The following is a 57,671-nucleotide window of genomic DNA, read 5'->3' on the forward strand; positions in this document are numbered from 1 at the left end:
GACCAGCACCAAAAGAAGAAAACGAGCTTATTTGGCAAAGAGTAAAAGATGCTTTGGATATTATTTACGGTAAACGTCGTGAACAATTAGAAGCATCAAAAGCAGAAGCAGAACAAGTATTCGCTTTGAAAACTTCAATTGCAGAGCTTATTCAGCCTTTCGCAAGCTTCAACTCCGCTTCAATTACTGAATGGAACGACCGCACCAAAGCACTTTTAGCTTTACAAGACCAATGGAATAATATCAAAGGTTTTATGCCTAAAGAAAAAGGCAAAGAATTAAGTGATAAATTTTGGTCGGATATTAAAACATTTTTTAGAAACAAAACTGAGTTTTTCCGTTTACTAGAAATCAAAAGAGAAGAAAATCTAAAAGCTAAAAATGCAATTATTGAAGAAGTAGAAGCATTATTAGCCAATGAAGATGAATCTCAAGAAGCTACCAATACTGTAATTCGTTTACAAAAAGAATTCCGTGAGATTGGTCATGTTCCTGAAAAAGAAAAAGATGTCATTTACAGTAAATTCAAAAACGTTTGTGATACTTTCTTCAATTTAAAAAGAGCAAAAAATCAAACGTTAGAAAAAGAGTTTGAAGCTAATTTAGTGAACAAAATTGCACTTTGTGAACAAATCGAAAAAGAAGCTTCTGAAGGTGCTGAAACAGCAAGATTAGCTGAATTTAAAGCACAGTGGTCGGCAATAGGTTTTGTTCCTAAAAAGGAGATGCAGAATATCGGAAAACGTTATATCAATGCCATCAATAAATACGTAAGTGCAATGGCAAAACTTTCTGGTAGAGAACGTGAGCAATTGAGTTTACAGAATGAAGTTGAAATGGTGAGGGCACACGGAGAGTCGCCAAAAGATTTGATTCGTAAAGAAAATGACATTCGTCGTAAAATGCAGACCATTGAAAATGACATTGCAGTTTACAGAAATAACTTAGAATTTTTCGCAAAATCTAAAAATGCGGACAAGCTTCGCCAAGATGTTGAAGCAAAAATTCAAAAAGCGGCAAAAGATTTAGCAGATTTGAAACATCAAATTAAAATAATCAGAGAAGCTGAAAGATGAAAAATCACCAAAACAGGGCTAATTTAATCATTAGCCCTGTTTTTTTTGAAAAAAAATTCACCTCTTAATCTTTTGAAATTCAGAAACTTGCAAAAAAGTTTAAGAAAATGTTAAAAATTTCTTTTCAAAACGTTTGCACAGTAATACAAAACCTACTAATTTTGCATCACGATAAACGAAGAACATCTCTCTAATCGTTGAGAAAAGCCTTCTTAGCTCAGCTGGTAGAGCAACTGACTTGTAATCAGTAGGTCATTGGTTCGATCCCGATAGAAGGCTCAAAAATTATAAAAACCCTTCATACATGGCGTATGAAGGGTTTTTTGCTTTAAAACTGAGGTACTAATTCGGGTACTCGTTTTTTCAGTACCTCAGAACCAAATTAATCAATCACTATAATATTTTTTTATCCTTCAATTTTGGTATGATTTATTTGACTAATACTTTCTTTCAGGTGCTTTTCAGCTTTTTATAAATGTTAATTTCAGAGTGATTTCAGGATTTTCAGAAATATTTCAGAACACTTTCAGGATTTTCAAAATCCATTCAGAACTATTTCAGACAATTTCAGAGAAAATTCAGGTTTATTTCTGGTTTAATTCAGAATACTTTCAGCCTTGTTTCAGGTAGTATTTATCTTTCATATCCTATCATTTGGAGTATTTCAGCTTGTGTTTTAGCTGGAAAAACATCTTCAAGTATTATAATAACCTCAATATCTCTAAATCTTTGCTGTCCACTTTTCAGGTTTATAAGTGCTTTACAGGCATCAGATAAATAAGATTCTAACATTACGGTTCTAATATCCAACATTGTACAAATGTCTGTTTTGTTCCAAAAAATTTTATTCTTCTTCATTTTGCTTTTTCAATTAAAAATTCATTAAAATCTTTATACCCATCATAAATTTTTGACCTGTCAATTATCTGAAAGCTTTCTGATAGCTTTTCAACTGCTTTCGTTCCCTGATTATCTCTATCCAAAAAACAATGTATTTTTTGTGCTTCCTTTAGGCGTTCTTTCGCTTTTTCAATGTTGACTATAGAGTTTAACACGATTATAGTATTAGAGTGCTTAGAAGTGCCAAAATGTGCGAATGCTGAAAGTAAATCGAAAAAACCTTCAAATAGATAAATGTCTTTGCTTTCTGGAACTTCAAAAGTTGTTATTCCTTTTGGTGTGGTGCATCCTTTAAAATGTTGATTTCTCAGTTCAAAACCTCCCTTATCATTAACAAACCCTAATGAGTAATAAGATTTATTGTTATTGGTGTAATGAACCTCTTTAAGGTATTTGTAAGCAATCTGAAAAGGTATCTTTCGACCTTCACAATAACTTATCAATGAATTAGCTTGTAAAGGCTTTACCGTATTGATTGATATAGTGTTTATGGTGCTATCAGGGGATTTTCTGCAAAAAGAAAAGGAATTTTCATTAGGTTGAAAAACAGAACCGTTTACTATAGTTTCCAAGTGCTTACAGGCGGTTGTAAAATCAAAATCATTCAAGTACTGTACTAATCGGATAATGTCCCCGCTCTCATTGCTGGAATAATCAAAAAATACATTCTTGTTTGGATTGACAAAAAATGACGGGCTTTTTTCATTGGTTTTGGACGAATAGTAAACCAATTCTTTACCGCTGGATTTAACAGGCTCTAAACCTAAACTTTGTAAATAATCAATAATTGGGAATTGCTTTAAATCGGATATTTTCATTTTTCTTTTTGCGGAAATACTAAGTTTTGAATGGAGTTTAAGGCGGACGGACAAACGGACGGACAAAAGGGGGGGCATATATGTAAAGTGTCCGTCCGTCCGCTTATTTGTTTCTATGCCTGTTTATCGGAAAATTACAACAACAAAAGGCGGACGGACGGACAACGGACACCTTTATATATATCTGTCCGTCCGTCCATATACAGGCACGGGCGGAAACATAAAAAAAGTACCAAAAAAAATTAAAATTTAAGTTCTGGATTGGGGCTTTCATAGTAATAAATCTTTTTTTCTATTCCGTCTCTCTTTTCATCCTCAATTCTTAGTAGTGTACTTTTGGTTATACCTTCAAAAAGTCTATCATTTCTCTTTCGTATGCCATCTTTTGAAATGCTTGTTTTTGGTTTTGGTGCATGAATAGATATTTGCCTTTTGAGTTCATCACTTTGTAAACCTACACCCTTGATATTTTTATAAACTTCATCGAGTATTTGTACATACTCATACTTTTTGCTTAAATCTTTGTCCTCTGATAACTTTTCAATTTTTTCTATAATTTCAGCACTGCAAGACACTGGTTTACCTTTTTCGTTAAAGTGCCAATAAATGGGGTCTATTCTCTTTGAATTTCTTAGAAACGTTGATGTTATTGAATGTACTTTCTTTTCTTCTTCGTACTTAATAGAAATAGCACCCTGACATTTTCGGGCGGATTCACTTCCTATATGACCTCTCATTTTGCCATTACTCCCCCCTCCGTTTTCATGTATAAGGCAAACAATACAAGTATCATTTTGGGAACTCATTTTCATTAAATATCTTATAATTTCGTTGCTGGCTGTCTCATCGTTGGCACTTGGTAGAAAATCCGTAACGCCGTCAATTATCCATAAATAAGCGTCATTATAGTAGTGGAAAAGAGTTTTTAAGTAGTCCATGTTTTCGGAATGGTTACACTCTCTAAGATTCAATACAATGAGGTTTTCAGGCTCTTGTTTTAGTCCTGATATTTCAAGTATAGAATTAATCATTTTCTTAGTATCTGAGGGGTTTTGTTCTGTATCAAGATAAATTACCTTTCTACCCTTGCAATACTCTGAACGTATCGAAATTGTATCACAGCTTTCAGGAACTTCTTTCATTAAAGCCGTAGCAATCATAAATCTTGTGATTGTTGATTTACCTGCTTTGGGTAAACCAGAAATAAAGGATATATCACCAGTTACGCCAAATGTTGATTCTCCAACTCTTATAACAGGCTTCATGTCTGAATACTGATTAGATTGCCTAACCCTAAGTTTTTCAATATCATTCAAATCATATTTAATCACCTGCAAATCAGTTGATTTACTTATATTCTGCTTGCTTTCTTGGTCTATTTCTGTATCTTTGTGCATGATTTTGGTAGTCGTGTTTACGTATTAAAAGCCACTGTTTTCGGGAAACAGTGGCTTTCTTTTTAGTTAAAATATTGTTTGTGATAACCGCTCTCTAATCTATCGTAATCATCTAAAGTACTTTCTAAAATATCAATGTGTTTTTCTTGGTATTTCAATCTTTCTGTAAGCTCTTTTATTCGCTCTTCGAGCAAAGAAATGTTTCCAAGCATAGTATCAACCAAAATCTCATATACGCCAATTTTCTTGTATAATGTATTCAATATTAGTTCGTTAGTGTTATCGTCAATATTCATCTTCTTAATCGTTTTTGAATTTGTTTTTAAATGAATCTATTATTGGTTTGGCTTCTATTTTGCCGTAATGGTTTAATGTGGTACTTAGCGACGAATGACCTAAAACACGTTGTACTATTGTCGCTTGTATTCCTTCACTCATCAGGAGCGTAGCACAGGTTTTGCGTGCTAAATGAAAGTTTGGCTTTATTGAAAGTTCCGCTATCTCTGCAAGCTCTTTTAATGTCCTGTTTACGGCTTGATTAGTGGGTACAGTAAAAAGCTTTTCTTGATTATCTCCAGTACCGTACTTTTCAATTATTTCAAGCGGTTTACGTAGTAGTGGAATGATGGCTATAACATCCGTTTTAAGACGTGGTATTTCAAGATATTTAAAGCCGTCATCATCTGTTTTTATATGGCTGGATGATACGTTTACCAAATCCATGTAGCTCAAACCAGTATAGCAGGAAAACAAAAAAAAGTCCCTTACTCTATCGTAAAGACTGCCTTTGCTTAACTTCAATTCCTCTAACCTCTTTACTTCTTTTTGAGTTAGGTACATGATTTTGACTTTGTCGTATCTTGGACTAAAACCCATAAAAGGATTCCTAAGAACCCATTCATTAGCAATTGCAAAGTCGTAAACTCGTTTAAGCCATTGTACGTGCATAGTTGCGTAATTGTGCTGTGATTGCCTTTGAGACTTCATATATTTGATAATCTCTAACTCATGAGCTGGTTTTATTTCAGCAAGTGCAATGCCTTCACGCCCAAAAAATGACTTTGCCCATTGCTTTAAATGATTGCCATATCTTTTGTTTTTAGCCTTCGTTATCTTTGAAAAGTCGTTACCCTTATCAAAATAGTAGGCTTGCAAATACCTGTCAATGGCATCAAGTAATTTTGGTGCTTCGGCAACAACCGACGCACCAAACATACAAATCGCAATACGCTGTAAGTCAATACCTTCACCCCTATCTTTAAGCCTTACAAAAGCATTATGCAGGTTGTTTTCATAGGATTTTAGAAGGGAATTGATTTCTGGATTGCCCTTTACTTGACCATTCTTAAATTCACCTCTATTACACTTTATCCCGGTGAATTTATCAAAGGTCTTACCATCATAAGAAAGCCTAGCGTTTATTGATACACTAGAGGCGTTTTCTCTTTCTCTGAACGTTACGGTAAACGTTGAGGTACGTTTCTTTACTTTGTTGCTTGAAACTGCTAACTTTGCTTTGTTCATTTGCTTTACAAGATTAATTGAACCATTACGCCCCGAATCTATTCCTAGTAGATACGGGGCTTTTTTATGGCTCATTGGTTAAAAAATTCATTTGCTGTTACTCCGAAAAACTTTGACAATACAGAAATCTCATTGGATGTTAAGGGTGTTTTTGCATCACCAGAAAGTAACATTCCCAATCTTTTACGGTTAATCCCTAATCTTTCGTAGGTCGTTTTATTAGGCTTAAATGTAAAACCTAATTTTTTCTCATAGCTCTGCACTATTGGCAAAAGCCGTGTTTCTCTAAAACTTTTATTCATAATTATACCTTTTAAGAATTATTATCACAAATATAACTATTGAATAATATTATCCAAACCTATAAAGCATAATTATTTACTTTATAGGAGTACTTTATTCTTACAAAGTATATTTGTAAATTGCATACATGGAAAAGCATTTTTTACTTAACATTAAGAGAATAAGGACAGAGAAAGGTATTAGCCAACAGGAAATGGCTGATAAGCTTGGATTTGCTCAAAACAATTACAGCAAAATAGAAAGGGGTATTGTTGAGTTAACCGTAAATAGATTATATGAAATTGCAGAAATTTTAAATGTATCAATATTTGAAATACTTATAGAAGAAAAAGCATTTAAGGGGCAATCTAATTTGGATACTGAGACACAACAACTTAAAGAAAAATATAATTATTTAGAAAGCAAATTAGAAAATTTTACTCTGATAATGGATGAATTAAAAGAAAGATTAAACACCTTTAAAAAAGTTGATTCTGATAAAAAAGGAACTACCGACTCCCAGATAAACCAATAGGTACACGGCAAAAAGAAAAGATAAAACCGAAGGGTAAAAGCACAAAAAACCCGCTCTACAACCGTGGAGCGGGTTTTTAAATAGTCTTTTTGTTCACAAATATTTCATTTTTGGCTTCTTTATATTCGTCTTGTAACCTCAACAGGTCTATACTCTGGATTTTGGCTAAAGAAAATCATTTTAATACCTATAACTACAACTAAAATAACTACCCATGTTAAGGGCTTAGAAAAATCAATACCTAAAAAAGCGGAGTTAGTTTGTCCGTTAGAGTTGTTACCGTTATTTGAACGATAACCAGTGCCAACGTAAGTTTTATCAAATACTCCCTGTTCGTTGGCTTTTGCAAGTGCTTCTTTATCCAAGTTTTCGTAAGAGATTGGTAATGTTGGATTAATCAAAACCTTTGCTTTTGTTGCCAATTCCACAAACTGAGAACCATACAATAAAACTTGATTCAAGAACCCGCCTACAGCTGTATCCCCGAACTCTTTAGCTTTTGCCTTCGCATTGTTGATATTATTTACAGTTAGCTTGTCTAATGTTTGACTGTAAACAGTAGGTGACAAAAGCCCTGTAAAGTAAGTATCATTTTGAAAACCAGAAGGAACGGTAAAAGTTGAACCTCCTAATGTTTTAGGCAACCAAGTGTTACCCAAACCTTTAACCCAATTGCCCGAATTATCAGGAGGGTTTAAACCAAAATGTATTACATCTGCCATAAAATAAAATATGTTTAAGTTAAAATAAATTGATAGTGTTTAGATAGTTATCAATTCATTTCTAAGCTTAAAATCTTATCACAAATAGAAAACAATCAAAAACAATCAAATTTAATCAAAAACAATCTTTTTAGGAAATTAATATGACTTAACTTACCTCCTGAAAGAAAGATAAATTTCGACTGGCAGTGCCAAAGAAAACTTTGATACTTCAGAACATAAAAAATACTGTCAAATCAAATTATGTATCTAAATCAGGTACAAAAAAAATGAGTACCTGAGAAACTAATAAAATAAGTAAAAATGGGTTATTCAAGATAATTAAGGCACATTTTCAAGATAATTAATGGGCCAGGTATATTTTAAATTATTAGTCTATTTTTGAAATGGATTTTCACTATATCGGGTACTAAATCGGGTACTCATTTGAGGTCAGTTTTTTTAATGGCTTAATTATCAACATGATTAACTAATAAAAAGAGAGTACATTCAACCCCGATAGAAGGCTCTAACATTACAAAAACCCTTCATACATGGCGTATGAAGGGTTTTTTGCTTTTATAATTTAGGTACAAATTAGATTCTCTTAATTTTTGTACCCAAATCTCACCTTCCCTTTTTTCGTTATGGTTCAAAATAATGTATTTTTGTCTGGCAAACTCAACGCTGATGAAATATAATCCTTTTTACTACTTTTTCCTTTTCTTAATTCTCTGTTTTACTTTATCGGGATGTCTTTGGGCGAAGCGTTGTCCTGAGAAAAATTGTAGGGTTTCTGCCGAACACAAACATGAGGGTGGAACTTTTAGACCAAGAGCTGCATTCTCTTGGACAACTACCAAGAAACATTGGCCGTGGAATCCTGTAAAAGGAAATAAGAAATTCAATGGTAAAAAAGATAAAAAATCAGGAAAAACTAAATTCAAATATACACTTCCTGGCGAAAGAGTAAATTTCGATAAAAAGAACTAGCCTTAGCTATTCAAATACAAAAATATGAATCTAATTAAAGTGTCCGCTGGAGTGGTTAACCAAACACCTCTGGCATGGGAAAGTAATAAAAACAATATCATTAGCTGTATTGAGGAAGCAAAAAAGCAAGACATCAGCATTTTGTGTTTACCCGAACTTTGCATTACTGGTTATGGTTGCGAAGATATGTTTTACGCACAAGGTACTTGCGACAGTGCTTTAGATGTTTTAGAGGATATTGTTCTACATACGTCAAGCATTGCGGTTTGTGTAGGTTTGCCCATTCGCATCAATAATCATATTTATAACGCTGCTTGTTTAATTGTTAATAAACAAATCAGAGGCTTCGCTTGCAAGAAAACCTTGGCGAACAATGGTATTCATTATGAAACTCGTTGGTTTCAACATTGGCCAGTGGGGGAAAAAACTGAATTAAGAATCGGTGAATTTACTTATCCTGTTGGAGATTTAATTTTTGAGGTAGGTGGCGTAAAAATTGGTTTTGAAATTTGTGAAGATGCTTGGGTGGCGAATCGTCCCGGAAGAGAACTTTATTTAAAAGGTTGTGATATTATTCTCAATCCGACGGCTTCACATTTTGCTTTCTTTAAAACGCAAACTCGTGAATGCCTCGTTCAAGATGGTTCTCGTGCTTTTGGAGTTGCCTATATTTATGCGAATTTGCTCGGAAATGAAGCTGGAAGAGCCATCTTTGATGGAGATGCCATGATTGCCCAAGCGGGCGAAATGCTCGTTTCAGGTACAAGGTTTTCATACAAAGATTATTACTTGACTTCGGCTGTGATTGATTTAGATAAAATTCGTTTAGAACAAAGTCAAAATCTTTTCCAATTCAAAGCAAGTAATGCCGTTCAAGTACTTTTTGATTATCCAGAGATTACTCCTTTCAAAAATCATTATGCTTTAGAACATTGGGAAGCAAATGGCTTTCAGAAAGAAGAAGAATTTGCAAGAGCTATTGCTTTAGCTCTATTCGATTATTTAAGAAAATCACGTTCAAATGGCTGGGTAATTTCACTTTCTGGTGGTGCTGATTCTTCTGCTATTACTGCTCTTTGTTACTTGGCTATCGAAATGGCTGTTACAGAATTGGGACTGGATGGTTTCAAACAGAAGTTAAAATACATCAAGGCGATTCAAAACTGTAATTCTGTAGCAGAATTATCTGCCGCTTTGATTACTAATATTTATCAAGGAACACAAAATAGTTCATCAGATACTCGTCATTCTGCTACTTCATTGGCAAAAGATTTGAACACTACTTTTTATGATATTGACATCAATGGTTTAGTGGAAACTTACAAAGGGCTAATTCAAGGTGCTATTGGAAGAGATTTATCTTGGCAGACTGACGACCTTGCATTACAAAATATTCAAGCGAGGGTTCGTAGCCCAAGTGCTTGGTTGTTGGCAAATATCAACAATGCTTTACTTTTATCTACTTCAAACCGCTCTGAAGCATCGGTTGGTTATGCTACGATGGATGGCGATACTTCTGGTTCAATTTCGCCGATTGCGGGTATCGACAAGCATTGGTTACGTCATTGGTTGCGTTGGCTGGAAAACACTGGTTTAGGTGGAACACACAAAATAAAAGGCTTGAATGCCATGAATAATTTGCAACCAACTGCCGAATTGCGTCCATTAGAAGCCAAACAGATTGATGAAGAAGATTTAATGCCTTATGATTTATTAAATGCCATTGAAACCTCTGCCATTCGTGATAAAAAATCGCCTACAGATTGTTTAAAAATCATGGAAATGGAATTTGAAGGCGTTTATCCTCGTGAAAAATTAGTTACTTCTATCGAAAGATTTTTTAAACTTTTTGCTAGAAATCAATGGAAACGTGAACGCTATGCACCAAGTTTCCATGTGGACGACCGCAACCTTGATCCAAGGAGTTGGTTAAGATTCCCAATTCTTTCTGGCGGTTTTGAAAAAGAGATTGATGAAATGTTAGAGTATGCCAATAATTCAGGAAAAGGAAAAAGAAGAGGCAAAATTGGCTTTTAATATTATAAACTAGAAAGTATGCTTTTAGCCATAGACATTGGTAATACCGACGTAGTTTTCGGGATTCATAATCAGCAGGAATGGATTCATCAATTCAGAATTCCTTCTGATTCTTCTCGTCGTTCTTCTGATTTTGAAGCAAAACTTCGCTTATTTTTCTTGGAAAACAACCTAAAAATCAGAGAAATCAATCGCTCGATTATTAGTTGCGTTGTGCCAGATTTAAAACATGTTTTGAAAGAAACAGTTCAAGAAATGCTTGGTCTCGACCCAATTATTATTGGTCCAGAAATCTATGAGCAATTAAAAATGGAAATTTTAAGTCCTTATGAAATCGGTACAGATTTGGTTTGCAATGCTACTTATTCATATTATACCTATAAGAAAACGTGTTTAATCGTAGATTTTGGTACAGCTTTAACTTTCACTGTTGTTACTGGCGAAGGTAAAATTTTAGGTGTTTCCATTGCTCCAGGTTTAAAAACGGCTGTAAAATCGCTCTTTTCAAACACTGCACAATTACCAGAAGTACCTTTAGTAATGCCAGAATCTGCCATTGGCAAAAACACAGTTCATGCTATCCAAGCAGGCATTCTTTGGGGTTATGTAGGAATGGTTCGTGAAATGATTATGCAAATCAAGAAAGAAGTTGGGCAAGATTGTCTCGTTTTAGCTACTGGTGGACTATCGTCTATTCTAACGCCACTTCGTGATGAATTTGATGAAGTAGATAAATTACTAACCTTAAATGGACTAAAAATCATTTCTGAAATTGTAAAATAAAGTAAAATTTCATCCTCAATAGGCGGTTTAGTTGATATACTGAACCGCCTATTTTTTTGTCTTAAAATCTTTTTTAGTTTTTTTTAAAATTATCTGCAACCTTTTTCTGCATGGCTGCATCTTAGCTACAAATCATTCCCCTTAACGTTTCAATTTTTCATTGACGGTAAATAACAAACCATTTATCCTTTAGGGAAGCCGATTAAGTAGTTTGCATAACAAGGTAGTTGGCATAATATTAATTTTGAATCAGTAATCATCCAGATGTTTAACCAATAAATCTAAAAACCTAAAATTCACTCATCATGAAAACATTTTTTTACGCAATCCTTACCATATTTAGTTTAGCTAATATTAAGGCACAAGCTCAGGGAAAAATCTCAGGACAAATCACGGACGATAAAAGTAAAATTGTAGAATTTGCTACTATTACTTTATTAAACGCAAAAGACTCATCTTTAGTAAAAGGGGCTTTAGGCGATGTAAATGGCAATTTTGAATTCGAAAAAGTAAATTATGGTACTTATATCGTCAATATTTCGCAATTAGGTTACAAAAAATATTACACGCCAAAGTTTATTATCTCTTCAGAAACGCCTAATATTAAATTGACAAAATTAGTATTAGTAGAGGCTTCAAACGAGCTGGGAGAAGTACAGGTTACCGCCAAAAAACCTTTCATCGAACAGCAAATCGACAAAACTGTTGTGAATGTTGAGAACTCAATTGTTTCAGCAGGAAATACAGCCATTGAAGTTTTAGAGAAATCTCCAGGGGTTACTGTTGACAAAGACGGGAACATTTCATTGAAAGGAAAGCAAAATGTAATGGTAATGTTAGACGGCAAACCAACGTATATGTCTGCTAGTGATTTAGCCAATATGCTCCGCAATATGCAAGCTTCTCAATTGGATAAAATCGAAATCATGACCAATCCGCCTGCAAAATACGATGCTGCTGGAAATGCCGGTGTAATTAATATCCGTTTGAAAAAGAATCAAAATACAGGTTTGAATGGTTCGGCAAATATTGGGCTAGGCTACGGTTTTTATAAATCTTTACCTAAAGAAAGTGCTGGCTTAAACTTAAACTACAGAAATGGCAAAGTAAATGTTTTTGGTAATTTCTCGGCAAACGACCGCAAAAGTTTCCAAATCCAATCAATCAATCGTAAGTTTTTTGAAAATGGCAATGTAATTTCTGGTTTTGATCAAGTAGGTAACAATGACCGTAGAAATAACTCTTTCTCTTACAAAATGGGAGCTGATTATTTCCTTGACAAAAAAAATACAATTGGTTTCTTGTTTAATGGAATGAATGGAAATTGGAACGAAGATTTGAATAACGAAACCTTAATCAAAAATTCGATGGCTCAATTGGATACTACTTCAAGAACGTTAGGAAGTATTAATAACAGTTGGGGAAATTACTCAACCAATTTGAACTTCAAACATGTAATTGATTCAACTGGTAGAGAAATCACAGCAGATTTAGACTACGCTCGTTACAATGCTGATAATTCGATGAAGTATCGTACTTCAAAGTATGATATTCAAAACATTTTACGGGAGAAAAGAAACGAAGATGGTTTAACAGGTTCAAAAATCAATATTTACTCTTTCAAAACGGATTTGGTTTATCCTATCAATAAAACGTCAAAATTTGAGGCTGGCTTAAAAACAAGTTATGTGCATTCTGGCAATGATATGCGTTTTGATTTCTTAGTGGGCGATGCCAATACTCCTATAAATGACCCAACTCGTACTCGAGATTTTGTTTATAAAGAAAACATCAATGCTGGTTATCTAAACTATTCTAAGGAATTCAAAAAGATAAGCATGCAGTTAGGATTGAGAGTTGAAAATACCAACGGACAAGGTACTTTATTAGGAAAAGAATTATTGAAAAGAAATTATACAAACCTTTTCCCAAGTGTATTTTTCCGTCAGAAATTATCAAAAGATCATCAATTGGGTTACTCATTCAGTCGTAGAATCGACCGTCCAAGTTATGAAGATTTGAATCCGTTCTTGTTCTTTCTTGATCCATATACTTTCCAAAGAGGAAATGAATTGTTACAACCACAATATACCAACGCTTTTGAAGTATCGCACACGTTCAAAGATGCCATTACAACAACTGTAAATTTCAGCCGTACCAATGGAATCATGACAGAGATTTTGGAACAAAACAACACTTTGAAAACAACGAACGTAACAAAAATCAACATTGGTTATGTTGAAAACCTTGGAATTTCGTTCTCTGTGCCTGTGCCAATTACCAAATGGTGGTTTAGTAATACTTACTTGAACTTGTACAATAACCATTATGTGGGCGACATTCCAAAAACAGTTATTGCTTCAGATGGTACTTCATCGACTGTCCTTCAACCATTGGATGCTCGTGCAACTACTTATCAAGTAAACATGACACATCAATTTACCTTGCCTAAAAAGTATAGTTTAGAATTGAGTGGTTGGTATATGTCCCCATTTGTTGAAGGACAATTGGCTGGTCGTCCAATGGGAGCCATGTCATTCGGGATTCAAAAGAAATTAATGAAAGATAAAGCTACATTGAAATTAAATGTTAACGATGTATTCTGGAGTAACCAGTTCCGTGGTTCATTCATTTTCAATGATATTGACGTACAAGTAAATAATAAATGGGAAAGTAGAGTAATTCGCTTAAACTTCTCATATCGTTTTGGAAATAGTAAAGTTGCTGCCGCACGCCAACGTAAAACTGGCTTAGAAGATGAAAAAGGTCGTGTTAAAAGTGGCGGTAACTAATTATTGATTTTTCATTACAGTGAGAAATAACTCAAATCTATTTAATCAGAAAATTCAAAGAGGATGTCGTAAAAGGCATTCTCTTTTGTTTTAATAACCATAAAAAAGAGGTTTCCTTTTGTAAGAAAACCTCTAGTTAATCTATAAATTGTAACTAGTGGCAACGTGAATGTTAGATGGCGTTAGGAAATCAAAAAAACGCTCTAACCAACTTTTATTAGCATCATTTGCTTGAGATGCTTTCAAGTTTTCTGTTTTGTGGCTCTTTGATTCTTCCAGAATCATTTCGGCCAATAAAGGATAGTATTTCATAAATTTGTGTTGTTTAATGATACACGGTTAATGATTGTTGATACTCTAAGCTGAGGTTCACATAAAAAAGTGATAATCGTTTAATCCGAGTTAATTACTTGACAGACACAAAGTTACGAATATTAGTTCTTACAATTACAAAAAATATAACTATTCCAATAGAGATTCTTTAAATACTGCAATTAAATTTAATTATTCTTAGAAATCAATCATTTTTTATGCCAATAATGGCTAACATTCTTCCTGTTTTCCCTTTTTCTTTTCTGTGTGAAAAATAACTTTCATTGTCTAAAACAGTAGAGAATGTAGATACTTCAATTTGATTGGCGGGTACTCCTGCTTCTAGCAATTGTGCCTGATTGGCTTGTTTTAAATCGACAAAGTATTTAGCTTTTTCAGCATCAAATCTTCTGAATCTCTCCTCAAAATTTTGGGCTACTTCCTCCCCTACTTCAAAAGAACATTCATCTATACAAGTACCAATGTATGCAAAACAATCTGCTGGATTTGTGCCAAAATCTGTCGCCATTTGCTGAATGGTTTTAGTGACAATTCCTAAAACAGTTCCTCGCCAACCTGCATGAATGGAAGCTACAACTTTTTGTCTATCATCATAAATCAAAATAGGGGTGCAATCTGCCACAGTAACAGCGACAAATATATCAGCTTGATTGGTAATCAAAGCATCATAACCTTCGTAAGCACCTGCTTTTGTTGTACTTAATATTTTATCTTCATGTATTTGATAGGAATACGCTACCTTTTCAGCAGAAAAGCCAAGTGCTTCAAAGAATTTATCTCTATTTTTATACACATTTTCAAGATTATCCCCTGAATGCAATCCTAAATTCAATGAAGTATAAGGTGCTTCGCTGTAGCCATCTTTACGAGTACTTTCTGCGACAACTAGCTTAGGGAATTGTTGAAATATTCGGGGTTTGGTAAACATGTTTTTATGACCTTAAGGATTTTAAGACTTGAAGACTAGAGGATTAATAAACCTGTGAGGTTTTAAAAACCTCACAGGTTTGTAAAAAGCTAATTATGAAATTCAACATCGTTTATATTTTAATTGCTCTTTCTTTAATCAGTTGTCAAGAAAAAGAAGCTCCCCGACCTGCTGGAATCGCCCTTTCTTTTGATGACCGATTTATTAAAGAATGGTTTGAATTAAGACCGCTCTTTAAAAAGTATCATGCAAAAGTAACATTTTACATTACGCAACCTGATAGTTTATCGACTGAAGAAATTGAAATGTTGCATCAATTACAAGCTGATGGACATGAAATCGGCTGTCATGGTGCGATGCACATAGGTTCCATCAACTATGTTTGGGAACATTCTTTAGAAGAATATATGCAAAAAGAAGTATTCCAAGCCCTGAAAACAATGAAGCGACAAGACTTCTCTCCTACTACTTTTGCACATCCCGGTGGCTCACAGATTTGGTATATCGACCGTGAATTGTTAAAACATTTTAGTTTGCTACGTGATGTTTCGATGAAAGAAAGAAACATCTTCGGTTTTACTTATCGACGTGAAGTGGAAAATATGGACGAAATCTATCATCATCACGATGATACTCGAAAAGTAAATGCTTTAATCATTGATGTAAGTGCTAATCTGACGATTGAAGATATTCAAAAAGGTTTAGCAAAAGCACAAAAAGAACAATCTGTTATGATGCTTTTTGGTCATAAGCCTCTGCGTAAAATCACTCATAAACCCGAAGAATATGGCTTTGATATTTTTTTTTTAGAGCAAATCTTGTCAGAAAGTGCTAAATTGAAACTTCAATACTTCACAATGAATTCTTTGTAGTTTATGAGTTTATGAGTTTATGAGTTTATGAGTTTATGAGTTTATGAGTGGGAATCGCTTTTTAAGTTTGTGGGTTCATTAATTCTAATAAGATTTTTAATCTTGTTAATCATATTTTTAAATAAACTCATTGACTCATGAGCTCATAAACTAAAAAGAAATCATCAACCAATAAAAAATGAAAAAACAAACTACCTTCATCACAAGTTTAATTTTATCGTTATCATTATCCTCTTTTGCACAAGATAATGATTCAACCGTGATTCGTAAATTCTTTAACGAATCCCTCTCAAATGGCAAATCTTATGAATGGCTTCGTGATTTAACCAGCAATGTTGGTCCAAGATTAAGTGGTTCGGAAGGTGCTAAAAAAGCAGTGCAATGGGGAAAAACGCTTTTAGAAAGCGGTGGCTACGACCGAGTTTTTTTACAAGATGTCATGGTGCCACATTGGGTGCGTGGAGCTAAAGAAGAAGGCTATATTTTAGATGGCAAACAGAAAATTAAAGTGCCTTTGGTAGCTTTGGGTGGTTCAATTGCTACGCCTAAAAAAGGCATTACAGCAGAAGTAATTGAAGTAAAAACATTTCAAGAACTAAGAGCTTTGGGCAAAGAAAAATGCGAAGGAAAAATCATTTTCTTCAATCGCCCAATGGATCCTACTAAGATTAATACTTTTGAAGCTTATGGACAAGCTGGCGACCAACGTCGTAGTGGTGCCAATGAAGCTTCAAAATTAGGAGCGATTGGCGTTATCATTCGTTCTTTGAGTAGTACTGAAAATGATTTCCCACATACAGGTTCTATGGTGTATGCAACGGGCGTACCATTAATTCCTGCGGCGGCTTTGAGTACCAATGCGGCTACGTTATTGAGCAAAACTTTAAAGGAAAATCCGAATACAAAATTCTATTTCAAACAGTCTTGCGAAACTTTACCAGATGCTCCTTCGCACAATGTGGTGGCGGAAATCAAAGGTTCTGAACATCCAGAAGAGATTATTGTAGTGGGCGGACACTTAGATTCATGGGATTTAGCACAAGGTGCTCATGATGATGGAACAGGTATTGTACAGTCGATGGAAGTGGCTCGTTTATTCAAAAATTTGGGTATCAAACCGAGGCATACTATCAGAATAGTATTGTTTATGAACGAAGAAAACGGAAATCGTGGCGGTGTGAAGTATGCTGAATTAGCGAAGCAAAATAATGAGAAGCATATTTTTGCATTAGAATCTGATAACGGTGGATTTACTCCTCGTGGCTTTGGCATGCAAGGTGCATCGGCTGAATTATTAGCAAAAGTTCAATCATATCGCACACTGTTAGCACCTTATGGTTTACATGAAATTGAGCGTGGTGGTGGTGGCGTTGATATTGGTCCTTTGGCACCACAAGGCACAGTATTGATAGGTTTTAAGCCAGATGCACAACGCTATTTTGAATATCATCATGCTTCAAACGACACTTTTGATACCGTAAACCAACGTGAATTAGAAATGGGTGCGGCATCAATGGCAAGTTTAATTTATTTGTTGGATAATTTGAAATAATTAATCTTCCTAAAGCTTTTGACTCCCAGCTTTGACAAATTTAAAATTTGTCAAAGCTGAAAAGAGGAAATTTGCCTGTGACCTTTAACTACCATTTTCAGGCTAATAAAACACTTTAAGCAAGCTTCATCAGTTTTTCAAAACCTTCAATTCCTCTTTCTCCTTCGCCTCAGCCAATTTCCACCAAGGTAAGTATGGATAAGCGTGATGCTCGTGATGATAGCCAAAGAAGTAACATGAAATAAAAGCCATAAAATGATTGAGTTTCTGACTTCGAGATTTATAAATATCATTCGCTTCATGTTCGCCACGGTGCGGAAGATATGTACCAAAGTAAAAAAGCTGTAGCGTACTTAAAATCGCTGGTACTTCCCAAAAGACAATCAGGTTTTCCATCGGAAATACTAATTTCAATAGATTATAAGTAATTGCCATCAACAAAATCTGCCAGAAAGTAACGTACTCCAACGCAAACTTTAAATACCATCTGAAAAAATTACCATCATAATAATCTGGGTCTTCGTCGCTCACTACGTTTTTATGATGTAAGTGATGTTTCTTCGATAGCTTTTCATAATTATTATAAGCAAAAAGCGTAGCACACAAAAAACCAATGGCATAGTTGAGTTTTTTATTATGTGGAGCAACAACGCCGTGAATAGCATCATGTGCCGTAATAAAAACGCCTGTATAAAGTTGCATTTGCAATAACATAAAAACATATACCAAAGGATTATAAAAATCTATCGGATAATTCAACAAGTAGGCAAGCGAGATGCCCCAAAGTGAAATAATACAGATGGCAAAAAAGAGTCCTTTATATTTCATAAAAACTGTGTGGCTGAACAAGTAATTTGATAATGATACTTTAAAAACTCATTTATCCTTAACTTTGTTACAAAGATAAGATAAAACATTAGCATCCAGTTTTGCATTCAACATGGCAAAAATAGAAAAAGAATTACAGCAGGCAATTGTGGCGATGCCTCAGAAAGAGAAAGATAAACTATTGTTGAGACTCATCGGTAAAGATGATATTCTTATCCAACAATTGACTTTTACTTTGGTGGAAGAAAGCCTAACGATGGAGTCGAGAAGAGATGATATAAAAGTGTTGATTGATAAATTATATGATACCACCAATTACTCTTCGGGTTATTTGATGATGGATATGCGTTTTACTAATGCAGAAATTACTCGTCATGTAAAAGTAACCAAGGACAAATACGGAGAAGTAGAATTGACTTTGAAATTATTAAAAGAGTGTTTTGAAAAACAATTGAAATGGATTGAAAAATACTCTTCAAAATCTGATACTTTAGCACTTTATGTAGTGAAAAGAACAGATTTTTTGTTGAAAAAAGTGGTAAAAATGCACCCAGATATTCAATTTGATTTTCATGCAGATATGAATACTTTATTAGAATATCTGCATAAATATGCTACGGCTTATTATGCCAAAGAATTACAAATTCCGAAAACATTTGACATCGCTGAGTAAATTAAAAATATTATGAATCAAGCCGAACACTTAGCGACTTTTATCAGTACTTTCTCGGAAAGTCTGCACGATAATTCCTTCGTAAAAATCTCTTTAGGCAATTATAAAGGTACAGAGGAGCAACTCAAGAATATTTATATTAAAAGAATTTTAATCAAAAAAGAAGAAAAACTTAGCTTCACTTATCGCTACAAAACTCGTGATATTGTAAAGAATTTTTCGTTGTCGGAAGGTATCAATGCTGTGGAAAATGCTTTGCAAGAAGGTTTTAATATCGCTACGCTTTTTACAAGTAATTTTGATTTGATTATTGAAAAATTAAATCAAAAAACCGTTTTGCGTAAAACGGATTCAAGTAATCCGAAAGCCATTTCTTTGGAACATGACAAAGCGAAAAATCGCTTAATAAAGCCACAAGAAAAACCGTATTTACACGAATTAAAGATTACCGACGAAGCAGGAAATGTTTATAAAAATGCACAAGACAAGTATCGTCAGATAAATCATTATATAGAAATTCTGAGTACTTTAATCAAAGATATTCCTCAACAAAACCATTTGAAAGTAGCCGATATGGGTTCTGGAAAAGGCTATTTAACTTTTGCTTTGTACGATTATTTGACCAATGTCTTGAAACTTGAAGCAGCAGTAACAGGCGTTGAATTTCGACCAGACATGGTGGCACTTTGTAATAAGATTGCCCAAAATACTGGTTTTTCAACACTCAGTTTTGTAGAAGGAACAATAGAAGATTATGATAGTACGGGTACGAATATTTTAATTGCTCTGCACGCTTGTGACACGGCAACAGACGATGCTATTTACAAAGGAATCACTGCTAACGCCGATTTGATTGTGGTTGCACCATGTTGTCATAAACAAATCAGAAGAGAAATCGAAAAACATAAAGCATCCAACGAATTAGATTTCTTAACGAAGTATGGCATCTTTTTAGAGCGACAAGCAGAAATGGTAACGGATGGAATAAGAGCAATGATTTTGGAATACTTCGGGTATAAAACGAAAGTATTTCAATTTATTTCGGATGCTCATACACCTAAAAATGTGTTGGTTGTAGGCATTAAAAATCCGAATGCTTCCTCAAAAAAAGAAGAAATTTTAGCAAAATTAAAAGCAACAAAAGAATACTTTGGCATAGAATATCATCATTTAGAGAAACTTTTATTTAATGCCTAATTAGGGATCACAAAGGATTAAATTAGTATTCAAAATGTTTGTTTGACCATTGGTTTGTTGGCAACCCTGGCGGTTGCCTCGCCTGAAATGGTAACTGCAAGAGTTGTCACTACAAATTACCCTTTAAAAATAGACTTAAGCCTTTTTATTAGTTGTTATTCACTACGCATTTAAGAACTTTATGAAAAAAGACATCAATTTTGAGCAACTTTTAGCAGATGAAAATCAGCATTTAAATAAGCTCCACGAAATCGTAGAAGAAACGATAAAATCTGAACGATTGATTGTCCAGAATCTCCTGAATCCACCCAGCGAAACAATCACTAAAGGGCAAGCTATATCAGACAAAGTAGCCCAATTTGGCGGAAGCTGGAAATTTATCATCATGTTTGGCGTAATTCTAACGATTTGGATTACTTTCAATTCTGTGATGCTTGTTCAGTTTCGATTTGATCCCTATCCTTTTATCTTGATGAATTTAGTACTTTCGTGTATTGCCGCTTTGCAAGCACCAATCATCATGATGAGTCAGAATCGTCAGGAAGAAAAAGATAGAATGAGAAGTGAAAATGACTATTTGATTAACTTGAAAGCAGAAATGCAAATCAGAAGTTTACAACAAAAAATGGATTTGTTGTTGGAAGAACAAATCAAAACCTTGTTCGAATCTCAGGCAAAACAATTTGCGTTGCTGGAAGAAATCAAGAAGAAACTTGATAAGATGGAGAACAAAAAGCTTTAGTTTGCGATAAATTATACAAGAATGAACGAAGAATTTTATGAACAAATTTTTGAAAAAATCGACTTTTCAAAACAAGTAATTACTGGTAAAGAATACGATAGTTGTACGTTTAAAAACTGTGATTTTTCGAATACTAATCTATCAAACAAAGATTTTATTGATTGTACTTTCGAGAGTTGTAATCTTAGTAGCGTCAATTTGAACAATACAAGTTTAAAAACGGTGAAATTCATTGATTGTAAAATCATTGGTGTGGACTTTAGCATCAGTAAAGAATTCTTATTTTCAGTATATTTTAAAAATTGTTCGTTAAATTATACTTACTTTTTCAAGAACAAATTGAAGAAAACTAAATTTGAACATTGCCAGATTCAAGATGCAAATTTTAGTGAAGCAGATTTAACAGGAGCAGTCTTCAATCATTGTGATTTATTAAATACTGTTTTTGAACAAACAAATTTGAATCAAACAGATTTTAGAACAGCTGAACATTACGCCATTAATCCAGAAAAAAATAATATCAAAAAAGCGAAATTTTCTTATGATGGCATCAGAGGTTTACTGTATCAATATGATATTGTAATTGAATAAATTAACCATAAAAATTCATTCTAAACGAAAACTATGTTTATCTTAACTTCAAAGAACTCAATAGCGAATCACTTTATCGCTGAACTTCGTGATGTGAAAATCCAACAGGATTCGATGAGATTTCGGAAAAATCTGGAGCGACTAGGAGAAGTATTAGCTTATGAAATTTCAAAAACATTAACTTACAAAAGTACCGAAGTAGAAACACCATTAGCAATTGCTCAAAGCAATTTATTGAATCAGCAACCTGTTTTAGTGACAATACTTCGTGCCAGTTTACCTTTTCATCAAGGATTCATCAATGTTTTCGATAAAGCAGAAAATGCCTTCGTTGGTGCATACAGAGGAAAACACAATGCTGACGAAAGTTTTGAGATTGAAATGGATTACTTGGCGAGTCCAGATTTAACAGACAAAACCATTATTTTAATCGACCCAATGTTGGCTACTGGAAAATCATTATTAAAATCCTATCAAGCTTTATTGAAGTATGGCAAACCTGCTAAAGTAATTATTTCTGCTGCCATTGCTGCACCAGAAGGAATCGCTTTTTTACAAGAATATTTACCCGAAGCAGAACTTTTCATCGCTACACTTGATAATTGTTTGAATGAAAAATATTACATCGTGCCAGGTTTGGGCGATGCTGGTGATTTAGCTTTTGGATTGAAACTATAGTTTTTCTCGCAACAAACTGATACCTACTTCACAAGACAGACATTTTTTATATTGGCAGAAAACATTAAACCATTCAATGCCAGCTTGTGAATCAAAAGCGGACTTCATTGGTAAATCCAACATTTGCCAATGTTTAGTAATACTATTCTCTTCAGCAGGTAATTCTTCTAAAAAACGAATCGCTTTTTCAAGATAAAGTACTTCATCTTTTTGCTGACTATAGGACACAAGTAACGGAACAATTGTATTAATAATTATATTTTGCACCGAACTTTCACCAATGATTGCTACTTTTCCATTAGCTTTTTTACCAAACAAATAATGTTCTTGCCAATAAGCAGATTGTTTTACTCGCATGGTTTTAGAAACGTTTTCGACATTTTCAAGATGTAACATCACAGAAAACAAGTTGATATTTTCTTGAATAATTTTGGCAAACTGTGCCAAACGAACAGTTGGAAAATTAGCAGGTCGGAGTCGTAAAAACTTCCATTCATGCAAAGCCATTACTTTATTTTGTAGTTGATATTTTGCTGAAAGAAATTGAAACTCTTTCGCTAATTTACTTTGGTATTCATCTTCAACATTACTCGGAGCAAGAAAACCTGCCACGCCAAACAGCAAAGCTTCAATCTGAAAAAGATTATCACGATATTTACTCAATACTTTTAGCGGTAAGTTTTGTGCTAATCTTATAAAAGGTTCGGCATTGAGTTTAAAACCAAAGTTTTTTGCTAATACTTGATACGCCGTTTCTTCCCAATCTTGTTTGTTTTTGATAAGGTATTCGTGGATGATTGATGCTTTACTTTCCAATCTTTGCATCAATACTTTATCTAACATGATATATTTCTTCAAGGATGAAACCTGTTGAAATTGGTTTTGACAAGCAATTTGCGTTTTGCTTTCTACTAAATCTGAATACTTTTTGATTAAAGTATTATCTGTTTTGTCAGAAAGTATCAGCGTAGGAATTTTAGTATTATCACTTCGAAGAATTGGTTTGTCGTCTTCCCAAACAACATGAAGAATTACATTTTGATAAGCAGCATCAGAATGATGTGAGTGAAGATTCCAATCAGAAGATTTCAGGTGAATTTCAACTGCACCCGCCCATTCCACTTCACCAATCAGGATTCTAGCATCCTGAAAATCAGCTCCAGCATTGGTATTGTATCTACCAATTTTTATTACTTGAATGACTTCATTATCAGTAGTTTGGAGGCAAGATTTATCAAAATATTGAAACTGCCAGAGAAAATGTAGAAAAGCCTCGTTCATAAGTGTTTAAGAATTAATTGTTTAAACAAAAATAATGAGTTTGAGGAATTTTTATTCATAAATCCAAAAAGAAATGCTCGACATACATTACATCAAGCATTTACTTTAGGATGTGTATTGCTGCACTATTTATGAATAGCATTTAGAGGAAACAGAAAAAGGCTAATCTTCTACAGGTACATTATAACTGATGTATAAATTTCGTTTGGCTTGTACGATATGGCGTTGATTATGGGCAATTAAAAATTGAAAAACATCTCCTAGTTTCAACCGTATCCATTTGGTAATTGAAATTGGAATACGAATGGCATTCATATCTATCGCTACACTTTGTTTTAATAAATTCAATAACTCTTCTTGATGTTCTATGAATTCCGCCACTACTGCATAAGCATCTAAATTTGTATTAGGACTATGATTTTTAGCGGCTTTCAGTTTCTTCATATTTTCTTTAGGTTCCATCAATTGCGTAAAGTAAGCTCCTAAATATGAACTTTTAAAAACCATACTTCCCTCCTTTTGAGGTTGATTGATTAATGTCTTTTTAATAACTGGCAAATAATAACGACTATAAGTATTGAGGTGTTCTAAACATTGAGCAATACTCCAACCACCATTACTAGCAGGTTTTAACAAAACACTTTCATGAAGATTCTGAAACAGACAGATACTCTCTTTTAAATGAAGCTCTACTCTGTCTTCTAAATGACTAATCAACAACTGATTTCCAATACTTTTCATGACAAATTAAGATATTTGATGAGGTTAAAAATTGATGTTACAAATTTGGTACACAAGCAAATAATAAATGTTGGTAAATACCAAGATTTAATGAATACGATTGACATCCTCAATCACATAAAAGAAAATTTGCAAAGAAGCACAGAAATGCCCTATTTTGAGTAATAAACAAAATCACTAACACTATCACGATGTTTTCTATTCATCTTCAACATATCGCAAAGCGTTTTACCTTCAAAAAACTCGTATTCTTCTTTGCTATCAGCCTTTGTTTTTCTGCTTGTAAAAGTGCTAAAGTAGCCAGTACGACAAGTACAGCCACAACGCCAGTGGTTAAAAAAGATAAAATTGTAGAAATCTCTATTAAATCAATTGAAGCCATTGATTTGGAAGAAGATTTAAGTTTTGCAGATGAAGTTTCTTTGACTTACGCTTTAACGATAGTTGATGAAAACAAAAAAATATTGAAAGTAGTGAATACTTCTTGGGGTGTAGAAAGCCTAAAAAAAGGGCAAATTGTAAAGGCTGATCAATTCAAAAAATTAGAAATTGTTATTCCTGAAAAAGGTACACTATTATCATCTGTAATTTTGATGGAAGTTGATAATTACGAAAAAGCAATGAGTACCATCAAGAAAATCAATGAATTAGGAGGTTTAGCTAAAATTCCAGCTACCATTATTAACATTGCAGAGTACGAAACACCTTTGGCAATTGTTTTTGCCAGTTTACAAGCTGCTGGTTTAGGCTTGAAAGTAGCCGACCGTTTCGATCAAGATGATTTACTCGGACAAAGTACTTTTGAACTAAAATTAGACTCTCTCTCAAGTACTCAGAAAAACTATCCTGTAGATTTAACCTTTGAAGGCGAGCATCTCAAAAACACTTTTCGGTACAAACTCACTTATGAGTTAAAAATTCGTTGATTCTTTTTTATTAGAATAGTAATCTACTAATAAACAACAAGTTACTGTATTATGTCTGTTTTTTAATAAAATACACATAATACTTTGCTGGTTTTTTATTTATATTTTTGTAATTCTCTTACAATAAACATAAGCATTTAATAGTTACATAAGGTACTAAGTACTTATACGTTTTGTGTGTTGAAGCGGATAAATTTAGGGGTATCAAGGTTTGAAAATAATTGCTTCAAACAATTAAGATTGAAAATAATGAATAAATCACTAACCAGAATATACAAAATAATTGCATTATTATTGATAACGGTCGTCAGTGCCGAAGCTCAAAATGAAAATTATGTACTTAAAATCGGGAATAGGACTATCAACTCAAAGGAATTCGCCCAAACCTACCAAAAGCTTCTTCAAAGCGATAGCATCAGAAAAGACAATCAGAAAGAATTTATCAATAATTACATCAATTATAAGTTAATTGTATATGCGGCTGAACGCATGGGCAAAGATACTACTCGTGCTTTTCGTGAAGAAATAGATACTTACCGCAAAGAATTAGCCAATCCATATTTAGTTGATAAACAAGTGCTTGAAAAACTCATCCAAGAATCGTATGAAAGAATGCGTGAAGAAGTAAGAGTAGCACAGATTTTTATTCCTTTGGCAAAAAATGCTAGTCCAGCCGATACAATGGCGGCTTATAATGAGCTAAGGTCTCTCAGAGCCAGAATTACTAAAGGCGAATCATTCGAACAATTAGCTAAAACAAATTCTAAAGATACTTACTCCGCAATAAAAGGTGGAGATTTAGGTTTTCTGTCGGTATTAGAAAACAATTACACCTTTGAAAGTGCCGCTTACAATACTCCAAAAGGCGAAATGTCTATTCCTTTTAGAACCAACAAAGGTTTTCATTTAATAAAAGTATTAGATAGACATTCTTTCAGAGGTAAGGTAAAATTAGCACACATTCTTGTTAGTCTTGCTCCAAATGCTTCATCAGACGAAGCCACTGCTGCTAAAAAGAAAATTGACGAAGCTTATGAATACCTCAAAAGAAATGAACCTTTTGAAGGAGTTTGCCGAGCATTTTCTGAAGACCCACGCACCAAAGATAATGGTGGTGTAATGAATAGATTTTGGGATGCTGGCACATTGATTGATCAGAAAATTGTAGAAACAGTTTTTGCATTAAAAGAAAAAAACGACTACACTTTGCCTATTCAAACCTCATTGGGTTGGCATATTTTCAGACTTATTGAAAAGAAAAGTTTGCCAAAATATGATGAAATGGCACCTTTTATTCGTCAAAAAATCAATGCTGATGCTTCACGCAATGTTATCATCAAAAATAATTTAGTAAAGCGTTTACAAAAAGATAATAACTTCCAAGAAACTGTTTCGGTAAAGCAAGAAGCTATCGACAATTTCTACAAAGACAGAATTGGTTCTGAAGATTATTTAAGTAAAACTCTTTTTACAATCAATCAATCGGTTTCGACTGTTAAAGATTTTTATACTTTCGTCACCAAGCATCAACGTCAATTAGCCAAACTAAAAGCACTTGATGAAAAGACACCACAAGATTGGTACGACCTTTTTGTAGAAAATCAAAACCTAAGATTTGAAGAAGCTAATCTTGAAGTAAAATTCCCAGAATTCCGTGCTGATATTCAAGAGTACAGAGAAGGTATTCTTCAAAAACAGATGTTGAATGATAACGTGTTTGAAAAATCGCTAGATTCTTTAGCACAAGTAAAATTCTATAATCAGCACATCGACCAATATCAATACACGCATAGAGTTTTAGCGAAAGTAATCACCAGCGACCGCAAAGAAACTTTAGAACAAGCCAAAACGATGTTAGCCAAAGCACCTTATCCGATGAATCGCAGATTTCCAGATATTTATTTCGAAAAAGATAAATCTGCTTTCTCTGCCGATGCTCAGAAAATGTTGTATGATTTAAACATCATTCTATTAAAAAACAGAGATTATATCGTTGAAGTAACTGGCAATTCTGACCCAGAAGAACAAGAAAGTATTTCGGCTGAAAGAGCAAAAAAAGCTGTGAATTTATTAATCAACAGTGGTGTTTCGCCAATGAGAATCATTGAAAAAGATGATGGTAAATATAAGCCAGTTTCAAAAACTGATAGAAGTAAAAACAGTAGAATTGGCATTAGATTCTTATCTGATTCGATGGAAGATGTTGTAAAACGCTTTAATGCTTTAAAACCAAACAGTTTAAGTGCTGAAGAAGGTTATTTCAAAAAAGATGAAAATGAGTATTTAGCTGCTGTTGAATGGACTTTAGGAGAGAAAAATATTAACCTTAAAGGTAGATTTGTTTCAATCAATATTCAGAAAGTTGAAGAACCAAGAACAAAAACTTTCAAAGAAGCTCGTGGACAAGTAACTAGAGACTATCAAAAACAACTATCTGATGAATGGCTCAATCAACTAAAAGCTAAGTATTCATTAAATATTAATGAAAGCGAAATTCAAAGAGTATTAGATTAAACAAGAAAGTCAAAAGCAGAAGTAAATACATTTCTCTTTTGACTTTTTTGATATTCGAGAGCCTATTTCTTCTCTCTTTATGATTTAGACCTTGTTCTTAACACTTTTTAACGGTGCTAGCATATCAAATTAGAGATTAAAAAACGTTATCTTTGTCAATCTACGTACATTTTCAAAAACCATAAAGCCCTGTACGTTTCATATTAATTCATTTTTTAGATGAAATTTTCGAAATTCTTCATTTCCCTTTTTGCAATCTGTCTGCTTTTTTGTCAAGCATTACAGGCACAAACGCCAGTTGTAATTGATAAAATCATTGCAAAAGTTGACAACCATTATATTTTAAAATCAGAGTTAGAATCTCAAGTACAACAATACAAACAAAGTGGTCAGGCTGGTGCACCATCTACTTGTCAAATTTTTGAAAGTTTAGTAGTTGGCAAGATGATGTTAGCAAAATCAGAAATAGACTCAATTACTGTTGAAGACAAAAGAGTAGAATCTGAGCTTACTTCCAGAATGGAACAAATGGAACAACAGTTTGGCTCTCAAAAAAATATTGTTGAAGCTTATGGCAAAAGTATTGCTTCGTTGAAAGATGAACTTCGTTCAGCCATTAAAGAGCAATTGACAACTCGTAAAATGCAAGAAAAAATTACGAGTGATGTAAAAATTACGCCTAAAGAAGTAAGACGTTTCTTTGAAGCAATTCCTAAAGATTCTATTCCTTATATGCCTTCAGAAGTAGAAATTGGACATATTGTAAGGCTTGCTAAAACGACTAAATCACAAAAAGACGAACTGTACAAAAGGCTTTACGATTATAAAAAAAGAGTAGAAAACGGAGAATCATTTGAAGAATTAGCTAAATTATATTCAGAAGATTTAGGCTCAGGAAAAAGAGGTGGCGATTTAGGTTTTGCAAAACGTGGACAAATGGTTGCACCATTTGAAGCAGCAGCATTGAAGTTAAAGCCAAATCAAATGTCAGATGTAGTTGAATCTGAATTTGGTTTCCACTTAATTAAATTATTAGAAGTACGTGGGCAAGAATATCATGCTTTGCACATTTTATTAAGACCAGACTATCAAAGATTAGACGTTGTAGAACCTACAAAATTCTTGGACAGTATCAGAGTATTAATTCAAAGAGATAGTATTAAATTTGAACGTGCTGCGAAAGAGTTCTCAGAAGATAAAGCAACTCAAGATGGTGGTGGAATGATTACAGACCCACAAACTCGTTCGATAAAAATGGCTTTAGACGGCACAATGGAATCTGGGTTATATTTTACTATCGATTCAATGACGGTAGGAACAATTACTCCTCCAATGCCATACAGAACAGAAGATGGACGTTCGGCAATGAGAATTTTATATTACAAAGCAAAACATCCTCCACACTATGCGAATTTAGAAGACGATTTCCAAAGAATGTCTAATTACGCATTGAACAGAAAACGAAATACAGCCATTGAAAAATGGTTTGCCACTGCCAAAAACGATGTATTTATTTACATTGTTGATGAATATAAAGAATGTAATATCATGAAAACGAATGATCAGTGATTTTAAGATTCATTATTCTTTGGTAAAAATCTTGTTTTAAATTAAATTGTGTCAGGTTAAACTACGATTAGCCTGACATTTTTCGTTATAAGTACATCTCATAAAATAGTAAGCAAAATTTTGTGTGTAAAAAGCACAAAATCGACAAACAAAATAGAAAATATGGTTCAATTTAAGTCAGATGTTGAAGCAGTTGATGCTTTAAAAGAATCCTATCAGAAACTTACTTCAGAAATCGGAAAGGTTGTTATCGGTCAAGACGAAACGGTTAAAATGCTTCTTACCGCTATCTTTTGTCAAGGACATTGTTTATTGGTTGGTGTACCCGGTTTGGCAAAAACACTTCTCATTCAAACTATTGCTGGTGCATTAGATTTAGATTTCAACAGGATACAATTTACCCCAGATTTGATGCCTTCTGACATTATCGGCTCAGAAACATTAGACAATGAACGAAATTTTAGGTTTGTCAAAGGGCCTATTTTTGCAAATATCGTTTTGGCAGATGAAGTAAACAGAACTCCTCCCAAAACACAGTCTGCACTTTTAGAAGCCATGCAAGAGTATTCAGTAACAGTTGCTGGCAAAAAATATGCTTTAGATAAACCTTTTTTTGTATTGGCAACTCAAAACCCAATTGAACAAGAAGGAACATATCCATTACCAGAAGCACAGTTAGACCGTTTTATGTTCATGGTAACGCTTGATTATCCATCTTATCAAGCAGAATTAGATATTGTTAAAAATACGACATCAGATAAGAAATATAAGATTGCACAACAAGTTTCAGGCGAAGAAATATTGGCTTATCAACAATTAGTAAGAAGAGTACCTATTGCTGATAATGTAGTAGAATATGCAGTGACACTTGTTCATAAAACACGACCTAATACTGAATTAGGAGATGCTATTTCAAATAAATATTTAGAATGGGGCGCTGGACCAAGAGCTTCTCAAAACTTGATTTTGGCCGCAAAATGTAATGCTTTGCTTTGTGGAAAATATTCACCAGATATTGAAGATGTAAAGGCTGTAGCGATGGCTGTACTTCGCCATAGAATTGTTAGAAATTTCAAGGCAGAAGCAGAAGGAATATCTGTAGAGAATATTATTAGTAAGCTTTTGTAGCCAGAAAATAATTCATTAAAAAAGAGGATGTCTTTGTAATACATCCTCTTTCATTGTATCATTCCATCACTTTCGGAACTCTAAAATATTCTCCATCTTGTTTTGGAGCATTTTTCAAACCTTGTTCACGGCTGATGTTTGGAATTACTTTATCTTCACGCAAAGCATTGATTTCTAAACTCATGTGCGTAAGTGGCTTTACATTTGAAGTATCAATTTCATCCAATTCCGACATCCAATTCAATACTGATTCCAAAGAATCTTTCATTTCCTTTTCAGCAGATTCTGGCATTTCTAAACGAGCCAAATGAGCAATCTTTTGTAATAATTCTTGATCTATATTCATCTTTTGATTGATTGAAAGCAAAGGTTATTCTCTTCCTCTCAATTTTTTATCGTCCATGTGTTTGTTCAAAAACTCATTGATTTTTTCAATATCAATACTTCTATTGATTTCACCAAAAGAGTTGATTGAAATATCAAATCCATCAAGTTCATTATGAACTTTTGGGAGTTCCTTTTTAGGAGTTTCTTTTTTCTTTGCCATTTTATGAATTTGAAAATTTGAAGTTCAAAATTAGTACATTCAACATATTAATTACTCATCACTCACAATTCACAACTCATCACTTACAAAACTGCCAAAGCTTTTTCTAAACGAGTAATTACAGCTTCTTTTCCGATAATTTCCATCGATAGCATCAAATCTGGACCTGCTCCTACACCTGTAGTTGCTACACGCAAAGCTTGCATTACTTTTCCCATTTTAATACCTAACTTCTGTAACTCATCGTTCAAAACATGTTTGATTTCATCGGCTACAAAATTATCTAAAGCTGGCAAAGCATCTTTGAAAGCAGAGATTCCTTTCTTGGCATCGTCATTCCATTTTGATGCAACTACGGTTTCGTCGTAAGTAGTGGGTGCTACAAAAAGTGCTTCGGCTTCTTTCGTAATTTCTTGTGGGAAAGTTACTCTTTCTTTGAATAAATGTACGATTTTTAAGGCTTTATCTAATTCAAAGTTCGGTAAATATTCCGTTGCCAAAGTTTCATCAGAACGTAATTTCAAATATTGCTGATTGAACCATTTTGCTTTATTAATATCAAACTTCGCTCCTGCTTTGTTGATTCTTTCTAAAGTAAAGGCTTCAACTAATTCGTCCATTGAGAATAATTCTTGCTCTGTGCCAGGATTCCAACCTAAAAAGGCTAAGAAATTCACCACGGCATCGTTCAAATATCCTTCTTCTCTGAAACCTTTAGCAATAGAACCGTCTGGATTTTTCCATTCTAAAGGGAAAACTGGAAAACCGCCTAAATCTGCATCACGTTTAGAAAGTTTACCATTTCCTTCTGGTTTCAACAATAAAGGCAAATGGGCAAACTGTGGCATGGTATCTTCCCAACCAAATGCACGATACAATAATACGTGTAAAGGTGCTGATGGCAACCATTCTTCTCCACGAATTACGTGTGTGATTTCCATCAAATGGTCATCCACAACGTTGGCTAAGTGATACGTTGGCATTCCGTCCGACTTCATCAATACTTTATCGTCCATTGTTGATGAATGTACATGAACCCAGTCACGAATAATATCTTTAAAACGTACTTCTTCTTTAGCAGGTACTTTCAAACGAATTACGAATGGTTCGCCTGCAGCAATTTTAGCTTGAGTTTCTTCTTCCGAAATCGTCAATGAATTTTTCAAACGACCACGAGTAGCAGCATTGTATTGAAAAGCGGAACCTTGGCTTTCAAAAGTTTGACGCATAGCATCCAATTCTTCACTTGAATCGAAAGCGTAATAAGCTTTTCCTGAATTGATGAGTTGCATAGCATAATCCATATACATTGCCTTGCGTTCAGATTGGCGATACGGTGCGTGTGGACCGCCTACTCCTACGCCTTCATCAATGGTAATGCCAATCCACGAAAGGGCTTCGATGATGTAATTTTCTGCACCTTCTACAAAACGAGTTTGGTCGGTATCTTCAATACGAAGCAACATTTTACCGCCTAACTTTTTGGCCAATAAATAATTATATAATGCTGTTCTGACACCGCCCACGTGCAAAGCTCCCGTTGGACTTGGTGCAAAACGTACTCTTACTTGATCTGACATTTTTTGAAAATTAAATTACTGCAATACAAGAAATCTCTACATTCACATCTTTTGGCAAGCGTGCCACTTCTACCGTTTCACGTGCAGGAGGATTCTCTGAAAAATATTCGCCATAAACAGCGTTGATAGCTGCAAAATTGTTCATGTCTTTTACGAAAATAGACGCTTTTACTACGTTCTCAAAAGTCATGTTAGCAGCTTCTAAAATGGCTTTCAAATTCTCCATTACCTGACGAGTTTCCTCTTGAATACTTGCTCCAGATTCTGCCAAAGCAAAGGCAATTTGCCCTGAAATGTACAAAGTTCCGTTAGAAAGTACAGCCTGAGAATATGGTCCGATGGCTGCGGGTGCTTTTTCAGTGAAAATGATTTGTTTCATTGTTGATTGTATCTTTATCGGTTTCCCTAAATTTTGTGCAAGTTACAAAATGATTAGCTGTTTTAAGGTATTTATTCAAATCATGATAATTTTGTGACAAGCAAATCTGTACTCATATCAAAAGATTTTAGGTGTATTCTAAGATATTTTCAATAATTTGCTCACAATGAATTTAATTGTATTAAATATCTACTTTCCATGGCATTCAATATTCGTCGAAAATATAAAATTGTTTTTTTGTTTTTAGTCCTAATTACTTTAGTCCTTTTCTGGCAAAGAGTATGGGTAGTCTATTTTTATCAACAAGCCAAAGGTGGTTTGGATGTTGCCTTTAATACTCGTCCATTGCAAGAAGTTTTAGCAGATAAAAACGTTCCCGATTCCTTAAAAAAACGTATTTTATTTATTGGTGAAGTACGTCGTTTTGCGATTGATTCTCTGGGTTTACATGATAATCCAGATGTGTATCAGACGCTCTATGACCAATCTGGCAAACCTTTGGTTTACTTGCTGACAGTAGCCAAACGCTATGAAATGGAAGCCGTTATGTTTGATTTTCCAATTATTGGTAGTTTTGCCTACAAAGGATTTTTTGATTCTACTGCAGCTTATCAGGAGGAAAAACTGTGGAAACAAAAAGGTTATGATACCGAAATGGGACAAGGAATCGCTTATTCTACTTTAGGTTGGCTACCCGAACCTATTTTATCAAGTATGCTTTATTACTCAGATGGGAAATTAGCAAACCTCATTATTCACGAAATGTCGCATGGAACAATTTTTGTAAAGGATAATCATGAGACGAGTGAAAACCTAGCAAATTCAATTGGGGAATATGGAGCGAAGCGTTTTTTAATTCATAAATATGGAATTGATTCACCAGAATTGAAGAAATATCTTCAAGCAAAAATCATTCGAGACAGGTATATCAAACATTTGAATCGAGGAACGTTGAAACTGGATAGCCTTTATCAAACTTTCAAAGGTAAAAATCTTTTAGATGCACGCAAGGATTCATTGAAGTATGCGTTAATTGAAAAAATTGAAGTAAACCAAGATACTATTTACAAAAGCTTACGAGCATTCTCTAAACCCAAAATCAATAAAAAAGAATTACCCAACAATGCCTATTTTGTAGGTTTTAAAACCTATCATTCTCAACAAAATGAATTTGAAGAAATATTCCAAAAACAGTTTAATGGGAATTTCGACCAGTTTTTGAAATTCTTCCAAAAGAAATATAATCAGTAGATATTTATATGAAAAAAATATTTTTGCTTCTCATCGTCATCATCACCGCAATGAGTTTCAAGTCCTCACTTCAGGAAAGAGTAATTGAACAAAATAGTTTTGGCACTGGCGAACATATCGAATACCGTGTACACTACGGTTTTGTAAATGCTGCCGAAGCCATTGTGGACGTGGACGACAAACTACAAAATGCCAATGGTCGCCCTTGCTATAAAGTAGGAATCGTAGGCAGAACAGTAGGTGTAACCGATTGGATTAGCAAAGTTCGTGATACTTGGACTTCCTATATTGATGCTTCGCAAATTTTACCTCAGCAGTTTTACATGAAAAAACAAGAGGGAAATTATAGAAAAGAGCAAAGAATAATTTTCAATCATAATAATAACACAGCAAAATTATTCGAATTGAATGATGAGCAAGAAAAGAAAAACTACACACTTCCAAAGCATATTCAAGATGTTGTAAGTGGCTATTATTTCATCAGAACTATTGATTTTTCTAAAATGACCATTGGTGAATCTGTTCCAGTGACTTTCTTTTTTGAAGGCGAAGTGTATAATATGCGTTTGAAATATCGTGGAAAAGAAACGATTAACACCAAATTTGGCAAAATAAGTACTTTCAAAATCACGCCACAGTTACCTAAAAATAATTTCTTTTCTGATGAAGAATCGGTAAAAATGTGGGTGACCGACGACGAAAACAAAATTCCTGTTCGAGCAGAAGTATCTTTAAAAATTGGGGCTTTGGCTTTGGATTTAAGAAAGTATTCAGGGCTAAAACATGAGTTGAAATTTCAATAGGAGTTTTTATTAACTTATATTATTTTAAAATTTATATTGTTTGAGCGAGTAAACAGGAACATTTTTTGTAAAATTGATATTTTCCTGTTTACTCGCTTAATAGTTATTTATTCCTACTAAGTAAAAGGACAAATTAAATTGACAATAAATTTATGTTTGAATATAGTATTAACTATCTGATTTTAAATTAAATACAGATAACAGATATACCGTTAACTAATAACGTCCTTTTACTTATTAGTACATTCAATTAGTTACTGCACCCAAATATTGAATAAAAAACCAAGTAATTATGGCAATAACACTTTATCAATTACATGTATTACTCCGTTAGTTGCTAATACATTAGCTGCCGTAATATTTGAATTACCGCTAGTTTTACCTACCACTTTAGCACCATTCGTTAAATCAAATCTAATGTTCGCTGTGTTTACAGTAGCTACTTCGCCAGATACGTTTGGCAAATCAGTTGAAAATACTCTGCCTCCCACCACATGATATAATAACACATCAGTTAGTAATTTTTTGTTTGCGGGGTCTAATAATGTGGCTTTCGGAATTGTTTTGTACAACTCATTAAATGCTGCATTGGTTGGAGCAAAAACGGTAAGTCCTGTGGTTGAAGCGTCTGTCAAAGCTTTAGCTACCGCCGGATCTGCTGCAAGTACCAACGAAGTAAGTTCTGAAAAATCAGCTGTAGTCGTTGCTATTTGTACAAGGCTTTTTGACGGCGGTACAATAACGTTATCTATTATATGTATTACTCCGTTGGTAGCATCTATATTCGTACTGATGACTTTAATGTTGCCATTAATAAATACACCTGATGGATTAACTGAAAAATAAATGTTGTTTGCTGTGTTTAAAGTATTACCTGTACCACTTTTTACATCAGCAGCTAAAACTTTACCACTCAACACATGTGAAGTTAATATTGGGGTAAGTGCTTCTTTACTCAAACCATCTAAACTGGTAATACCTGCTTTTCCAAAAGCTGCATTATTTGGGGCAAAAACAGTGAAAGGACCATTACCTTGCAGGGCTGTTACTAGTTCAGCTTTTGTGAGTGCTGCTGTAAGTGTGGAAAACTGAACATCCGCAACCGCTACATCCACAATAGTTTTAGGGGGGTCAACATTGTTGTCTTTATCACACGAAGAAACGCCTAATGAGGCAAGCAAAAGTAGAATAGGTAAAATGATTTTTTTAGTAGCTTTCATTATTATTATTATTTGTACAAGCACCCATGCTCTTGTGTTGTTTAGAATTAATAATGTCACCATGGGAGTAACATTTTTTCAAGAATTGCAAGTCTTGACTATAGAACTACTCAAAAATGATTTTGTTTAATACTTTATTGAAATAATTAAACAAAACTTGCATTTTTAAGACATATATTACTGATTTCTCGATTAAAGGGACTTTTTACTAGACAAAAAACATCATTAAAAAACTTGAAAGCTCCATGCTTGAAGACTTATATTGTGCATGATTTCTAAAAATCTAGTGAGCTTTTTACTCTTTTAGATTTTAAGTTGATGAAAGTCAGTTATAATTCATTCTTAACATCTTTCTTTTGATTAGACTCTCAAAACGAAAGTTTCAGCATTTACTAATTATCATAAATTGCCTTGTGCAGGAAAAACAAACAGAAAGTTTTTGGTAGTACAACGCTAACTACTGGTTTCAGCAATTAAATAGTTCTGATAAGGAAGGGTTTATCACAAAGTCCTGGGAATCAGCCTAAAAATAAATCTGCCTTTAGCAAAGATTTTGTTTATAAGTCAATTCAAAATGCTACTGATGCTACTTCTCACCGGTGAAGTCATTCTCTCAGCATTTCTTGGCAACACTTCCTATCTATTCTTTATTCTTTTTATCGCATTGTTCACAGGCTTCCTTAGTTTTTTTCAAGAACAAAATACAGGTCGTGTTGTAGAAAAACTTCAATCAATGTTGTATTTGAAAGCTCCAGTTTTAAGGGATAACAAACCATAGAAATTATATCAAAAAAGTGGCTGCGATATTATCGTTTTAAATGCTGGAGATATGTTACCTGCTGATTATATCATTAGTTGCCTTTGGGAAGTGACAAATATTGTTAGGGGTAACGCCAAAGCTTTGATCATTCAAATAGGCGATAAAACTATTTTTGGTAATATTTCTAAGAGTGCGGCGAGTACAATTGAAACTACATTTGAAAAAGGCATAAAAGATTTTGGATATTCCCTAATGAAAATACCATTGGTACTCGCCATTGTTATGCTGGTTATTAATTTGCTAAGTGACAAAGCTACGTCAGTGTGTATGTTGCATGGCGAAAATACAGCATATTTTAAAATTCATAACTCATAATTCATTCCTATCTCCCACAAATCCTCTTATAATCACAATATTGGCATTTGTCTTGGTCTTTGGTTTTTTCAAAAGGTTTTTCGGGATTGAGTAACTCGCTGACAAATTGTTGTAAGTACTTTTCGGAATCTGCTACAAAGTCCATCGCTGTTTCGCCTGCATTAAAGGCAATTTTTTGTTCTAATAAACCTGCATCAATATTTCTGAATGAATAAATACCTGCACTTACTTCATTATCAATTTCGGGCAATTTCGTTCCTCTGATACTCAAGCCTTTGCTTGAAAGCATTTGTTTCAATACCATGTATTTATACAACCAAAGTTGTCTGAATTTATCTTTATCCGTATCGCCCAATAGTTTTTCTTCCAAATCTTCTGGCTTCATGCTCAGTTCTTTGGCTTCCACTTTACCCGTTTTATAGTCAATTACTCTGATTTTATTGCCCGATACTCTATCCAATCGGTCAATCCTACCCGCAATTTTCACAGGTAATACTTTGTCATTTACTTTTGCATTAAAAGTAACTTTCAACGTTTTTTCTACATCCAATAATTCAATCGGGAAAACCTCATTTTCCAATTGGTAATTGATAAATTTCTTAACAATCGTTTCCCCAATTTGGTAAAGAATAAAGTTCATTCCATCATCTGCTTTCAAACCTTGATTGGTCTGGAGAAAGGCTTCTTTCAGATAAGTATCAATGTTTTCGAGTATTGTTTGTAAATCTTCTTTCTCTACTTTACTTCCTTTTTCTACAAAGGTTTTGTCGATATTTTCAAAAGTTTTATGAATCCAATTCCCAAAAGTGTCAACACCGATTTTCTCTTCTACTTCCTCTTCCTGTGCGATTCCTGCAATGCGTGTAAAATAATATTTGAGCGAACAATCCAAAAACTGATTCATCTGAGAAGGAAATATTCCTTTTTCCGTAATTTCTTGTTCGATAAATGCCAAAATATCGGCTGTTTTTTGAATCAACAAAGGTGTTTCTTCTTTATCCTCAGTTTCCTCCAAACCAATAAATTTCACATTCGGATAAGTAATGTCAAGGTTAGGATTTAGCTTGGATAATTCATGTTCAATCTGCAAAATAAAGCGACTTTTCTCACCAGCTCCATAAGTATCCGAAGGCAAAACGTGAACAAGTACTACTTCTTTAGCACGCTGCATGAGCCTAAAAAAGTGATAAGCCATTACGGCATCGGCGTGATTGTGGGTTGGTAAATTAAATTGTGGGTCGCTGAGAGCATCAAAAGGAATTAAAGTATTTTGTCTTTTGCCTTGCGGTAGTGTTTTTTCATTGACCGACAAAATGATTACTTTTTCAAAATCAAGGGTACGGGTTTCCAACATTCCCATGATTTGTAAACTTTCATCCGTTTCAGATTCAAAAGGAATTTTGGTTTGTTTAATCAATTCATACAAGAAAGTTTTGAAACTTCGGATACTTACCGTGTCGCCACGTTCATCCAGAATTACTTCCATTCTTTGTAAAATCAAGTAAAATTGATAGAGATATTCCGTCTCAATAGCATCTTGATTTTCTTTGTAAACTTCTCTTAATAAGTCGATTAACTCATAAAAACACTTGACCGCATTTTTGGGTTTGTTGTACCAATGTTTAAAAATACTTTCAAAAAGAGGTTCATATTCTCCAATTTCTAAAAGCTCTTTTGAGCTAAGAAAAACACGATTTCTTTCCGTGATTTCATGGAGGGTTTTTCGGATGGGGTTTTCTTTCGGTTCGTTTTGTTCCGCTTTAAACCGTATCAACTCATACCTCCTCAAAAATGGATGATTCAGTACTCTTACAATTTGTCGATGCGAGAATTTTGGAATTTTTACCGTTCCGCCATCTTCTGTTTTGAATTCTACTAAGTTCTTCTGCAACTCAAAAAGAGCATCAACCAACGTAAAAAGCATAGAATTTCGCAAAGAAAGCCCCATCGTGACGTTAAAATCTTTGACTGATTCATCTAAAGAATTCATCACAGGTACTAATAAATTCTCGTCACCCAAAACGATTGCCGTTTGCGATTTAGGAATTGTTGCGTCTATTTTTGAAGTATTTTCCCAATCCTTAAAAATATGTCCTGCTACTTTCGCCTGTACACTGGCATTGGCAACGCCAATAATCTGAATCTTCTTTTTACCTTTTAATAATTCATCCGACTGCCATTTCCACTCTTCATTGAAAAGAGGAGTAATACCATTTTTCTCATCGCCATTTTTATAATAACGCAACCAGTTTCCTGCTTTCTGGTCTTTGTTGTAGAGATAATAAGCGTCTGAATCCCAAAGGGTTTCGGCAAAGCCTTTCCTTTTTAGTAAAGTACGAATGATTTTTTCTTCGGCATCACTCAAGGCATTAAAGCCCACGAAGTAATACTTTGTATGACGCTCTTTGCTTAAAATATATTTTTCGACATTTTCGGCTAATTCTCGATAAGCCATGCCACGGTAATGCAAACCTTTGTCTGCCAAACGCTGCCGAAGGTTTTGATAAACCGTAAAAATATTCTCGAAAAGTTTGAAGTAACGGTCGGTGCGGTCGGTTTGTAGTTTTCTATCTCTTTGCGACTCTCCCAATTGCATTTGCCAACGTTCAATCGCTTTGGCTTCCGACATATAAGCAAACAAAGCTTTGGCATCTACTAAATATTGGTCGATTTTATCAAAATCGTTCAGCAATGTACTTGCCCAAGTCATGAATCTTTCAAAGACAACATTCGGGTCAATTTCCTTAAAAACATCGTACAATTCAAACAACAAAGCCACTTGGTCGATTTGGCGAACGCCCGTCATGGTATTCACAAAATCGTCGATTGCCAGTACATCGGGAGCTAAAAAAGGCTTATCAGAAAGCTTCGCCAAAGCATCTTTGAAATACAAAACCCCACGTCGAGAAGGAATCACGATACAAACCCGACTAAGCTGATTGAGGGAATGTTGTTTAAAAATATATTCAGCGGCTTGGTCGAGGAAAGTTTGCATGAGTTTGATTTGAAAGTTTGGAAATTTGAAGATTTGAAGATTTATCAAACTTCATTTTTTGTAGATAAATATAAATGTGAAGTATGAATTATTAATTATGAAATGTAGTTCATTAAGCTGACAAAAAATAAAATTGCTTGAATAAATTAAACTTTGTAGTGGCAACCCTTGCGGTTGCTCGACGCTGAACGGCAACCGCAAGGGTTGCCGCTACAATATGTAAAAAGAGAATTCCTAAAATCTCTTAAACGGTTATTCTGTAATGAAGTTTAACAATCTCTAAAATTCCAAAAGTCTCTAAAACTCTTGCTTCTTCTATCTAAAATCTTTATTCTTAAAGTCTTAAAGTCCAAAATCCTAAAGTCCTCAATTCAATGTACCCTATCCCCTCTCATTTCCAAATTTTTCATAATATTTGCTTCCATTTCCAGCCATTCATTCCAACGTTGTTTCACGTAAGTTTCAGGCAAGTACTCTTTCGCAAGGTCGATAAAATTGACGTAATGTCCAGCTTCCGAAATCATCAATTCATGGTAAAATTCTCTTAAACTTTCATCCGAAATTTCTAAAGAAAGTAATCTAAAACGTTCGCAACTACGGGCTTCAATCAGGGCATTCATAAATAACCTTTCACCCAATTGTTCTTCACGAGAACCACCACGTTTCATTCCCTCGTACAACTGATGCACATATAAATCTTTACGAGGATTCCCCAACGCCAAGCCACGTTTATCCAATTCTTTAATTACCATTCTAAAATGCGCCCATTCTTCCGAAACCACAGGCATCAATACTTCTCTGAGTTTTTCTTTTTCAGGAAACTGAATAATTAACGAAATGCAAGACGAAGCTGCTTTTTGTTCGCAATAAGCATGGTCAATCAAGATTTCTTCAATATTTTTTTCGGCAATATTTACCCAACGTGGGTCTGTTGGGAGTTTTAAACCTAACATCGTTTTTGTAGCGTATTGTTTTTGTTCGTTGGTCATATATTTTGGCTTTAGGCGATAGGCTGTAAGCTTTAGGCTATCGGACTTTTTAGCTACTACTATCAGCCAGTCGTCAGTAATCAGCCTTTAATTTTACTTTTTGTCTCTTCTTATCTTTAAAAATTTACCCGTTGATTTCGGAGATTTTTAGTCCTAAAATCTTATCTCTTGCTTCTTGGCTCTTTTGTCTTGCGTCTAAAAACCCTAAAGTCTTCAAGTCTAAAAATTAATCAAAAAGCAACCATTGTAAGCCAAAGCCAAATGTTTTGCCCATTCCTAAAAAGCCTGGAGCGGCGTAATATCCATTTCCTAAAATTCCTTGAGCTACATTGGCAAATTTGAAAAATAAACGCACTCTGTTGATACGCATATCGGCGAAAGCATCCGCTTGCAAATAACCATTTATCATTTGTCTATCTTGCAAATGAAATTGTTGAATGGCTGGCATATAAGCATCGGCATAATAATTTGATTTATAATGAAGCTCCAAACCTGTTTGGATAAAGAGCTTTTTCTTATACAATAAATCAAAAGCTAGACGAGTACTAGCAAATATCTTTGGAATTCTGATTAAATCTGGTCCAGTTGTCGTTGTCAAGTACAATTGGGAAATGGTAGAAAATACTCCTTTTCGGAAGTCCATTCCCAAACCAGCCCTAAAAATAGCAATATCTTCTGTTGCCTGTTTTACAAAAGACAAGGTATCGTAATAAATATAACTGTTGATTAAATTAATATCTACACTTGGTCGAAGCGTCAATTTTCCAAACTTAGGACTTGCCGAAGCATAAGCATGATAAGTTTGCATATTGTTACTGATACCACGGTCAGTCACGAAAGCTGTAGTATTTTTATCCCAACGAAAACCATCATTAAACGTAACTTGCTGTACCAAAGTTGGCGAAGTGGACATGGCTTTTCCGCCAATATTTAGCCATTTTCCTTGAAATTCTACATTCAATTTAAAATCACTTCCTGTTAATAAATACTCCAATTCTGCAAAAGCCCTAGTACTGTCTTTGAAGTATTGGTTCAGCCAAACGCCCAAAAAGTTTTCATTTCTGCTAATACTATAATTGTACAATGGATTGGTAAATCCAAAGAAACGCTGGCGTAAATGCAAACGATAATTAAAACCTCTGTAAAATCCTTTTATTCCCGATTTATGTTCAAAAATACTGTATTGACTTTCGTTATAGAGTGAATCTAACTTCATTTTAGCCGTCACTGCGGCATCTGTGGTGTAACGAGAAGCTTTGCCTAAAGTATCATAAGCAATTGGGTAAAATCCGTTCGTCCAATTCGCAACATAATCTGGATCTCTGAATTGCACTTTTCTGGTTTGATAATCAAGTACTTGATACACCTGAAAAGCTTTATATCCAACATACTCATGATAAAGATGAAGATTATAAAATTTATCTCTGGTAGCAGCATTATTCAAAATAGCGGCATTATTACCTTGTTGAAGTATCAAATCATAGCTTCTACCTTGTGGTAAAACACCACCTTCGTCGTTTGAATTATGGTCTGATAAATTGGCATAAGCCAACAATTGATACTTTTTGTTTTTGGTTTGGTAATTGGTATGAATCATAAAATCCCAATGACCCAAGGCATTTTTATTGGTCGAAGTAGAACTCGTTACCAATTGTTTGTTAGTCACAATTCTTTGTAGATTGACACTAAAATTCCACAAAGAATCAACATTTCGGCTAAATTCAAATTGCAATAAATCTTGCGTATTTCCGCCAGTTACATAAACCAAATTGGTAAAAGGCGAACGAGTATTAAAATACCGCACTTGACTTGGTTTGAAAGAATAAAGTGAATACGCATCATAGCCAAGCATCGTTCCGATTTGTTCGGGTGCTTGAAAGAAGATTGGACGAATGGCTGTACCAATATTCCCTAAATCTTGGTACATATTTCTGTAACGTTGAACAAAATTAAAATTATGTCCTTCGCCAATTGTCGTATCAATCGTATAAAGCTTTTTCCGATTATTAAAAACGTCTTCTTCTAAAAAGTACTTGGTAGAAGTTGGGCCATAAATAACTTTTGTTGAGTCATCTACGCCTGCTCTTCCTGTAGTACTTTTAGCTTTATCTGTTGTTTTTCCTTGTGGAAAATTATTGTTTGACTGCGTTCCTGTACCAAAACCAGAAGTAGGAAACTGAGCCAATAAGACTTCCGAAATAAGAAGCCCTAAAAATGTTAGGATATATCTTTTGAAATTCACGATGCAAAATTAAATAAAAAAGGCGAAAGAGGGTCAAACGGATTTGGCTTGAAATGACTCAAAAAACATAAAAGTCTTTTATCTACTAATTTAGGCTTTACTTTTTGATGGTTTACAGTTTTTCAATACTAATTCATTAAATACTTCTCCGCTTTCATTCAGAAAGTAAATTTCGATGGGTAAATAAAACATTGGAATTCCTTCCGATTTTTCACTTTCCAGAAAAATCTGAAATTTAACCATGTCTTTTTCTGTCATCAAAATACTTTTATTTGTTGAAGGAATTTTATGAAAAGTTTCAAGAATAAAGTCCAAATCTTTATCTGTAAAATGATGATGATCTTTATAAATTAAATGTTGTGTTACTTTAAAATGTTGCCGACAATATGTTTCAAAAGTTTCTGGTCTGGCAATTCCCGAAACCAACAATACTGTTTCAGCAAAATCTTTGCTGGAATTTTTATTCATTATTTGTGGAACTCCATAACGAATTCCAGTAAAAAAAATGGGCGTTTCCGCTGACAGGTACGGAGTAATTTTACTCGCAATTTGTTGCTGATCGGTTTTTAGCAAATCATCGGGACATTTACTGACGATTAAAATATCTGCTCTTTTAGCACCATGTCTTCGTTCACGGAGTCTTCCAGCAGGAAAAGTGAAATCTTTATCAATTGGTCGATAAAAATCCATCAAGAGTATATTCAAAGATGGTTTGACAGCACGATGTTGAAAAGCATCGTCTAAAATCACTAAATCTGTTACTGGAAATGTTGAAAAAATAGCATTTAATGCCTCTGCTCTTTTTTCCCCAACCGAAACATTTACTTCGTTTTTATACTTATTATAAAATTGCATGGGTTCGTCTCCAATTGTTTCGGCTGTAGCATTTTTATCAGCCAGAATAAAACCTTTCGTTTTTCGACCATAGCCACGACTTAACGTAACAATGCTAAAATCCTTTTTGAGTAATCGAATTAAATATTCAACGTGTGGACTTTTCCCTGTTCCGCCAACAGTTAAATTACCAACATTGATAATCGGTTTGTCAAAAGTACTCACGCTAAAAAACTGATTATCGTAACAGTAATTTCTAAAATCGGTAACCAAACCATAAAGCCAAGAAAAAGGTAAAAGAAGAAAACGCATATTTTTAGCATTAAGAATAAAATGAGCTGTCAGCAAAATATTAGCTATTGTTCGGATTATGGTTTTATTTTTCTTTAAAATCAAATTCAAAAAATTATTTAATTTCCAGTTTTCACAAAAAATAAAAATTTTACAATGCAAAATTCATAAAGAGTTCTGACTTTTTACTAATTTCAACTCCCTTTTAAGATACTTTAACGGAGTACTTGTCTCACAGAAGATCTTTCCAGAACCATTAATACACAGACAATCAGACGATTAATGTAAAATAATTGCTGAAATTATTTTATTTCGGTATCAATCTTATTGCTAAATTCTTTTAAAAAATTGGGCTTACCAGAAAATGAGTCTTAAAGCTGTCTTTGCAAAATATACGCTAGATTTTAAATTCGAGGCAGGAACGTCTCGAGGTGTGTTGACGCACAAAGATAGTTACTTCATTAAGATTTTTGACTCTGACAACCCTACGGTTTTCGGCTTAGGTGAGTGTGCCCCACTGAAAGGACTCAGTATTGACGACCGCCCAGATTTTGAATTACAGCTTTTAGGTATCTGCGAAAACTTCAATACGCTTGAATTAGAAGTTTATCCTTGGAACCTAAACATCATTCTTGAACAAGTACTAGAAAAATCTTTCCCATCTGTCGTTTTCGGTTTTGAAACCGCCATGCTTGATTTGATGAACGGTGGAAAACGAAAAGTTTTCAACAATGCTTTTGCCAAAGCTGAACGCCAAATTGACATCAATGGATTGGTTTGGATGGGAAGTAAAGATTTTATGCTTCGCCAAATTGACCAAAAGTTGGAAGCTGGCTATCATACCATCAAAATAAAAGTTGGTGCAATAGACTTTGATAAAGAGTGTGAATTATTAGAATATATCCGAAAACGCTACACGCCACAACAAGTTACGTTAAGGGTAGATGCCAACGGAGCCTTTTCGATTGATGAAGTATTACCAAAACTTCAACGACTTTCTCAATATCAATTGCATTCAATTGAACAGCCTATTCGCCAAGGAAATGAGGATTTGATGGCAGAACTTTGCAAGGTTACGCCTATTCCAATTGCCTTGGATGAAGAACTCATTGGCGTTCGTGAATACACTGAAAAATATAAATTGCTAAAAAAAATAATGCCTCAGTACATTATTTTGAAACCTACTTTAGTTGGCGGTTTTCAACAATGTAGAGAATGGATTGAAAATGCCAATCGTTTAAAAATTGGTTGGTGGCTTACTTCAGCTTTAGAATCGAACGTTGGTTTGAATGCCATCACACAATTTACGGCTGAATTCAACAATCCATTGCCGCAAGGACTAGGAACTGGACAACTTTACCATAATAATATCGCTTCGCCATTAGAAATTAGTGATGGAAAAATTTTACATAATCCACAACAAGCTTGGGATTTAGCTCCCTTGAGCTTCTTAATTTAGGATTTTAAAAAGATAAATTTTTGCCGATAAATTTGAGATTCAACGCAGGACTTTGCAATTTTGTATCATATATCAATTACAAAATTTAATTCAATGAATATTCAGGAACTTGATAAAGAACTTCTTTCTTTGTTTGAAAAACGAATCGCTCTTAGCCAAATGGGTTACGACCATCGTGATTATGATGATGTAGAAGAAGCACTTCACGATTTAGAAGATGATTTTAATGATAAATACGGCGACTTTTTAGAAAGTATTCTTCAAGAAATTCACAAAGAATATTGTCCAGAGTCTGATGTACTTTTACCAACAGCTTATTTAGCTCGCTCTTTCAAAGAAACTAGCGATGGTGGTATTGAAGTAGGTGCTGATGCTGGTGTTGAAGTAGAATTAGAAGAAAATCCAATTGCCAATGCAAGATTGATGCTTTTACCAAGCCCTACTAGAATTGTTTTAGTGGTTGGTAAAAAGAAAAAAATTGTATGGTCAGCAGATGCTGAGTAATATCTTCGGAGCTATCAATTGAATTTTTCTACCAAAGCATGTACTTTAGTTGAATAATGAAACAAAAAGGTCTCTGCGAAAGATGTTGCGGAGACCTTTCTGGTTTGAAAATACCAAAAACCCATTTAAGCAAATTATTAATTTTACGAACATCCTATCAATACCTTAAATTGCCATAATAAATACAAAGATTAAATGGAAAGTAAGTTTAGTGCCAATCTCAGAATTCTGAGAAAAAGAAATAAGTTGACGTTAGAAGCATTAGGCAAGATACTGGATGTAAGTAAAAGTGCTTTGTCTGATTATGAAAATGGGCATACTTTCCCTTCTTTGGATGTTTGTGATGCGATTTGTAATTACTTCGGAATCAATTTAGATAATTTACAGAAACTAGATTTTTCTGTGATTTCGGTTGAAGAGCTACAACAAAATCAACAAATTAAAGTTGAAACACCAAAAGATAATATTAACGATTTTAGTAATCCTTACAAGCAATTAGAATTTCATAACAAATTACTTCACCAACAAATAGAAGGTTTGGGAATTCAATTGCAATTGCTAAAACAATTGCTTGAAAGTAAAGTTTCAGAAATAAAATCTTTACAAATTCAAATCAAATTACTCGAAGAAAAAATTCGTCATCAATAAAAAAGGTTTAGAGTTGCCTCTAAACCCAGTTAATTCCCTTCTTTAAAAGACTTAAGGTTTTCTCTTCTTCCGAACCCTTCTCAGCTTTATAATCATAAACCCATTGTGCCATTGGCGGCATCGACATCAAGATTGATTCTGTTCGCCCATTGGTTTCAAGCCCAAACTTCGTTCCTCTGTCATGCACTAAATTAAATTCAACGTAACGTCCACGGCGTAACATTTGGAATGTTTTTTCATTTTCAGTAAACGGTAAATCTTTATTCTTTTGCATGAAATGTGTATAAATCGGTGCAAAAGACTCTCCGATAGCTTTTACAAAGCCAAATAAATCTTGTTTATTGCGTGATTCACTAGGTTTTTGATAATCAAAAAATATTCCACCAATCCCACGAGTTTCATTCCTATGTGTATTGAAAAAGTAATCATCAGCCCAATTTCTAAATTTAGGGTAATAACTTTCATCGTGTTGGTCACAAACAGATTTCAAGTATTGATGAAACCAAACTGCGTCTTCTTCAACAACATAATGTGGCGTAAGGTCTATACCACCACCAAACCAATACGTTCCGTTAGACATCTCGAAATACCTCACATTCATGTGAATAATGGGTACTTTAGGGCTGTTTGGATGCAAAACGATAGATACTCCCGTTGCAAAAAAATCAACCTTTTCAGTTAAGCCCATTGAGGCTAACATTTTTTCATGTAAATCTCCCCAAACAGCAGAAAACATTACTCCTCCTTTTTCGATAACATTTCCGTTTTGGATAACTCTACTTCTTCCGCCACCGCCGCCTTCACGTTGCCAAACATCCTCATGAAAAGTTGCTTTTCCATCGGCATTTTCTAAGGCAGTACAAATCTGATTTTGCAGTTCTTTGAAGTATTCCGAGATGCTTTCTTTAGTCATAACTTTATAATTTATTTAAAAGAGCATCCAAATATCCTTTAGATGCTCTTGTTATTTTTCCGATGAATTAATTTCCTCTACCCGATGAATCAGGTCTTGCTTCATTTGGTGACCTTACAGGTGCGAGCGAATCCGACCTAACATAATTACTATCCGAATTAGTTGAATCATTTACAGCCGCAAATCTTACTGTACAATTAAAAGTCTTAGTAATTCGCTTTGGATCTAATTTTTCAAAAGGTACAGGATGATAGCCTTCAAGACTTGGGTCTTTAATAACTTTAGACATATATCGGCCAAAAAGTGGCAATGCCGTTTTAGAACCTTCGCCATAAGCCCCACTCCTAAAGTGGATAGAGCGGTCATCACCACCAACCCAAGTACCTGTCACTAAATTACTGGTTAAACCCATATACCAACCATCTGAATGATTAGACGTTGTTCCTGTTTTTCCTGCGAAACGAGATTTGTAGCGGTCTTTCCCAGCAAATAAATCTTTGAACGACCAAAGATTTTGTGAAGTACCACCTTGTTCTTCCAAACCACCTTCTAGCATGTATCTCATTAACTGAGCAGATTCTTTTCTAATGGCTTGATGGCGTTCTGGCTCAAAAGTATGAATCGTATTTCCATTTCTATCTTGAATTTCAACGACCAACATTGGCTGTGTATAAATTCCTTCATTCAAGAAACATCCATAAGCACCCACCATCTCGAATAAAGTAACATCATTTGAACCTAACCCAATGGATGGAACAGCCGCCAATGGACTTTTAATCCCCATTTTATGAGCATAATAAACCACAGAATCGGGACCGACTTCATTCGTTAGCCAAGCTGCACAAGAGTTAATAGAACGAGCCATCGCCCTTCGTAGCGACATAGAAGTATAAGTAAATCGCCCATCGGCATTGTGTGGACGCCAGATTTTCTTCTCGCCTTTTTCTTCTACTTCAATTTCAAAAGGTTCATCTTTAATTTGTGTACATGGCGACATGTCTTTTGGCCCATCAATAGCCGTAGTATAAACAAAAGGTTTGAAAGTAGAACCAGGTTGACGACGTCCTTGATTAACGTGGTCGTATTTAAAATATTGAAAATCTAAACCACCAACCCAAGCTTTAATATGACCAGTAAATGGATCCATACTTATCATTCCAGCTTGTAAAAAACGCTTGTAGTAAACAATAGAATCGTAGGCACTCATCGTCATTTGTTCTTCTCCAGAACCATTTCTTGAATAAACCCACATTTTTCGTTTTACATTTTTCATGTAATGCCAAATGGAATCTGAGTTGTTTTTATACTTTGCTGCCAAAGCTTTGTAATAGCTAGTTCTTTTGGCAACAGTATCGATGAATCCCGGAATTTCATTTCCTTTTTCGTCCGACCAAGGATTTTTCCCAGACCAATGATTATCAAAAGTTTTTTGCAAAGCTCGCATCCCTTCTTGAACAGACGATTCTGCATAAATTTGCATTCTTGAATCGACCGTAGTAATAATTTTCAGTCCATCTCTATATAAATCCAAGTCAACATCACTTGTATCCGCCCATTCTTTTAATGCTTTTGCTACGGCTGTTTTAAAATAATTACTTGAGCCATCGTATGGGGATTCCTCATTGACTTTCAATTTGATTGGTAATTTTGAAAGGGAGTCATAATGAACTCTTGTTAAATAACCATACTTCACCATTTGCGACATAACGGTATTTCTTCTTCTCAAAGATTTATCATAATTCCTTCTAGGATTATAAGTATTGGTTGCTTTTTGCATTCCAACTAATACCGCTGCTTCTTGCACATTTAAACTATCTGGCGAAGTATTAAAGTATGTTTTAGCCGCTACTTTTATACCATAAGAATTACTTCCAAAATCAACGGTATTCAAGTACCATAAAATAATTTCCTCTTTGGTATAATATCTTTCAAGTTTAATTGCCGTTAACCATTCTTTCGTTTTAATAACAAATTTGCCCAAAACTGGCACATAGCCAAATACTCCTTTTTTGGCAACACCTTCTTTTTTACGAGTTTTAAAAAGGTTTTTGGCTAATTGTTGCGTAATTGTACTTCCGCCACCACGTTCACTTGCCCCAGTAACAATTCCAGCCACTACACCAAAAATAGCCCTAAAGTCAATTCCTGAATGTTGATAGAAACGTGCATCCTCTGTAGCGACTAATGCTTTTACCAAAAAAGGAGAAAGGTCTTTATAGTTTTTAATTGGTGTACGATTCTCTTGAAAAAACTTACCCATCAAAACGCCATCCTCTGAATAAATCTCTGATGATTGAGAAAGCTTAGGGTTTTGCAATTCTCCTACCGAAGGCATTTCGCCAGTTAACCACAAAAAGTTGGTTTGGATACAAAAAATATAGAAAACTCCAGCCAATACTGTCCATGCAAATGATTTCCAAAGTGTTCGTATCGGTTTATAATAAGCAGATTCTTTATCAAAACTTTGACTAATTTTTTGTTTTGTATTTGAAAAATAAGCCTTTATACTATCGAGGCGCTTATAAAGTATTTGTACTTGTTCTTCACCCAATATTATTACCAACAATTTATCTATTTGAAGCCAAAGCAAATGCAGAGAATTCAACAGTGCTGTTTGAATAATAACACTAAGATTTTGAATGAGTTGTTTTATCTTGTTCATCGTGTACTTATTTATCAAACTAAAATAGGCGACAATTTACGACAAAAGTTTTAGATTAAGGAGTGAAACAAGATAGAAAATTGAAAGCTTTATCATTAAAAATGGATTCCTAAGTCTGTTTTTTGAGATTTACTTGATGAATCAATTTGATAATATTTTGTTGATTATTTTTTTACATAAATTAAAGCCCTAAGTTACTTGACAGGTGTTTTTCTGTAGGTACTTATTCATCGTCAAAAACTAGATTAAGATTACGATACATTTCAGAACCAAAAAGAGATAATTCAAAAAAAACAAACTCAAAAAGCTCTTGAACGTCATTTAAAATAGTTATTCAAAAAAAAATGATACTTTTTTTTCAGATTAACTCCTTAATAATCAGCCAGACTTACATTCATTAATATTTTTTTTGATATTTTTTTTGCGTAAAAGTTGCACAAAAAGAAAGAAAGCACTAATTTTGCATCATCAAAAACGAAGAGAGTTGGCAGAGTGGTCGATTGCGGCAGTCTTGAAAACTGTTGACTGTAACAGGTCCGGGGGTTCGAATCCCTCACTCTCTACATCCACAGAAAATATTCTTTTTCTCCTAAGAAATCCTACCACCCAAACGGTAGGATTTTTTGCTTTTAAGCCATTCAAAGCAATATTCCCATCCCAAAATTCAAAATATCATTTTCAAATGCTTGTACAAACACCTTTCAAGTTGGTGGCACTTTTGGTGGCACTAAAGTTTTGACTGGTGGCACTTGATGAAAGAAAAATATTTTCACAAAAAGCTTCGGTGCTTAATTTAATAGTTTCTTAATATTTGAGAATTAAACTACATAAAATTAATCACCGATGAGTCAAAAAAAATACTTGGACACCGTATGGAAATACTGTTTATCCGCCACAGATGTAAAGATGTTAATTTTTCAAAAATCTACACGAAAATTTCTTACAATGGAGAAAGGTTAGAATTAGGTTCAACAAACATCAAAATTGCTACAGAAGATTGGGATATTGAGAAAAAGAGAGTAAGAAGTAATGCTCCTAATGCCTCAATTAAAAATGAAATATTAGCAACAATCGAATCAGACATTTTTATTGCTTACAACGATTTGTTACGAAAGAAAAAAAGCTTTAATGTTAAAATGCTCAAAGAGGCTATTTTAAAGGTGGGTGAAAATGAAGTTGATTTAAAAGAGCCTTCATTTATAGAAGTATTCGATATGTTTCTAATTGCAATCAAAGAACCTGACCCATTGGAGCAAAGAGAAGAATTGAGCAAAGGCACTTTAACAAAGTATAAAAATGTTAGAGATAGTTTACTGAATTTCTTTATTTATGAAAAACAATTAAACCTAAAAATCAGTGAATTTGATGTAAATAAGTTGAGGAAGTTCAGAAGCTGGATGAAAAACATCCAAGCCTTTGCACCACTAACTGTACACAAAAGATGCCAAGTGGTTAAACAAGTTGCCAAATGGGGTTTCAAAAACTTAAAGCAATGCCACCATACTCCAATTTATGATATAATGTTTAAAGAACCCGAACCAGATGAAAATATCTTTTTAACTCAAGACCAGTTTGAGATTTTGAAAAATCATAAATTTCGGACAAAGGCTAAGCAAGAAGTAGCAGATGTATTTGTACTTTATTGTAGGACTGGATTCCATTATGCCGACCTTAAAGAAATTATCAAAAACACACAAAATGATTCAAATATTAATAAAGCTGAGAGAAAAGGTATTGATGGAGAAAAGTGGTTATTCAAAGCTCGTGTAAAAACAACTGTTACAGCTAAAGTACCATACTTTCAGGAAGTACACGAAATAATTGAAAAGTATGGTGGTTGGCAAAATATCCCAATAAAATCAAATGCAAAAATGAACGATACTTTAAAACTAATTGCAGATGAATTAGGGTTTCCTGAAGAGTTAATTTTGAAAATCTCTGTTAAAGCAGGACGTAAAACACTATCAGACTGGCTTTTGAACGTTAAGGGTTGGACTAATGAGGCTTTAATGGTTTTATTAGGGATTAAGAACGAAAAGTATGTAAAAAGATATGCAAAACCAGATGAAAGAAGAGTGATTCTTGAAATGAAAAGAAACAATCAATAAACAAAACAGGTAATTTTACGCTAAAATATTTATATAAATCAAAATACTTTTACAACATTTTTTACCCTTAAATATAAAACTTAAATGAAAAAGTCAATTATAGTCCTAAGTTCAATTATTGCACTGTTTATATCATCTTGTTCTTCAGTAAATCATAACCGAGTAGGTCAGGGTGTTAACACCATCGACCAAGCTGCTAACATCCAAAACCTCAAAAAAGAAGACATCATTGTAGGTAAAAACGTAGAATCTGACAAAACTTACAGTAAAGTTTGGTTTCTTTTTATCCCCTTCGGAGGGAAATCAGAGGAAACAAGAAGAGAACGAGTTTATTTGCAGGCTTGTAAACAAAACCAAGTAGATGGTATATTGCAACCGAAATATGAAACCAAAAGGTTTTTTATACCTCTTATTCTTTTTACTTATGTTAATTACAACACTTCTGTTTTAGGGAAGGGGTATAATATCAAAACTGATAAATAGCAATTCAAATTCATTTAAAAGGAGGTTAGTTTAAGTTTAACCTCCTTTTTCTAAAATACAACCTTTGCTTCCATCAATCTCTCATCAAAGGTTTTAATAATATATCCCAAATCTTTTGCTTCAGGATTTAGCCAATCTTGATAATGCTTTTTTGGAATAATCAGTGGCATTCGCTTTTCAGTTTTTTGATTATTTTTTTGTATCTCAGCAATCAGAGGATTTGCTGGGACTGTAATAATGGCAAACGACCTAATGTAACTACTCTGCTTTTGAGGATTCTTCCAAAAACTCCAAATTCCGCCGATTGCAAAGCAATCTTCATCCTTTAATCTTAATATATAATTGATGCTGTTTTCTTTCTTATTTTCTGTTTTTTTTTCGTAAAATCCGTCAACAATAACTAAGCACCGTCTATTAACAGAATCTTTGTAAGAAGCAAGCTCACTAATTGATTCAGCTCTAGCAATTAGTGTTTTTTTTCTAATAGTTTTTGCTTTTTCAATTGATGCCCAATGAGGTATTAAACCCCAATAAACATTCGCAATTAATCTAGGGTTATCATTCATGATTATTGGAGTTCTTGGATTATCAAATCCATTTACCAATAATTTTGGCTCATACTCTGTACCTTCATAGAATTCAGCCTTAAAGGCTAATTCTAACTTTTCTTTCTTGCTTTCGAGTAATGTATGGTAACACATCTTCTTATTATTTTTATCTGTGAATATAATATTTATTCCATTCGTGGGTCTGCAAGTATTTGTAATTTTTCCATCCATGTAACCTGAATGGAGCAATGTGAAAACTCTTCCATTACTTTACCTTTTAAATGATAAATTCCTGAGCCTTTGAAGGGGAATTTCTCGCAAGACTTTGGAAAGTGGACTGTGTCAAAAAATTCTCCGTTTATATCGGTAAAATAGCCAAAAAACATCCTTTCTCCTTTCTTTGTTCGTGTAGGTTTTAGGGTAACTAAGTAACCTAAAATAGCTACTTGTTTGCCTATAAAAAATGAAAGGTCACTCGCTTTAAAAAAAACTTTTGGAGGATTATAGAGTAGTGAAAAGGGATTTTTTAGCGTAAAGCCTAAAATCTCTAACTCATCATAAGCATCCTCAATTTTACTATTAAAGAGTACTGGAAATTCATAATGTATATCTTCCAATTCAAACAAATCATTGGAAATCGTAAAAACTCTTTTGGTGTTTTGTTTAGCATGAGCTTCCCAAAGTAGCTCCTTCTTTTGATACCCTAAATTACGAAAACTTCCTACACGTATCAACAGAGTAATTTGTTCTAAACCTGCTGGTACTTTTCTACAAAAGTCATCGAAGCTTGTAAAAAAGCCATGTTCTCTTTGTGCTAAAACCCATTCTATGACTTTCATTTCCAAGCTCTTGATATGTACCCAACCTAACCAAATTGTATTTCCTTCAATGCGTGTTAGGTAATTACTTTGATTAATGTCAGGTGCTTCGACGATTGCTCCACAACGCCTTGCTTCGTGGATATAAAACTCTGTACGATAAAATCCACCAAAATTATTAATTACTGCTACCATGAATTCTAAAGGAAAGTAGGTTTTAAGATATAAGCTTTGGTAACTTTCAACCGCATAACTGGCAGAGTGAGCCTTTGAAAATGAATAGCCCGAAAAGCTTTCTATTTGCCTCCAAACTTCTTTTGCCACATCATCATCATAGCCAAAAGCTTTACAGTTTTGAAAGAATTTTTCGACAATCTTTTGAAACTCAGCACGTGAACGATACTTCCCTGACATTGCTCGTCTTAATACGTCTGATTCTGCTAATGTCAGTCCTGCAAAATGATGCGCTACCTTAATTACATCTTCCTGATAAACCATTACGCCATAGGTTTCCTCTAATAAATCCTTCATTTTAGGATGTATGTAAAATGCTTTTGATGGGTCGTGGTGGCGTTCAATATATGCTTTCATCATACCTGAACTCGAAACCCCTGGCCTAATAATTGAACTGGCAGCTACCAAAGTAATGTAGTCTTCACAACGCAACTTCCAAATTAGTTGACGCATTGCTGGCGACTCAATATAAAAACAACCCATCGTTTCATGTGCCTTAACCTGAGCCTTAATAATAGGGTCATCTTTAAAAGCTTGAATGGCATGAATATCGACGTTAATTCTTTGATTTTTAAAGACTATATCTACTGCCTCTTTAATATGCCCAAGCCCTCTTTGACTTAGAATATCAAACTTTGCAAAACCTACATCCTCTGCTACATACATATCAAACTCAGATATAGGAAACCCCTTGGGCATTGGGTTTAATGCCGTATAAAATGAAAGTGGAATTTCGGAAATAAGTATGCCTCCTGCATGAATGCTTAAATAATTGGGGAAATCTTCAATCAACTTTCCATACTTAACGATTAAATGCCCCCATTCTCCTAATTTACTAATATCAATATTGGAACGTGGATTGGCTAATTCATCAATTTCACTTTTTGGCAATCCAAATACTTTCCCTAATTCACGAAAAGCAGAACGCTCTCTGAATGTTACATAAGTAGCAAGAAGACAAACGTATTGAGAACCATACCTTTTGAATACATAATCTATGATTTCATCTCGTTCATCCCATGAAAAATCTATATCGAAATCTGGGGGACTTGTTCGATGTGGATTAATAAAACGCTCAAAGTATAAATCTAAACTTATAGGGTCAACATCGGTAATTCCAATACAATAAGCCACTATTGAGTTTGCCCCAGAACCTCGCCCAACATGAAAATAACCTCGGCTTCTTGCATACTTGATAATGTCCCAAGTAATTAAGAAGTAAGCCCCAAAATTCAACTCAGATATTATTTTCAGTTCTTTTTCAACCCTCTCTTTGGCTAATTTATCATGCTTACCATACCTATAAATTACCCCATCGTATGCTATTTTTTTTAATAGTTGTAAGTCATCTTCTTTACTTGTGGTAAAAACCTGACGATTTTTTATTGGATGAAAATCAAACTCAAAATTACACTGTTCTAAAACTGCATCTGTATTTTGAATGATTCTTGGAAAGTCTATAAAGGTATTTTTTAGGTATTCAGGACTATAAAAAAGCTCTGTTTCTTTTGCTTCAGCCGTCTTTGGTAATTTACTTAATAAGCAATTTTTATCAATGGCTCTGAGTAAGCGATGACAATTAAAACCTTGCTTGTTCAAGAATGTAACAGGTTGCAAAAGCACAAATTTGGATAAATCTTGTTGGTATTTCCAAAGCTGGGAAATATCGTTTATGGGTACTCCAATTAAGTGATTAGCACTTGCTTCTGACTTTCTACTTAATGGGTAAATCACAATAACATTTACAAATTCAGGCATTTTGTGTGGAAAATTCTTTTCACCTAATTTGAAGGTGGAAGCAAATGAGTTTATTTCGGAGAAACCATTTACGTTTTTGGCGATACAAACATAAAGTAGCTCATCATCATTTCTAAACTCAACTCCTACTACAGGTTTTATATCATTTTTTTGACAAAGCTTCACAAAGTCAAATATGCCACTTGTCGTGTTTATGTCCGTCAAAGCCAACGTTTTGATATTCAAAGCAATAGCAGTTTCAATCAATAACTCGATTGAAATAGTGCCATATCGTAAACTAAAAAATGAATGACAATTTAAGTACATTATGAAATCCTCTTATTCTTTTTATCTATCCTCACTGCTCTGCCAATAGCATCATTGCCGTATTTATCTCTAATTCTATCCATCGCATCATATAATGGGACAACTTTGGTGCTATTATCAAATAAATTAAGTTGTTCTAAGGCTCTAACTAGTTTCGTGAATCGAATTCCAATTAGGCGTATTAACAATCGTCGGTCGTAGAGTTTTTGAAAAAGGTCGAGTGAGGCTTTAATTAATACGTGGTCGGCAGAGGTGATAGGAATATTAAGTTGTTTGGTGTGGGTATCAAAATTGGAGTACCTTATTTTAATAGAAATACAACCTGTACAATGACCACTTTTCCGAAGGTCATAACAAAGTTGCTCGGTCATAGTAATAAAAAGGTTATTCAATAGGTTAACGTCAGTAGTATCTTGTTGAAAAGTCATTTCCTTGCTCATTCCCTTTTGCTCGTGATAGGGAACAACAGGAGTAAAATCTATTCCATTCGCACGCTCCCAAAGCGTTTTGCCTATTTTACCAAAGGTTTTTTCTAATAATTTGAGAGGCATTTGGCTCAATGTTCCTACATGA

General features: G+C 34.1%; 51 protein-coding genes and 2 tRNA genes (2 of these 53 cut by a window edge). 27 read left to right on the forward strand and 26 right to left on the reverse strand.

Going from position 1 to position 57,671, the window contains the following annotated elements; translation table 11 throughout:
- A protein-coding gene (locus tag VB776_RS06435; protein WP_323327185.1) for a DUF349 domain-containing protein crosses the window boundary here: on the forward strand, positions 1 to 1,076 show its 3' portion. Its footprint begins 916 nt before the window's first position; 1,076 of the gene's 1,992 nt are visible here — the last part of the coding sequence; the start codon falls outside the window, past its left edge; the stop codon is at positions 1,074 to 1,076.
- A gap of 206 nt (positions 1,077 to 1,282) precedes the next feature.
- Positions 1,283 to 1,355: transfer RNA gene (locus VB776_RS06440), tRNA-Thr, on the forward strand.
- A 354-nt stretch (positions 1,356 to 1,709) separates the two neighbouring features.
- Here VB776_RS06440 and VB776_RS06445 read toward each other — a convergent pair.
- From VB776_RS06445 to VB776_RS06470, 6 genes are all read right to left on the reverse strand, one after another.
- On the reverse strand, positions 1,710 to 1,934 hold the full coding sequence (locus tag VB776_RS06445) for a hypothetical protein (RefSeq protein WP_323327187.1): 225 nt from the start codon (positions 1,932 to 1,934) through the stop codon (positions 1,710 to 1,712).
- On the reverse strand, positions 1,931 to 2,794 hold the full coding sequence (locus VB776_RS06450) for a toprim domain-containing protein (RefSeq protein WP_323327189.1): 864 nt from the start codon (positions 2,792 to 2,794) through the stop codon (positions 1,931 to 1,933). Before VB776_RS06450 ends, VB776_RS06445 begins: the two co-directional genes overlap by 4 nt.
- Positions 2,795 to 3,036: 242 nt before the next feature.
- On the reverse strand, positions 3,037 to 4,191 hold the full coding sequence (locus tag VB776_RS06455) for a hypothetical protein (RefSeq protein WP_323327191.1): 1,155 nt from the start codon (positions 4,189 to 4,191) through the stop codon (positions 3,037 to 3,039).
- A 62-nt stretch (positions 4,192 to 4,253) separates the two neighbouring features.
- Positions 4,254 to 4,487: a hypothetical protein gene (locus VB776_RS06460; RefSeq protein WP_323327193.1), complete on the reverse strand. Its 234-nt coding sequence runs from the start codon at positions 4,485 to 4,487 to the stop codon at positions 4,254 to 4,256.
- A 4-nt stretch (positions 4,488 to 4,491) separates the two neighbouring features.
- Entirely contained in the window at positions 4,492 to 5,790 is a 1,299-nt protein-coding gene (locus tag VB776_RS06465) for a site-specific integrase (protein WP_323327195.1), read from the reverse strand.
- The gene (locus VB776_RS06470; RefSeq protein WP_323327197.1) at positions 5,787 to 6,017 is read right to left on the reverse strand and encodes a hypothetical protein; all 231 of its coding nucleotides are present in this window, start codon (positions 6,015 to 6,017) and stop codon (positions 5,787 to 5,789) included. Before VB776_RS06470 ends, VB776_RS06465 begins: the two co-directional genes overlap by 4 nt.
- 128 nt (positions 6,018 to 6,145) lie before the next feature.
- Here VB776_RS06470 and VB776_RS06475 point away from each other — a divergent pair, with 128 nt between their 5' ends.
- Positions 6,146 to 6,532 carry a helix-turn-helix domain-containing protein gene (locus VB776_RS06475; RefSeq protein WP_323327199.1) on the forward strand — a complete coding sequence of 129 codons (387 nt, stop codon included), beginning with the start codon at positions 6,146 to 6,148 and terminating at the stop codon, positions 6,530 to 6,532.
- Positions 6,533 to 6,651: 119 nt separating this feature from the next.
- Here the strand turns inward: VB776_RS06475 and VB776_RS06480 are convergent, their stop codons facing one another.
- Positions 6,652 to 7,254 carry a hypothetical protein gene (locus VB776_RS06480; protein ID WP_323327202.1) on the reverse strand — a complete coding sequence of 201 codons (603 nt, stop codon included), beginning with the start codon at positions 7,252 to 7,254 and terminating at the stop codon, positions 6,652 to 6,654.
- A 669-nt stretch (positions 7,255 to 7,923) separates the two neighbouring features.
- Between VB776_RS06480 and VB776_RS06485 the strand changes: the two genes are divergently transcribed.
- From VB776_RS06485 to VB776_RS06500, 4 genes are all read left to right on the forward strand, one after another.
- Positions 7,924 to 8,226, forward strand: coding sequence for a hypothetical protein (locus VB776_RS06485; protein WP_323327204.1), 303 nt, complete (start codon positions 7,924 to 7,926; stop codon positions 8,224 to 8,226).
- Positions 8,227 to 8,250: 24 nt separating this feature from the next.
- Complete coding sequence (nadE, locus tag VB776_RS06490; protein WP_323327206.1) at positions 8,251 to 10,263, forward strand: NAD(+) synthase; 2,013 nt, start codon at positions 8,251 to 8,253, stop codon at positions 10,261 to 10,263.
- 18 nt (positions 10,264 to 10,281) lie between these two features.
- On the forward strand, positions 10,282 to 11,046 hold the full coding sequence (locus VB776_RS06495; protein ID WP_323327208.1) for a type III pantothenate kinase: 765 nt from the start codon (positions 10,282 to 10,284) through the stop codon (positions 11,044 to 11,046).
- Between the two features lie 305 nt (positions 11,047 to 11,351).
- Positions 11,352 to 13,838: an outer membrane beta-barrel protein gene (locus VB776_RS06500; RefSeq protein WP_323327210.1), complete on the forward strand. Its 2,487-nt coding sequence runs from the start codon at positions 11,352 to 11,354 to the stop codon at positions 13,836 to 13,838.
- A gap of 141 nt (positions 13,839 to 13,979) precedes the next feature.
- On the opposite strand, the gene VB776_RS06505 is transcribed toward VB776_RS06500, so the two are convergent.
- On the reverse strand, positions 13,980 to 14,150 hold the full coding sequence (locus VB776_RS06505; RefSeq protein WP_323327212.1) for a hypothetical protein: 171 nt from the start codon (positions 14,148 to 14,150) through the stop codon (positions 13,980 to 13,982).
- Positions 14,151 to 14,355: 205 nt separating this feature from the next.
- Positions 14,356 to 15,099, reverse strand: a complete 744-nt coding sequence (gene pgeF / locus VB776_RS06510) for a peptidoglycan editing factor PgeF (protein WP_323327214.1) — start codon at positions 15,097 to 15,099, stop codon at positions 14,356 to 14,358.
- 95 nt (positions 15,100 to 15,194) lie between these two features.
- On the opposite strand from pgeF, the gene VB776_RS06515 reads away from it, so the two are divergent.
- Both VB776_RS06515 and VB776_RS06520 read left to right on the forward strand, forming a co-directional pair.
- Positions 15,195 to 15,971: a polysaccharide deacetylase family protein gene (locus VB776_RS06515; protein WP_323327216.1), complete on the forward strand. Its 777-nt coding sequence runs from the start codon at positions 15,195 to 15,197 to the stop codon at positions 15,969 to 15,971.
- A gap of 178 nt (positions 15,972 to 16,149) precedes the next feature.
- The gene (locus tag VB776_RS06520; RefSeq protein WP_323327218.1) at positions 16,150 to 17,523 is read left to right on the forward strand and encodes a M20/M25/M40 family metallo-hydrolase; all 1,374 of its coding nucleotides are present in this window, start codon (positions 16,150 to 16,152) and stop codon (positions 17,521 to 17,523) included.
- Between the two features lie 129 nt (positions 17,524 to 17,652).
- Here VB776_RS06520 and VB776_RS06525 read toward each other — a convergent pair whose 3' ends face one another.
- A complete protein-coding gene (locus VB776_RS06525; protein ID WP_323327220.1) occupies positions 17,653 to 18,351 on the reverse strand; it encodes a fatty acid desaturase in 699 nt (232 codons plus the stop codon).
- Between the two features lie 112 nt (positions 18,352 to 18,463).
- On the opposite strand from VB776_RS06525, the gene VB776_RS06530 reads away from it, so the two are divergent.
- From VB776_RS06530 to upp, 5 genes are all read left to right on the forward strand, one after another.
- The gene (locus VB776_RS06530; RefSeq protein WP_323327222.1) at positions 18,464 to 19,024 is read left to right on the forward strand and encodes a hypothetical protein; all 561 of its coding nucleotides are present in this window, start codon (positions 18,464 to 18,466) and stop codon (positions 19,022 to 19,024) included.
- Between the two features lie 12 nt (positions 19,025 to 19,036).
- Complete coding sequence (locus VB776_RS06535) at positions 19,037 to 20,221, forward strand: class I SAM-dependent methyltransferase (protein WP_323327224.1); 1,185 nt, start codon at positions 19,037 to 19,039, stop codon at positions 20,219 to 20,221.
- Positions 20,222 to 20,402: 181 nt separating this feature from the next.
- On the forward strand, positions 20,403 to 20,963 hold the full coding sequence (locus tag VB776_RS06540; protein WP_323327226.1) for a DUF1003 domain-containing protein: 561 nt from the start codon (positions 20,403 to 20,405) through the stop codon (positions 20,961 to 20,963).
- 21 nt (positions 20,964 to 20,984) lie between these two features.
- A complete protein-coding gene (locus VB776_RS06545; protein ID WP_323327228.1) occupies positions 20,985 to 21,554 on the forward strand; it encodes a pentapeptide repeat-containing protein in 570 nt (189 codons plus the stop codon).
- A 33-nt stretch (positions 21,555 to 21,587) separates the two neighbouring features.
- Entirely contained in the window at positions 21,588 to 22,232 is a 645-nt protein-coding gene (gene upp / locus VB776_RS06550) for a uracil phosphoribosyltransferase (RefSeq protein WP_323327230.1), read from the forward strand.
- On the opposite strand, the gene VB776_RS06555 is transcribed toward upp, so the two are convergent.
- Both VB776_RS06555 and VB776_RS06560 read right to left on the reverse strand, forming a co-directional pair.
- The gene (locus VB776_RS06555) at positions 22,227 to 23,513 is read right to left on the reverse strand and encodes a DUF2851 family protein (RefSeq protein WP_323327232.1); all 1,287 of its coding nucleotides are present in this window, start codon (positions 23,511 to 23,513) and stop codon (positions 22,227 to 22,229) included. The two genes, upp and VB776_RS06555, sit on opposite strands and share 6 nt — an antisense overlap.
- Before the next feature lie 162 nt (positions 23,514 to 23,675).
- Positions 23,676 to 24,254, reverse strand: a complete 579-nt coding sequence (locus VB776_RS06560; RefSeq protein ID WP_323327234.1) for a DinB family protein — start codon at positions 24,252 to 24,254, stop codon at positions 23,676 to 23,678.
- A gap of 191 nt (positions 24,255 to 24,445) precedes the next feature.
- On the opposite strand from VB776_RS06560, the gene VB776_RS06565 reads away from it, so the two are divergent.
- The 4 genes from VB776_RS06565 (at position 24,446) to VB776_RS06580 (ending at position 30,391) form a co-directional block, all read left to right on the forward strand.
- Complete coding sequence (locus VB776_RS06565; protein WP_323327236.1) at positions 24,446 to 25,180, forward strand: hypothetical protein; 735 nt, start codon at positions 24,446 to 24,448, stop codon at positions 25,178 to 25,180.
- A gap of 249 nt (positions 25,181 to 25,429) precedes the next feature.
- A complete protein-coding gene (locus VB776_RS06570; protein ID WP_323327238.1) occupies positions 25,430 to 27,694 on the forward strand; it encodes a peptidylprolyl isomerase in 2,265 nt (754 codons plus the stop codon).
- A gap of 219 nt (positions 27,695 to 27,913) precedes the next feature.
- Positions 27,914 to 29,263 carry a peptidylprolyl isomerase gene (locus VB776_RS06575; RefSeq protein WP_323327240.1) on the forward strand — a complete coding sequence of 450 codons (1,350 nt, stop codon included), beginning with the start codon at positions 27,914 to 27,916 and terminating at the stop codon, positions 29,261 to 29,263.
- 162 nt (positions 29,264 to 29,425) lie between these two features.
- Positions 29,426 to 30,391, forward strand: a complete 966-nt coding sequence (locus VB776_RS06580; RefSeq protein WP_323327242.1) for an AAA family ATPase — start codon at positions 29,426 to 29,428, stop codon at positions 30,389 to 30,391.
- 58 nt (positions 30,392 to 30,449) lie between these two features.
- On the opposite strand, the gene gatC is transcribed toward VB776_RS06580, so the two are convergent.
- From gatC to VB776_RS06600, 4 genes are all read right to left on the reverse strand, one after another.
- On the reverse strand, positions 30,450 to 30,737 hold the full coding sequence (gene gatC, locus VB776_RS06585; RefSeq protein ID WP_323327244.1) for an Asp-tRNA(Asn)/Glu-tRNA(Gln) amidotransferase subunit GatC: 288 nt from the start codon (positions 30,735 to 30,737) through the stop codon (positions 30,450 to 30,452).
- Between the two features lie 24 nt (positions 30,738 to 30,761).
- Entirely contained in the window at positions 30,762 to 30,938 is a 177-nt protein-coding gene (locus tag VB776_RS06590) for a hypothetical protein (RefSeq protein WP_184134445.1), read from the reverse strand.
- 83 nt (positions 30,939 to 31,021) lie between these two features.
- Positions 31,022 to 32,518, reverse strand: a complete 1,497-nt coding sequence (gene gltX, locus VB776_RS06595; protein ID WP_323327246.1) for a glutamate--tRNA ligase — start codon at positions 32,516 to 32,518, stop codon at positions 31,022 to 31,024.
- A gap of 10 nt (positions 32,519 to 32,528) precedes the next feature.
- Positions 32,529 to 32,897, reverse strand: coding sequence for a Rid family detoxifying hydrolase (locus VB776_RS06600; protein WP_323296727.1), 369 nt, complete (start codon positions 32,895 to 32,897; stop codon positions 32,529 to 32,531).
- Between the two features lie 198 nt (positions 32,898 to 33,095).
- Here VB776_RS06600 and VB776_RS06605 point away from each other — a divergent pair, with 198 nt between their 5' ends.
- Positions 33,096 to 34,148 (forward strand): aminopeptidase, encoded by a 1,053-nt coding sequence (locus VB776_RS06605; RefSeq protein ID WP_323327248.1) that lies wholly within the window; start codon positions 33,096 to 33,098, stop codon positions 34,146 to 34,148.
- Between the two features lie 50 nt (positions 34,149 to 34,198).
- Entirely contained in the window at positions 34,199 to 34,951 is a 753-nt protein-coding gene (locus VB776_RS06610; RefSeq protein WP_323327251.1) for a DUF3108 domain-containing protein, read from the forward strand.
- 290 nt (positions 34,952 to 35,241) lie between these two features.
- Here VB776_RS06610 and VB776_RS06615 read toward each other — a convergent pair whose 3' ends face one another.
- Complete coding sequence (locus tag VB776_RS06615) at positions 35,242 to 36,171, reverse strand: fasciclin domain-containing protein (RefSeq protein ID WP_323327253.1); 930 nt, start codon at positions 36,169 to 36,171, stop codon at positions 35,242 to 35,244.
- An 829-nt stretch (positions 36,172 to 37,000) separates the two neighbouring features.
- Here VB776_RS06615 and VB776_RS06620 point away from each other — a divergent pair.
- A complete protein-coding gene (locus tag VB776_RS06620) occupies positions 37,001 to 37,306 on the forward strand; it encodes a hypothetical protein (RefSeq protein ID WP_323327255.1) in 306 nt (101 codons plus the stop codon).
- A 7-nt stretch (positions 37,307 to 37,313) separates the two neighbouring features.
- Here VB776_RS06620 and VB776_RS06625 read toward each other — a convergent pair whose 3' ends face one another.
- From VB776_RS06625 to lpxK, 4 genes are all read right to left on the reverse strand, one after another.
- Entirely contained in the window at positions 37,314 to 40,301 is a 2,988-nt protein-coding gene (locus VB776_RS06625; protein ID WP_323327258.1) for a PD-(D/E)XK nuclease family protein, read from the reverse strand.
- Between the two features lie 371 nt (positions 40,302 to 40,672).
- The gene (gene miaE, locus VB776_RS06630; RefSeq protein WP_323327261.1) at positions 40,673 to 41,290 is read right to left on the reverse strand and encodes a tRNA-(ms[2]io[6]A)-hydroxylase; all 618 of its coding nucleotides are present in this window, start codon (positions 41,288 to 41,290) and stop codon (positions 40,673 to 40,675) included.
- 226 nt (positions 41,291 to 41,516) lie between these two features.
- Positions 41,517 to 43,532, reverse strand: coding sequence for a putative porin (locus tag VB776_RS06635; RefSeq protein ID WP_323327263.1), 2,016 nt, complete (start codon positions 43,530 to 43,532; stop codon positions 41,517 to 41,519).
- A gap of 90 nt (positions 43,533 to 43,622) precedes the next feature.
- On the reverse strand, positions 43,623 to 44,678 hold the full coding sequence (lpxK, locus tag VB776_RS06640) for a tetraacyldisaccharide 4'-kinase (RefSeq protein WP_323327265.1): 1,056 nt from the start codon (positions 44,676 to 44,678) through the stop codon (positions 43,623 to 43,625).
- A gap of 343 nt (positions 44,679 to 45,021) precedes the next feature.
- Between lpxK and VB776_RS06645 the strand changes: the two genes are divergently transcribed.
- The 3 genes from VB776_RS06645 (at position 45,022) to VB776_RS06655 (ending at position 47,268) form a co-directional block, all read left to right on the forward strand.
- On the forward strand, positions 45,022 to 46,116 hold the full coding sequence (locus VB776_RS06645) for an o-succinylbenzoate synthase (RefSeq protein ID WP_323327267.1): 1,095 nt from the start codon (positions 45,022 to 45,024) through the stop codon (positions 46,114 to 46,116).
- Between the two features lie 93 nt (positions 46,117 to 46,209).
- Positions 46,210 to 46,620, forward strand: a complete 411-nt coding sequence (locus VB776_RS06650) for a hypothetical protein (RefSeq protein ID WP_323327269.1) — start codon at positions 46,210 to 46,212, stop codon at positions 46,618 to 46,620.
- Between the two features lie 195 nt (positions 46,621 to 46,815).
- A complete protein-coding gene (locus VB776_RS06655; protein ID WP_323327272.1) occupies positions 46,816 to 47,268 on the forward strand; it encodes a helix-turn-helix transcriptional regulator in 453 nt (150 codons plus the stop codon).
- 19 nt (positions 47,269 to 47,287) lie between these two features.
- On the opposite strand, the gene hemF is transcribed toward VB776_RS06655, so the two are convergent.
- Both hemF and VB776_RS06665 read right to left on the reverse strand, forming a co-directional pair.
- The gene (gene hemF / locus VB776_RS06660; protein WP_323327274.1) at positions 47,288 to 48,181 is read right to left on the reverse strand and encodes an oxygen-dependent coproporphyrinogen oxidase; all 894 of its coding nucleotides are present in this window, start codon (positions 48,179 to 48,181) and stop codon (positions 47,288 to 47,290) included.
- Between the two features lie 67 nt (positions 48,182 to 48,248).
- Positions 48,249 to 50,843: a penicillin-binding protein 1A gene (locus tag VB776_RS06665; protein ID WP_323327276.1), complete on the reverse strand. Its 2,595-nt coding sequence runs from the start codon at positions 50,841 to 50,843 to the stop codon at positions 48,249 to 48,251.
- 478 nt (positions 50,844 to 51,321) lie between these two features.
- Here VB776_RS06665 and VB776_RS06670 point away from each other — a divergent pair.
- The 3 genes from VB776_RS06670 (at position 51,322) to VB776_RS06680 (ending at position 53,434) form a co-directional block, all read left to right on the forward strand.
- Positions 51,322 to 51,406: transfer RNA gene (locus tag VB776_RS06670), tRNA-Ser, on the forward strand.
- Between the two features lie 309 nt (positions 51,407 to 51,715).
- Positions 51,716 to 52,951 (forward strand): phage integrase SAM-like domain-containing protein, encoded by a 1,236-nt coding sequence (locus VB776_RS06675; RefSeq protein ID WP_323327278.1) that lies wholly within the window; start codon positions 51,716 to 51,718, stop codon positions 52,949 to 52,951.
- 84 nt (positions 52,952 to 53,035) lie between these two features.
- Positions 53,036 to 53,434 (forward strand): hypothetical protein, encoded by a 399-nt coding sequence (locus VB776_RS06680; RefSeq protein WP_323327280.1) that lies wholly within the window; start codon positions 53,036 to 53,038, stop codon positions 53,432 to 53,434.
- A 50-nt stretch (positions 53,435 to 53,484) separates the two neighbouring features.
- Here VB776_RS06680 and VB776_RS06685 read toward each other — a convergent pair whose 3' ends face one another.
- The 3 genes in view from VB776_RS06685 to dinB are tightly spaced (at most 32 nt apart) and all read right to left on the reverse strand, a layout consistent with a single transcriptional unit that may run on beyond the window.
- Positions 53,485 to 54,135, reverse strand: a complete 651-nt coding sequence (locus tag VB776_RS06685) for an SOS response-associated peptidase (protein ID WP_323327282.1) — start codon at positions 54,133 to 54,135, stop codon at positions 53,485 to 53,487.
- A 32-nt stretch (positions 54,136 to 54,167) separates the two neighbouring features.
- Positions 54,168 to 57,098, reverse strand: coding sequence for a DNA polymerase III subunit alpha (locus tag VB776_RS06690; RefSeq protein ID WP_323327284.1), 2,931 nt, complete (start codon positions 57,096 to 57,098; stop codon positions 54,168 to 54,170).
- Positions 57,098 to 57,671: the 3' portion of a DNA polymerase IV gene (gene dinB / locus VB776_RS06695; RefSeq protein ID WP_323327287.1), read on the reverse strand. Its footprint extends 593 nt past the window's final position; the window shows 574 of its 1,167 coding nt (coding positions 594–1,167); its start codon lies beyond the right edge, outside the window; the stop codon is at positions 57,098 to 57,100. Before dinB ends, VB776_RS06690 begins: the two co-directional genes overlap by 1 nt.

The sequence above is a fragment of the Arcicella gelida genome, assembly GCF_034931025.1.
Classification (GTDB): Bacteria; Bacteroidota; Bacteroidia; order Cytophagales; family Spirosomataceae; genus Arcicella; species Arcicella gelida.

Coding starts and splice junctions, on each gene's coding strand:
- VB776_RS06445 (WP_323327187.1), bottom strand. CDS start 1,934: ATGAAGAAGAATAAAATTTTTTGGAACAAAACAGACATTTGTACAATG.
- VB776_RS06450 (WP_323327189.1), bottom strand. CDS start 2,794: ATGAAAATATCCGATTTAAAGCAATTCCCAATTATTGATTATTTACAA.
- VB776_RS06455 (WP_323327191.1), bottom strand. CDS start 4,191: ATGCACAAAGATACAGAAATAGACCAAGAAAGCAAGCAGAATATAAGT.
- VB776_RS06460 (WP_323327193.1), bottom strand. CDS start 4,487: ATGAATATTGACGATAACACTAACGAACTAATATTGAATACATTATAC.
- VB776_RS06465 (WP_323327195.1), bottom strand. CDS start 5,790: ATGAGCCATAAAAAAGCCCCGTATCTACTAGGAATAGATTCGGGGCGT.
- VB776_RS06470 (WP_323327197.1), bottom strand. CDS start 6,017: ATGAATAAAAGTTTTAGAGAAACACGGCTTTTGCCAATAGTGCAGAGC.
- VB776_RS06475 (WP_323327199.1), top strand. CDS start 6,146: ATGGAAAAGCATTTTTTACTTAACATTAAGAGAATAAGGACAGAGAAA.
- VB776_RS06480 (WP_323327202.1), bottom strand. CDS start 7,254: ATGGCAGATGTAATACATTTTGGTTTAAACCCTCCTGATAATTCGGGC.
- VB776_RS06485 (WP_323327204.1), top strand. CDS start 7,924: ATGAAATATAATCCTTTTTACTACTTTTTCCTTTTCTTAATTCTCTGT.
- nadE (WP_323327206.1), top strand. CDS start 8,251: ATGAATCTAATTAAAGTGTCCGCTGGAGTGGTTAACCAAACACCTCTG.
- VB776_RS06495 (WP_323327208.1), top strand. CDS start 10,282: ATGCTTTTAGCCATAGACATTGGTAATACCGACGTAGTTTTCGGGATT.
- VB776_RS06500 (WP_323327210.1), top strand. CDS start 11,352: ATGAAAACATTTTTTTACGCAATCCTTACCATATTTAGTTTAGCTAAT.
- VB776_RS06505 (WP_323327212.1), bottom strand. CDS start 14,150: ATGAAATACTATCCTTTATTGGCCGAAATGATTCTGGAAGAATCAAAG.
- pgeF (WP_323327214.1), bottom strand. CDS start 15,099: ATGTTTACCAAACCCCGAATATTTCAACAATTCCCTAAGCTAGTTGTC.
- VB776_RS06515 (WP_323327216.1), top strand. CDS start 15,195: ATGAAATTCAACATCGTTTATATTTTAATTGCTCTTTCTTTAATCAGT.
- VB776_RS06520 (WP_323327218.1), top strand. CDS start 16,150: ATGAAAAAACAAACTACCTTCATCACAAGTTTAATTTTATCGTTATCA.
- VB776_RS06525 (WP_323327220.1), bottom strand. CDS start 18,351: ATGAAATATAAAGGACTCTTTTTTGCCATCTGTATTATTTCACTTTGG.
- VB776_RS06530 (WP_323327222.1), top strand. CDS start 18,464: ATGGCAAAAATAGAAAAAGAATTACAGCAGGCAATTGTGGCGATGCCT.
- VB776_RS06535 (WP_323327224.1), top strand. CDS start 19,037: ATGAATCAAGCCGAACACTTAGCGACTTTTATCAGTACTTTCTCGGAA.
- VB776_RS06540 (WP_323327226.1), top strand. CDS start 20,403: ATGAAAAAAGACATCAATTTTGAGCAACTTTTAGCAGATGAAAATCAG.
- VB776_RS06545 (WP_323327228.1), top strand. CDS start 20,985: ATGAACGAAGAATTTTATGAACAAATTTTTGAAAAAATCGACTTTTCA.
- upp (WP_323327230.1), top strand. CDS start 21,588: ATGTTTATCTTAACTTCAAAGAACTCAATAGCGAATCACTTTATCGCT.
- VB776_RS06555 (WP_323327232.1), bottom strand. CDS start 23,513: ATGAACGAGGCTTTTCTACATTTTCTCTGGCAGTTTCAATATTTTGAT.
- VB776_RS06560 (WP_323327234.1), bottom strand. CDS start 24,254: ATGAAAAGTATTGGAAATCAGTTGTTGATTAGTCATTTAGAAGACAGA.
- VB776_RS06565 (WP_323327236.1), top strand. CDS start 24,446: ATGTTTTCTATTCATCTTCAACATATCGCAAAGCGTTTTACCTTCAAA.
- VB776_RS06570 (WP_323327238.1), top strand. CDS start 25,430: ATGAATAAATCACTAACCAGAATATACAAAATAATTGCATTATTATTG.
- VB776_RS06575 (WP_323327240.1), top strand. CDS start 27,914: ATGAAATTTTCGAAATTCTTCATTTCCCTTTTTGCAATCTGTCTGCTT.
- VB776_RS06580 (WP_323327242.1), top strand. CDS start 29,426: ATGGTTCAATTTAAGTCAGATGTTGAAGCAGTTGATGCTTTAAAAGAA.
- gatC (WP_323327244.1), bottom strand. CDS start 30,737: ATGAATATAGATCAAGAATTATTACAAAAGATTGCTCATTTGGCTCGT.
- VB776_RS06590 (WP_184134445.1), bottom strand. CDS start 30,938: ATGGCAAAGAAAAAAGAAACTCCTAAAAAGGAACTCCCAAAAGTTCAT.
- gltX (WP_323327246.1), bottom strand. CDS start 32,518: ATGTCAGATCAAGTAAGAGTACGTTTTGCACCAAGTCCAACGGGAGCT.
- VB776_RS06600 (WP_323296727.1), bottom strand. CDS start 32,897: ATGAAACAAATCATTTTCACTGAAAAAGCACCCGCAGCCATCGGACCA.
- VB776_RS06605 (WP_323327248.1), top strand. CDS start 33,096: ATGGCATTCAATATTCGTCGAAAATATAAAATTGTTTTTTTGTTTTTA.
- VB776_RS06610 (WP_323327251.1), top strand. CDS start 34,199: ATGAGTTTCAAGTCCTCACTTCAGGAAAGAGTAATTGAACAAAATAGT.
- VB776_RS06615 (WP_323327253.1), bottom strand. CDS start 36,171: ATGAAAGCTACTAAAAAAATCATTTTACCTATTCTACTTTTGCTTGCC.
- VB776_RS06620 (WP_323327255.1), top strand. CDS start 37,001: ATGTTACCTGCTGATTATATCATTAGTTGCCTTTGGGAAGTGACAAAT.
- VB776_RS06625 (WP_323327258.1), bottom strand. CDS start 40,301: ATGCAAACTTTCCTCGACCAAGCCGCTGAATATATTTTTAAACAACAT.
- miaE (WP_323327261.1), bottom strand. CDS start 41,290: ATGACCAACGAACAAAAACAATACGCTACAAAAACGATGTTAGGTTTA.
- lpxK (WP_323327265.1), bottom strand. CDS start 44,678: ATGCGTTTTCTTCTTTTACCTTTTTCTTGGCTTTATGGTTTGGTTACC.
- VB776_RS06645 (WP_323327267.1), top strand. CDS start 45,022: ATGAGTCTTAAAGCTGTCTTTGCAAAATATACGCTAGATTTTAAATTC.
- VB776_RS06650 (WP_323327269.1), top strand. CDS start 46,210: ATGAATATTCAGGAACTTGATAAAGAACTTCTTTCTTTGTTTGAAAAA.
- VB776_RS06655 (WP_323327272.1), top strand. CDS start 46,816: ATGGAAAGTAAGTTTAGTGCCAATCTCAGAATTCTGAGAAAAAGAAAT.
- hemF (WP_323327274.1), bottom strand. CDS start 48,181: ATGACTAAAGAAAGCATCTCGGAATACTTCAAAGAACTGCAAAATCAG.
- VB776_RS06665 (WP_323327276.1), bottom strand. CDS start 50,843: ATGAACAAGATAAAACAACTCATTCAAAATCTTAGTGTTATTATTCAA.
- VB776_RS06675 (WP_323327278.1), top strand. CDS start 51,716: ATGGAAATACTGTTTATCCGCCACAGATGTAAAGATGTTAATTTTTCA.
- VB776_RS06680 (WP_323327280.1), top strand. CDS start 53,036: ATGAAAAAGTCAATTATAGTCCTAAGTTCAATTATTGCACTGTTTATA.
- VB776_RS06685 (WP_323327282.1), bottom strand. CDS start 54,135: ATGTGTTACCATACATTACTCGAAAGCAAGAAAGAAAAGTTAGAATTA.
- VB776_RS06690 (WP_323327284.1), bottom strand. CDS start 57,098: ATGTACTTAAATTGTCATTCATTTTTTAGTTTACGATATGGCACTATT.